The following is a 57671-nucleotide window of genomic DNA, read 5'->3' as shown; positions in this document are numbered from 1 at the left end:
CATTCTCTCTTCCTATGTTTATTTATGATCGCTGCTTTTATCGCGGAGATTCCCTCTCTAAAAAAGCTATACCCATTGTCAACTGGCTGAAACAAAATCCAACGATTACGTTCCTTGGATACGGACTACCGAATAAATGGGATGTTTATACAGAGCTCATAAAAGATGATAATATTTCTCCTTATCTTCCTTCAACAACGAAAATTACCGCTGAAGAGCAAGTAACGCAGCTGTTACGCTTACACGATGCCATTATTCTAAAACCAATTGCGGGTGCACAAGGAAAAGGAATTGTTAAGCTTGTTCAACGCTTTCGAATTATTGAAGCATCCTTTTATTCCAAAAAAGGTCTTCAAACAAAGCAGTTCACACAGCTAGCAGATTTTCATGCTTGGCTGTTTAACATTATGCAAAATGGAACGTATCTTGCTCAGCCTTTCATTCCGCTCTTATCGCTTCAGTACTCTCCTCTTGATGTGCGCGTTTTATTACAAAAAGATGAGAGAGGAAATTGGAACGAAATTGGAAGAGGCGTTCGAAAAGGAAAAGAAGACTCATTTATTACAAATATTAGCTACGGTGCTTCTATTTCACCATTTGAGGAGCTAATGAAGCGACTTCCTCCTCATAAAGCTACGTTTATCGCAGATGAAATAAGCAGCTTATGTAACCGAATACCGCTTGCACTAGAAGCTCAGCTTCCCTCTCTTTTTGAACTTGGCTTAGATATTTGTATTTCGAGAGACTACAGCATTTGGCTGCTTGATTTAAATTCAAAACCTGGAAGAAAAACAATCATTGAAACCACTCCAGAATCCACTGAAAAGATGTATGAAAATGTGATGGCCTATTGCTCATATTTAGCTACTTTACCTTCATCTCAGCATAAGGAGTAGAAAAATGACTAACTTACTTTTTCAATTAAAGGTGTTACCGGAACAAGAGGATGTACTGTATGTACCATCCTCTCTTTATCATCATAAATTAGATACTATTTATTTCGGTACGTTTTCTTCTACTTGTCAGATTTATGAAGCCCCTGAAGCTGTGAATGAAATCAAAATTTCACAAAACCTGCTGGGTTTATTGCATCTTTCGACTCATCATGATGTTCATATCTATACCGATGAGCATAGCATCTATATCGGTCCATTAATCGGCGTATTATCCGCAGGGTTTACAGGCTCTTTGCTACGTCCAATTGGAAAACGCTCTTTACTGTTTGCTAAGCTTTTGTCTACAGCTTCAATGACTGGAGGCATTCCTTTTTTATTTGGCATTCATCATATTAAGTGGGATTCTGGCACAATCTTAGGTTATTTTTATACATCAAGCGGTTGGGAGCAACGAGAAGTTCCTCTTCCAAATGTCATTTATAACCGATTACCCAATCGAAAAACAGAAAGTCTTGATGCCTTTAAAATGATTAAAGAAAAATTAGCCGATGAATATCAAATTCCGCTCTTTAACCCTAACTTCTTTAACAAGTGGACGGTTCATACCCTTCTACAAAAGGATGAAGCAGTTAAAGGATTCTTGCCGTACACCATTGATGCGCCAAGCTTAGATCAGTTGTCTCGAATGGTAGAAAACTACGGTTCAATCTATTTGAAACCCCAAAATGGAAGTTTAGGCCGTGGTATTTATACGCTTTCCTATTGTTCTGGTCAGAACGTTTATCAGCTTTGCTTTAAAGAAGAAAGCTTAATAAAAAAAACACATACTTCGCTAGCCATCTTAGTTGATGAGGTATTTAAAACAAATGAGAGAGAGCACTATATTGCACAGCAAGCCATTCCACTATTAAAAAAAGATAACCGAATTGTCGATTTCCGAGTTCATACCAATAAAAACTTAAACAATCAATGGGAATTATCTGCTGTTGCAGCAAAAATAAGTGGTGGAGAAACAGTCACGACACACATGACAAATGGAGGGGAAATCGAACCCTTACAGCGCGTTTTTACGAATCCAGAAACAAGAAAGAAAATACAGAAGCTATTGGAAAGTACCGCTCTGCTCATCAGCTTAGCATTAGATCATCAGGTGGAAGGACTTATTGGTGAAATTGGATTCGACTTCGGGGTTGATACGAGAGGAAACATATGGATGTTTGAAGCCAACTCCAAGCCAGGTCGATCTATTTTTTCACATCCATCTCTACGAAAAGAAGATCAATATACAAGAAAGCTTGCGTTGGAATATGCCATTTTCTTGTCAAAGCAAGCTATTTTATCCCTTGAGGCTTCACGTCCATGATTACCGTTTATTATAGTGAAACAGACGATACTTGGTACCACCAAGAATTACATTCCTCCTATGTGTGGGGTACACAAGGTGTTGAGCTTCCGGTTAAGCTTGACCCTACTAAAGCTTCCTTTCGCTTGCGAACTAGAGGAAGTAAAGCAGGCCCTATAATTGGAATTATTACGAGCAACGCTGTTTTAAATACCCTGAACCAGAAGCAACACCTTCTCTTTAAAGAAATTCATCAAGCTTTACAACAAACTGGAGGAATACTTGTTTTATTTTCTCCTGAACAGTTTCACAAACATTACGTATATGGAAGTTATTTTGAGGAAATAAGCGATCAGTGGTGCCACGCTACGTTTCCTCTTCCTGATTTTATCTATAATCGCTTTCCAAATCGCTTTACTGAGCATAAAAAACTTAAAATATTACTTTCTCAAAGCAAGCAGCTTCGGATTCCACTCTTTAACACCAGCTTTTTTTCCAAGTGGGAGACATATGAGCTATTATCAAAAAACCCGACTATACAAAAGCACCTTCCTGATACTCGACTACTTTTATCGCTTGAAGATGTACGTACGATGCTTAAAAACCATCAAAAAGTGTACTTAAAACCAATTCACGGTAGCAAAGGGAAAGGAATTTTCACCTTAACATCTCATCACGATGGAAGCATTCAATATGAAAGTTCTCATCAAAAAAAGACCTACCTTTCTCTTGAACATGTGCCTATCCCTACCCGCTCTTATCTTGTTCAAGAAACGATTGACACCGATACTCTTCAAGACATGCGCTATGACCTCCGCATACTAGCTAATCGCTTTAAAAAACGATACATTATCAGTGGAATTGGAGTGAGACAAAGCGAGCGTCAAACCGTAACCACTCACACATTAAATGGGGGAATTATTAAATCTATTGAAGAGCTCTCTTATGATATAGACCATTCTTTTTTAACATCTCTAGTAGATGCATGTGGTCAGCAACTTCATCAGCACTTTCAATTTGTTGGAGAATTTTCACTTGATATTGGAAGAACAAAAGCCGGTGATTATTACATCTTTGAAATCAACGCCAAGCCGATGGTCTTTGATGAACCTCACATCCGATCCGTTGGTATCAAGCATCTGGTAAGGTTATTTTATAAATTAACGAATTTTTAAAATAATTGCTTTCCATTTCCTCTTCTCATGATAAGCTTATTAAAAAGCGGTGAAAATGAGAAAGGGGATTTTTTATGATTACACATTTCCGAATCAAGCCTTTGTATCACCAAAAAGAAATGCCGGGATGGTTCATCTCCTTTTATATAAGTGGTACTTATTACGAAGCAGACTATTTAAAGACCGGGGAAGTTCAGTTTAAACATCCACTCTCTCCAAACATTAATCGAGAAGAAGTCATTTCTCTTATTCATGAACTAATGTTATTTCACGTCTATCAAGACTAGTTAAAAGTAAAGAGTAGAAAGGAGTTTCATGATGGAGCAGCTAAAAAACATCTTTGGCAATAAACTACTATATTCAGATGTTCCCTACCAATTCCACCGATACAAATGGTTTCGAAGCGATGAATATCATTTTATTGGAATCGAGCAAGACGCGCTTTCTGAGAAAGAACTTGCTCTACTCTCAGCATTTCTTATTCCTTACGAACCAATGACCGCCACGCTCTCAGCGGAACAATCGTATTGGTATCAGCTACTATTCGAAGATAAGCCTACAGTAATAAATAAATTGGATAAATTCAAGCTGATTCGTTTTACTTATTTTTCAATTAAACGTTTGTTTGAACAGCGCACAGAGTTTGAAGATGCTCTTTCATCCATGTATGCGACTCCCATTACAATCTTATGGGACAACTTACAAAGCGGTGTAATTATTGAAAAAGTAGTGGATTCATCAGAGTTAACAAGAGATTTACAGGATAGCGTAACGATTTTATCACATGATTTTGAAAGTGATATGCAATTTTTTGAAGGCCAACTTCACTCTTTTCCTTTTTCACCCTCTCATGCTTTTCACATGGAAAAAAGCTGGTTTGAACAAGTTCAAAAAGTGTTTGAAAAAGAAAAAGTGATTAAGCTTTCAACAACGCTCCCATATTGGTTGATTAAAGAGATGTCTCCCGCTGCCAAGGAACAAATGAATACTATTTTATCGTTAATAAAAGATGACGAGACTTTACTTAACACTGTTAAATGTTATTTAGAATGCAATCTTAACGTATCGCTTGCGGCAAAGAAACTATATATGCATCGCAACAGTCTGCAGTATCGCATCGATAAGTTTATTGACCGAACCGATCTAGATATTAAAAACTTTCAAGGAGCTGTTTCAGCCTACCTTGCCATATTAGCAGCCGAGTCGCTGAATTAATAAAATGAAAAGGTTTTCGTAAACATGCACGAAAACCTTTTCATTTTTTTGTGCACATCTGCCATTTACCGGTTTTCTTATTCATCGTACACTGTTTATACAGAAAGCGGTTTCATAATAACAAGGTACATACTCAAGGGGGAGAATAAAAAATGGCTGAATTAAAATTAGAGCATATTTATAAAATTTATGATAAAAACGTAACGGCTGTAAAAGATTTTAACCTTCACATTGAAGACAAAGAGTTTATCGTATTCGTTGGACCATCTGGTTGCGGTAAATCAACAACTCTACGAATGGTAGCAGGCTTAGAAGAAATTTCACAAGGTGATTTCTATATCGACGATAAGCGCGTGAATGACGTTGCGCCAAAAGACCGTGATATTGCGATGGTGTTCCAAAACTATGCGTTATATCCTCATATGACTGTATATGACAACATGGCGTTTGGATTAAAGCTTCGTAAGCTTCCAAAAGATGAAATTGATCGTCGTGTAAAAGATGCTGCGCGCATTCTTGGGTTAGAGCAATATCTAGACCGCAAACCAAAAGCTTTATCAGGGGGGCAGCGTCAGCGTGTAGCATTAGGACGTGCAATCGTTCGTGACGCAAAAGTATTCCTAATGGATGAGCCACTATCAAACTTAGATGCAAAGCTTCGTGTGCAAATGCGCTCTGAAATTGCTAAGTTGCACCAACGATTAGGTACAACAACAATTTACGTTACGCATGACCAAACGGAAGCAATGACAATGGCTAGCCGCTTAGTTGTTATGAAAGACGGTATCATTCAACAAGTTGGAACGCCTAAAGAAGTATACGAAAAGCCAGAAAATGTATTCGTAGGCGGATTCATTGGTTCACCTGCTATGAACTTCTTAAAAGGAAACCTATCTGATGGTAAAATTACGGTTGGTGATTCTGTTCTTGCAGTTCCAGAAGGGAAAATGAAAGTATTACGTGACCAAGGCTATGTAAATAAAGAAGTAATTCTAGGTATCCGTCCTGAAGATTTTCATGATGAGCCTGTCTTCATTGAAGCTTCAGCTGGCACAAAAGTAACCGTTAATGTGGATGTTTCAGAGCTAATGGGAGCTGAAACAATGGTGTATGCTAAAATTGGCGGACAAGACTTTGTCGCTCGCGTAGACGCTCGTTCTGAAGTAAAAGCTCAACAAAAGCTTACTTTAGCATTAGACTTAAATAAATCTCACTTCTTTGATGCAGAAACAGAAAGCCGCATTCGTGCAGAAAAAGAATAAGAATAAAAAAAGAGAAGAGTTCCCTCTTCTCTTTTTTTATTCTTTAATGAACTTAATCTCTTCGTGCTGACATCTCTGACAATAGAAAAAGTGTGTGCAAATATGCTGCACATAATCATTTGAAATGCCGTTTTCAAGCTTTAATTCATCAATTTCCATATACGCGCTGTAATCATCGAAATAGTCGCTAATCTTTCCCATATCGCTTAACTCATAGCCACATACCTTACAATATTCAGATAAAGTAGACAGCCCATTGCAAAGCTCACATATATGCATCATTTCCTTACCCCTTCTTTACTTCGATAAGATATACATAATATGTGCAACTCCATTATTTCTACTCTACTGATTTCCATCCAAATTACCAATAATTACTAATATTTTCTTATGTATAAACTTTTAAGTGCTTTGTCATACTACTAGTAACAACAAAGCAAGCATTTACTACTGGGCTACGCCGAGGTAGGCAGATAAGTTTCTTGCTAAACTTATCGACGCTGGTTCAATTCCAGCTAGCCCAACCATACTACTATTATTTTATCTAACGAGGAGATGAATAAACATGGCAAACTACCAAAAAGCATCAAACAGCAATTCATCAAACAAGTTAGTAGCACCTGGAGCTCAAGCTGCTATCGATCAAATGAAATTCGAAATCGCAAGTGAATTTGGCGTAAACTTAGGGCCAGACACAACAGCTCGCGCAAACGGATCTGTTGGTGGAGAAATCACTAAGCGCTTAGTACAATTAGCTGAGCAACAATTAGGTGGCGGCAAGTACTAATATTTACACAATTTTATAACATGGCTATAGCACCTCAACAACTGTTGAGGTGCTTTTTATTTTTACAATAGACAAGATACGATTTCTAGTCTGCTATTTCCAATTCATTATTTGACGCTGACTGAACTTGAACATTGACTTTACGAATACGACGATTTTCAACCTCTTTAATTGTAAACGTTACGCCTTCATAACTAAAGAAATCTCCTGCAACAGGAACTCGTTCAAACTGTTCAAAAATCCAGCCACCAAGGGTATGATACGAACTTTCTGGTGCCGGCACCTCAACATATTTTAAGAAATCATCAAGGGGGATTTCCGTATTAAATTCAAACTCTGTTTCACTAATTTGATCCACATAGCGAACAGCTTCATCGTGTTCATCCCAAATTTCTCCTACAATTTCTTCTAAAATATCTTCAAGCGTCACCAGACCTGAAGTACCACCAAATTCATCTACAACGATTGCCATATGTACTTTGTTCTTCTGTAATTCAGGTAGTAAAACAGAAATTTTCATTGATTCGACTACAAACATTGGCTCACGTACTAATTCACGAAGATTTACTTCTTTTTCTTGAACTAAATATGTTAAAAAATCACGTTCTGATAAAATTCCAATAATATTGTCAATATTATCTTCATAAACTGGAATTCGCGAATATCGTTCTTCTAAAAAGATTTCTTTTATTTCATCAATCGGCTGATTGACCTCTATCGCTACCATATCGATTCTTGGTTTAAGAATTTGTCCAACAACAATTTCATTAAACTCTAACGAACGATGAACAAGCTCTTTTTCTTGATTATCAATAACGCCTTCCTCTTCACTCAGGTCAACCATTACTTTAATTTCTTCTTCAGTAACTGAAGGGCTATATTCTTTACCTGTGAATAGTTTTGACACACCAGACTTCAGCAAAACAAAAAGATAAGAGATTGGTGTTAGTACTTTAATTAAAAAGTATAAAATACCGGATATCATCAATGTAAAGCTTTCTGCATGCTCTTTTGCTAATGATTTAGGTAATACTTCACCAAAAATTAAAATTAAGATGGTCATAACTACTGTACTAATGACAAGCGCTGAATTACCGCCGAATAAATCAATTGCTACCTTCGCTGAAATAGAAGATGCAGCAATGTTTACAATGTTATTTCCAATTAAAATGGTGGATAACGCTTGGTCAAAGTTTTCAGTAATCAACAGCGCTTTTTTGCTTCCTCTTCTTTTTTCATCAGCATAGTTTTTCAGGCGTATTTTATTTACACTTGAAAAAGCTGTTTCAGCAGATGAAAAGAAAGCTGATAATAAGATAAGAACTGCCAACAAAATAATTTGACTCAGGGGTAGGTCTACCAAAGGTCATTCACTCTCCTAAAAAAATAATAAAATTTTATACTACATCATTGCGTTTACCCTTTAGTGCAAAATAGTACAAATATATCATATCAGAAACCTTTCTATTTGAAAATGAATGTCAACTGCTATGACAAACCGATTTTATTTGGCTATTTCTAGAAACTGCTTTATTATATTCTATGAAAGAAAGATTCATGCCCTTCGTATGTTTACATAAAGGAGAGATGCAATTTGGATATTGCTTTATTAGGTGCAACGGGACGCGTTGGTCAACAGCTTATTGAACTATTATTGGAAAACAATCACAAGGTAACAGCTTTAGTTCGGAATGTGCACCGCCTGCCTATTTCACATACTAACTTGAAGGTAATTGAAGGCGACGCTCGTGAAGAAAAAGTATTGGATTGTTTGTTTCAAGGACAGAATGCTGTCATTAGTACACTTAGTACCGATGGAGCTAACGTCATTTCAGAAAGCATGCCTGTAATTATAAAAGTAATGACTAGGCATAGTATTGAGCGAATTATTACTGTCGGCACCGCAGGAATCTTACAATCTCGAACAGAACCTTCACTATATCGATTTCAGTCTAGTGAATCAAAGCGTAAGCTTACAAGAGCTGCTGAAGATCACCTAAAAGGGTTTTTGACCTTGAAAGAAAGTAATCTTCTTTGGACGATTGTATGCCCTACTTACTTACCTGATGGAAATATTACAGCGCACTACCGCGTTGAAAAAAACGTCCTTCCCTTAGATGGGAAAAAGATATCTACGGGTGACACCGCTCATTTTATTTATGAGGAACTGTTAAATCCGCGATTTCCCCATTGCCGAGTTGGCATAAGTGAATAGAAAACAGCATCTCGAAAGCAGAGATGCTGTTTTTGAGATGCTGCTTTACGTAAGCTTCCGATAAGCCCAATGATTTGTAGGTCCATGCCCATTTCCAATTTCTAGCGTATCCTTAATCGCAGCATGGACGAAATCCGAAGCAAGCTGAACGGCTTCTAGAATAGTTGCTCCTTTAGCTAACTCGGCTGCTACACAAGCAGCAAACGTACAACCTGTTCCGTGCGTATGCTTCGTATCTACGCGCTTATGAACAATTTCATGAAAGAACTGACCGTCATAGACTAAATCAATCATCTCCTCTTGGGATTGATCGTGGCCCCCTTTTATGACTACATTTTTCACTCCAAGGCTATGAAGATTTTTGGCTGCTTCTCTTCGCTGTTCCATCGTTGTAATTTCATATCCTGTCATAATTTCTGCTTCGGGAATATTAGGCGTCACAACTTCGGATAGTGGTAGCAGTACATCATTTAACGCAACAATAGCTTCTTGCTGAAGTAATGATTGTCCGCCTTTTGCGATCATAACCGGGTCGACTACTACGTTTTTCAGTTCGTACTTATGCAGCTTATCCGCCACAATACGGATAATATCTGAGCTAAAAAGCATGCCTGTCTTAATGGCATCTGGGCGTAAATCGGTAACAACTGAGTCAATTTGCTTGGCAATTGCTTCCTCAGTGAGCGGATATACCCCTTGAACACCTAGAGTGTTTTGAGCCGTTACCGCTGTGATAGCGGACATACCAAATACTTTACGCTCTTGAAATGTTTTTAAGTCTGCTTGAATTCCGGCTCCTCCTCCGCTATCAGAGCCAGCTATTGTCAGTGCTTTTGCTACACTCATAAAAATCTTCCTTTCGTCATTTACCCAATATAACGGTGATAAAGGTTTTTTGCTTCTACTGTATCTTTTGTGCCGTGTACAAAAATTCTTCCATCCTGAAACACAACAAGACGATAATCATCAATTGCTACGGACAAAAGATATGGATTTCGGTCCACTCGGTACCCTTTACCTTTTAAATGCTGTTCTAACTCTACTATGTTAGGTGCTTGCGTTGCCTTTGCAGGGCGAATTTGTACAGTGTCACGTCCGCATAGTACAGCTGTTTTCAACTGATTTTCAAATTGAAGTGCAGGAAAAACTGGCTGCTGACCACACGATGTACATTCATCTGTTTTTAAAGCATGAACGTTCATGGTACGGTATTCATTTTTCCAAACATCAAATGATACTAGCTGTGAACGCAGTGCTCCTTGATCTTCTACAAGAATCTTTAGTGCCTCTGTCACTTGGTGTGCAACAACCATCTGTACAGCAGGGCTAATAATCCCTACCGTGTCACACGTAACCCCACCTAAAGGTACTGATTCTAACAAACATGCTAAACATGGAGTTTCTCCGGGAACGATTGTATAGCTAATCCCATAGCTCCCCACACACGCTCCATAAATCCAAGGAATTTGGTGTTTTTGTGATAAGTCATTTATTACAAGACGTGTATCAAAGTTATCCGTAGCATCAATTATTAAATCAACGTTTTCCAGCAGCTGTTCAATAAATTGAGGCGTACCGTCTGCTACGTGTGCTTCAATATCAACATCTCCATTAATCTCAGCGAGCCTTTCTGAAGCAGCTACTGCTTTTGGAATACGATTAGCTGCATCTCTCTCACTATAAAGCTGCTGACGCTGCAAATTGCTCCACTCTACATAATCTCGGTCAATGATTGTTAACTTTCCAACCCCAGCTCGAACAAGCGCTTCTGCATTTCCTGTCCCTAGAGCACCTGCTCCAATTAATAAGATATGCTTTTGTGATAATTTTTTCTGTCCTTCTTTACCAATCGGGGAAAAGAGCTCTTGACGTGAATAGCGCGCTGTCACCCCATACTCATCCCTTCTGTTGGGCTACTTGCGACCGCATATTCTTTAAATGGAATACGACCAGCTAAATAAGCATCACGCCCCGCTTCGATTGCAAGCTTCATCGCGCGAGCCATTTTCACAGGATCTTTTGCGCCTGATACAGCGGTGTTTAGTAAAACAGCATCCGCACCTAGCTCCATTGCCTTGGCAGCATCAGAAGCTGTACCAATGCCCGCATCTACAATAACAGGCACCTTAGACTGTTCAATAATAAACTGCAGGTTCAACGGATTAATAATCCCTTGTCCCGACCCAATTGGAGAAGCTCCAGGCATAATAGCATGAACACCTAGTTCCTCAAGCCTTCTAGCAAGTACAACATCATCAGACGTATACGTTAATACTGTAAAACCTTCTTTTAACAACTCTTCACTTGCTTTTAACGTTTCAACAGGGTCTGGCAATAACGTTTTATCACAGCCAATCACCTCAACCTTGACCATATCACACAACCCAGATGCCTTTGCCAGCTTCGCAATTCGAACCGCTTCTTCGGCATTTTTAGCTCCAGCTGTATTTGGTAAAAGCGTAAACCTTTTAACATCAAGAGCTTCAAGCAAGTTAGGCTGAGACTGATCAAAAATATCCATTCTCCTCACTGCAAATGTTAAAATCTCTGTTTCTGATTCTTCTACTGCTTGACGCTGCGTCGTATAATCTGGAAACTTCCCTGTACCTAAAAGTAAACGAGATGCAAATTCATATTTTCCTATTTTCAACATAACTTTCATCCTCCTCCTACAAATGAAACAATCTCTAGTAAATCGCCTTCTGACAATGAGGCTTTTTCATGATCTTGCTTTTGTAAAATCTCTTTATTTAACTCGACAATCACTACTTTCTCATGTAAATCCCTTGATTCTAATAACTCAGAAACCGTTTGAATTGAGGAATCTATCTCAACGCTCTTTCCATTAATCACTAAGTTCAATACGTTCCCTCCATTTCTCTTTGTAAGCGAAAAGCTGAAAAAAAGGAATGTTTTGGATTCTCACCTTTCATTTGCTCCGCCATGATTTTACCTGTGATTGCACTTAGTAAAATACCATTTCGATAGTGTCCACATGCTAAATAAACATTATCTAATTCCGGGTGCTGTCCTAAATATGGCCAACCATCTACAGTTTGTGGACGAAGCCCTGCCCATGCTTTTTCAAATGACGCCTCTGCAAGTGATGGAACAAGAGAGATTGCTTTGCTAATTAAAAATTCAATAGCTTCTGCAGATACGTGCTTCGTGTAATCATGGGGACGCTTTGTAGCTCCAATCACTATTCTTCCCCCTGCTTTTGGAACAACATAAAATCCTTCATCTAAAAATATGGTCTTTTGAATGCTTGGTTGATTGGTCGTGAGGGATATACACTCACCTTTAATAGGAAACAAATGCTTTGGCTGAATAGCCGTCACCAGATCTTTCGTCCAAGCACCGGCGCTTACCATCACTTGGTCACTGTAGAAGTTGCCCGCTGATGTCCGTACGCCAACTACCTTTTTGTTATCGTATATAAGCTCATGAACATGACAGTTCTCATAAATAGCTGCCTGATGGTACAAAGCTCCGTGTACCAAAGCTTGGGTTAACTTAGCTGGCATCAGCTGGCCATCTTTTGGAATGCTAATAGCCCCGTATGTATCAGGGGTTAACAACGGTTCAGCTTGCCTTGCTGCGTCAGGAGATAACCACTTCACTTCCGAATCCCACCGCCTGTGACGCTCTGCTTTGGCTTTTAGCAAACCTGCTTCCGCTTCAGTTGCTGCTACTTTTAATAGTCCTTTTTGAATGAACTCAACATCAATATTCGTTTTTTCTTTTAATTCAGCAACGAGATTCGGAAAAAGCGACCTACTTTGAATGGCTAGCTCTAAAAGCGGCCCTTCTTCATCAATTTCAGCTTGCGCACCTAATATTCCAGCAGCTGCTCCCGATGCTTCACAACCAATCTGGTTTTTTTCTAAAATTGCTACTTGATATCCCATTTTAGAAAGGTGATACGCGGTTGAGGCTCCAATGACCCCGCCACCAATAACGAGTGCATCATAATGTATTTGCATATGTATCACTCCACCTCCTTAGTTGTTCATCATATTCCTTCGCTGCCTGTAGCGGGTTTTCATCTTGAAATACACCCGACATAACAGCGATGCCGTGTGCACCTGTGCTCAATACTTCGCTCACATTGCAAGGCATAATTCCCCCGATGGCAATTACGGGTATTTTCACTGAACGAACCACTTGATTTAACCGTTCAAGCCCTCGAGGTGTTTGACCAAGCTTTGACTTTGATGGATACACATGACCATAAATGACATAATCAACACCTGTTTGTTCAGCTTCCTGTGCTTCTTTAATACTGTGTACGGATTTACCAACAATCAATGGCTGAAAATGTGCTTTTACCCCTTGAACACTTAGACTGTGATAAGCCAAGTGCACACCCTTTACATGAGAGGCAAAAGCTACATCTACTCGATCGTTAACAATTAGCTTTGAAGCGTGCACGTCTTTTTTGAGTTCTTCAATGAGCATTTCTAACTCTCGTGCCGTTCGCTCTTTTTCTCGAATATGGATAGCTCCTACATACGGGTCAATATCTCTGCTAATTTTCAGAAGCTGTTCAAAGGACTGTTTCCCTGTTGACACAGCATGTAGTTTGGGTATCATAGCATCCTCACCTTTATTTCGACATAAACGCAAAAAAACCACTCTACAACGTAGAGTGGTTGGCATGCATTCATTATGTAAACATGGCTCATCCACTTCCCTACGCTGGTACAAACCAGATCAGGTTCAAAGGGTCCGAATTTTTTCGTCTCAGCCATAAAGGCTCCCCTAGTGATTTTTTCTAATATTTTCACTTTTCATTTAGAAGTATAACATATTTGTGAGTGATTACAACCTACTGGACCATTTTTCTCATGTACCGAGCTAATAATCTTCGAGCTCTTTTTCTTTTTCCCTATGCTCTTCCCATAGAAATGAGCCAAGTAAGGTAGCAAAAGTTAGGATATAAAATCCGTAGAATAACAAGGCAGCTATGCTGTTAACCATTAAAAAGATAAAACTAATGACTTGTCCTGCAATTGTTACAATCAATAAAATATATTTCCATACTTCACGTTTTCTCATTAAACTTATCTCCACTTTTCAAATCCTAATTTCAATGCTCTTTTCTCTATTATAACAAGTTTCGAGTATGAGTAAGGAATATCTAATCAAAATAAAACAATTGTCCCAAAAACAATAAGGGAAGAACGTAAATTTTGTTAAAATATCATCAGCTATCTACTTATTCCCTTTCCTTTTTATTCATAAACTAATGATTTTTAATATGATAATCCCAACCTTTTCCTGATGCTCTACAAAGTACATAAACCCTTTGAGAACAGCCATACTATCTATTAGAAGTTTTTTTTATTGACTTTTAACTTCTTCTTGTTTAATATCAATTACGCTATCAAGAAATATAATTCCTATCAAATTACTGGGGGTTTAACAAAAAATGAAAAAATTAGTTGCATTTTTATCTCTTTTATTAGCGTTCACAGTTGTGTTAGCAGCTTGTGGGTCAAATGAAAAAGAAACAAATAACGCAAGTAAAAGTGATCAAGATTTATACGAAAAAGTAAAAGAAGACGGCGTTCTAACAATTGGAACAGAAGGTACATACCCTCCATTTACGTTCCATGACGACTCTAATAAGTTAACAGGCTTTGACGTTGAAATTGCACAAGAAGTTGCAAAGCGCCTTGGTGTGAAAGCTGAATTTAAAGAAACACAGTGGGATGGAATGTTTGCTGGTTTAGACGCTAAGCGTTTTGACATGATTGCTAACCAAGTTGGAATTCGTCCAGACCGCGAAAAAAAATATGATTTCTCTGACCCATACATTGAGTCTGCAGCGGTGCTTGTTGTTCGTGAAGACAATAATGAAGTGAAATCATTTGAGGACATGAAAGGTAAAAAGTCTGCACAATCACTTACAAGTAACTATGCTGATTTAGCAAAAAAATATGAAGCTGAACTAGTAGGTGTTGAAGGATTCACGCAATCAGCTGAGTTAATCGTTTCAAAACGTGTAGACGGTACAATTAATGATAAATTATCATTCTTAGACTATAAAAAACAACGTCCAAATGCACCTGTAAAAATTGTAGATGAAGCAGAAGACGCATCAGCAAGTGGATTAATGTTTCGCAAAGATAGCGGTAAGTTAGTGGAAGAAGTAAATAAAGCTTTAGCAGATATGCAAGAAGACGGCACATACGCTAAAATTTCTGAAAAATGGTTTGGTGAAGATGTTTCTCCTAAATAGTATCTTTACTGACCCTGAGCGTGCAGAGCGCTTAATCTCTATTGCTCAATCCTCCCTCTATCCAATGATAGAGGGAGCTATTCAATATACTATTCCACTAACGCTTATTTCATTTATACTAGGCCTTATTTTAGCTATTCTTACAGCGCTTGGACGCTTATCTTCTATAAAAGTATTTAATATAATTGCGCGCGTATACGTGTCACTGATTCGAGGGACACCTTTACTAGTGCAATTATTTATTATTTTCTACGGGTTGCCAACGCTAGATATTACAATTGATCCATTTGTTGCCGCAGTAATTGGGTTTTCATTAAACGTAGGTGCGTACGCATCTGAAATCATCCGTGCTGCGATTTTATCGATTCCTAAAGGGCAATGGGAAGCTGGTTATTCAATTGGGATGACATATACTCAAGCTTTAAAGCGTATTATTTTACCCCAAGCTGCTCGCGTATCCATTCCGCCTTTATCGAATTCATTCATTAGCCTTATTAAAGATACGTCGCTAGCATCTCTTATTTTGGTAACCGAAATGTTTCGTCGTGCACAAGAAATTGCGGCCACAAACTATGAATTTTTATTACTTTATACGGAAGCGGCTCTTTTATACTGGATTATGTGTACCATTCTTTCCATTGTTCAAGGACGAATTGAAGCGAAGCTTGACCGTTATGTCTCAAGATAACTGTATTAAAAAAGGAGTTTATTAGCGTGATTAACATTACGAACCTTCATAAATCATTTGATGATTTACACGTATTGCGAGGAATTGATTTAAACATCGAGCAGGGTAAAGTAGTGGTTCTAATCGGTCCTTCAGGTTCCGGAAAAACAACGTTTCTTCGCTGTTTAAACTTGCTGGAACTTCCTACTGATGGCAAAATCATCATCGATAATCAAGAAGTAAGCTTTGAGAAAAAGTTACCAAAGCAAAGGATAACATCTTTTCGTAGCTTAACGGGAATGGTATTTCAAAACTATAATTTATTTCCTCATAAAACAGCGCTTGAAAATGTTATGGAAGGGCCTGTTATTGTAAAGGGTATTTCAAAACAACAGGCGAAAGAACGCGCTGTTTCCCTGCTACAAAAAGTTGGACTAGGAGACAAGGTTAATTTTTATCCATTTCAATTATCAGGAGGACAACAGCAGCGTGTGGGTATCGCTCGAGCAATGGCTATGGACCCTAAAGTAATGCTATTTGATGAGCCTACATCTGCTTTGGATCCTGAGCTTGTAGGCGATGTTCTAAAAGCAATGAAAGATTTAGCAAGAGAAGGCATGACCATGGTTGTGGTCACACATGAAATGCGCTTTGCTCGAGAAGTGGCAGACGAAGTAATCTTTATGGATCAAGGCGTAATCATGGAGCGTGGAACGCCAGAAGAAATTTTCAAAAACCCTAAAGAAGAGCGAACTCGTCGCTTTTTAAATATGATTCAATAAAAGGCTGCTGAACTGCAGCCTTTTGCATTATCTGCATCGTATTATACTTTTGAATTTTTGTCTTTTATAATAAATATAAGCTCGAAGATATGAAGGGAGACAGAACGGCATGGAAAATTTTAAAGCTCTTGTCTTAACAAAAGAGAACGAACAAGTTCAATCTACTATTCAAACGCTCACGCTCGACGAGTTACCGCAAAGCGATGTTCTCATCAAAGTTCACTACTCAGGTATTAACTATAAGGATAGCCTAGCTAGTATTCCAAACGGAAATATTGTCAAAGCCTATCCCTTTGTACCAGGAATTGATTTAGCAGGTACGGTTGTTTCTTCTAATAATCCTCGCTTTAAAAGCGGTGATGAAGTCATTGCAACCAGCTACGAAATTGGAGTCTCTCATTACGGTGGCTATAGTGAATACGCTCGCATCCCTGCAGACTGGATTGTTCCTCTTCCCGATGGACTAACCTTAAAAGAAGCTATGGTAATTGGAACAGCTGGCTTTACAGCTGCTTTATCTGTAAAAAAGCTCATTGATTCGGGCTTGAAACCAAAGGATGGCCCTGTCCTAGTCACTGGCGCTACAGGTGGTGTAGGAAGCTTTGCCGTTTCTATTTTATCAAAGATGGGTTATGAGGTTGCTGCTAGCTCTGGAAAAGCTTCTAGTGCCACCTATTTAACAAAGCTTGGAGCTACCACTCTTTTAACTAGAGAAGATGTTTACAACGGTAAAGTCAAAGCCTTAGCAAAAGGAAAGTGGGCTGCTGCAGTCGATAGCGTAGGGGGTGAAACGCTCGCAAGCGTGCTATCCCAAATTCAATACGGTGGTTCTGTTGCAGCTAGTGGCTTAACGGCTGGAACAGCCGTCCCAACTACAGTTTTCCCGTTCATCTTACGCGGAGTGAACTTACTTGGTATTGATTCTGTCTATTGCCCATTGTCCCTTCGAAACGAGACATGGAAGCTGCTAGCAACAAGCTTTAAGCCAAATCAGCTTGAAGACTTCATCCAAGAAGAAATCTCTCTTAATGATGTACCTAACTATCTTCCAATGCTGCTTGAAGGACAAGCTCAAGGTCGTATACTTATTAGACTGTAGATATACAAAAAGGAGAAGCGAATGCTTCTCCTTTTATTATAAATGCTTTCGGTGTACTGTTTTCCCGTCATACGTAAAGGCGATTGGCTTTTCTTCCATTACGGTTTCTAGATGCACAGGTCTGCCCCACAATTGATACAAATACGGCACAACCTTCTCTAAATACTTGACGTCTAGTTCAATTCCTTCATACCAATGTTTTAAGTATAGCTCTCCATTTTTCAAGTAATCACCATTCGTGACTGTAATATACGGAAAACCACCGTTTACGCGCATGTTAACAAGTTGATCTCGCACTTCTGTCCAGTCTTTATCTACAATCTTATAATCTTTCCCTTGCTTTTGAAATAAGTACATATCCTCTCTCATGACAAGGTCTTTTGTTAGGTAATTTCGAATAAATGAGATATCCGATTCAACTTCCCTAACCTCAAACATTTTTTCCCGTCCTGAACCTTTTTGAATGCCGCGTCGCTGCATTTCGGCAGTAGGATTATCATATCGTTCTTCAATGTCTTCAAAAATCTTCAAGCCCAAATAATATGGATTGATGCTTGTTCTAGACGGTTGAACAACACCTGCATTTAGCTTTGCAAATTCAATAGCTTCATCGCTTGTTAAATCCATTTCACGAATGATTCGCTGATGCCAATAAGATGCCCAGCCTTCGTTCATAATTTTTGTTTCAAGCTGCGGCCAAAAATACAGCATTTCTTCTCTCATCATCGTTAAAATGTCGCGCTGCCACTCTTCTAAGTATGGGCTGTATTGTTCAATAAATAAAAGAATATCCTTCTCTGGCTGAGGTGGAAATTTCTTAAACTTCTCCACTTGACGAGTTTTCTTTTTCCCACGTGAGTCTAAGCTCCATAAATCATCGTATGGTGATGAAACTTCTTCCTGCTCTTCTTCTACATCATCCATGCTCCATGACAGTTTTGCCCTCATTAAAGATGGATCAATATGCTCTTGAATCGATAAAATTGCATCTAAGAACTTCTCTACTTCTCGCTTGCCATATTGTACTTCATATTCTTTAATACGATCTGCAGTTGCAGCCATGCTTTCAACCATATCTCGTTTAGAATTCGCAAAGCGGCTGTTGTTTTTAAAGAAGTCACAATGGGCTAAAACGTGAGCTACAATAAGCTTGTTTTGAATCAGTGCATTTGAATCAAGTAAAAATGCATAGCAAGGATCTGAGTTAATAACTAGTTCATAAATTTTGCTTAAACCAAGGTCATAATGAAGCTTCATTTTATAGAACTGCTTTCCAAAGCTCCAGTGAGAAAACCTTGTAGGCATGCCATATGCGCCAAATGTATAAATAATATCAGCTGGACAAATCTCATATCTCATTGGATAAAAATCTAAACCAAATCCTGTTGCAATTTCAGTAATTTCGTCAATCGCTCGATGTAGTTGTTTATAGTCCGCTTCTTTCACTACAACTCCCCCTTTATATCCCTTAATTCAATCTATGTCCTAATGACGCAAATCATGTGTTTTGAATCAGGTTCTTTATAAGAAATTGGGAAGGTAGTACTTTATTTTCATACAAAACAATTCATTCTAATGTCATTTTTGCTTCCTAACCGTTATTTATACATTGGTCTTTTGACCAACATTTACAGGGGAACAAATTTCGTAAATATCATACACTAATTTCAACTCCTCAAAAGGAGGACTGTTAATGGACACAATTGATTATGACCGTGCTTTATATTACACGAATCGATCACAATGGGATAACTTGTTAATTTTAATGGTTCGCACTGAAGATGATTTTCTTTCAAAGAAAATCGAACATTTTTTACACGCCTACAACTTTGAACGAAACTATCGAGTAATTCAAGAAGAACTGTATTCGTTATTGCGTTATATTGACCATGCTTCAGAGCTTTCAGAGCACAACCTGAATGATTTTGTAGCAGTGGATCCCTTAACGTAACATCACCTATAGATAAAAGAAGAGGTTTTCCTCTTCTTTCTTTTTTGTGAACCTGCATAAAAAATAAGTTGACATAAATAATCATTTACACGTACAATTTGAGTATCATTGACTATCTTACATATGAAGGAGAAGATTACTTTGAGTGGAAAACTTCGTTTTCGTACACTTGATTTAACATTAGCAGGGATGTTCGCAGCTCTCATGGCTATTGGTGCAAATATTACATCTTGGGCACCATTCTTACAGGTAGCTGGCGTTCCACTGTCTATGCAACCATTTTTCGTAATACTAGCCGGGATTTTATTAGGAAGTCGCTTAGGGGCTATTTCCATGATTGTATACTTCCTTGTGGGGCTTGCAGGAGCACCTGTATTTGCTCAGTTTAAATCAGGAGCTAGCGTTTTATTTGGCAGTACGGGCGGCTTTTTATTATCATATATTGTTGCTGCTTATGTAGTAGGAAAAGTTATTGAATGGAAAGGGAAACCTCATTTTTCAGTATTTATAAGTGCTGCACTTGCAGGTATTGCCATTATCTATATTATTGGAACAACATATATGTACATGGCTGTTAACTATTGGTTAGAAGCTCCGGCAATGAGCTATGCGACTGCTTGGAAAATTATGATTTGGTTTGGTGTAAAAGACATTATCTTTACAATTATTGCGGCGTTAATTGCGCCTCGAATTTATAAAGCTTTAACAGCTTCTCCTTATTACAAAGGAATTCATTCAAATAAAGCTGTATAGAAAAGGCTGAGCAAATAAGCTCAGCCTTTTTTTAAGCGTTCACACGATTAATAACTTCTTCTACTTGATTCATAACGGCTTTTTGAACATCAGCTAACTGGTTAGCGCTCGCTTGTTCATCTTTGGTTACGACACCAAAATAAAACTTAACTTTTGGTTCTGTACCAGATGGACGTAAGCAGAACCATGAACCATCTTCTAGTACATATTTAAGTACGTTTGATTTTGGAAGCTCAATATCTTCTACTTTTCCACTTTCAACAAACTGACGAGTTCCTAGCGTATAGTCTTCAAGAACGGATACTTTAAGACCTGCAATCTCTTTTGGTGGCTCATTTCTAAACGTCGCAAGAATATGTTGAATTTGTTCAGATCCTTCTTTTCCTTTTAACGTTAATGACTTTAATCCTTCTTGATAGAAGCCATAAGTTTCGAAAATTTGATGAAGCGCTTCGTAAAGCGTCATACCTTGCTTTTTGTAATACGCGCATACTTCAACTGCTAAAACAGCAGCTTGCACCGCATCTTTATCACGTGCAAAGCTACCAATTAAATAACCATAGCTTTCTTCATACCCAAATTGGAATTCGTATTCCCCTGTTTGCTCGTATTGCTTGATTTTTTCTCCAATAAACTTGAACCCTGTTAGCGTGTCGACAACATGTAAGCCAAACGAACGAGCAATCTCAGCTCCTATTTCTGATGTTACGATTGTTTTTAATACAACACCGTTTTCAGGAAGCACACCTTGTTCTTTTTTCTGAGAAAGCAAGTAGTGAAGTAAAATTGCTCCCGTTTGGTTTCCTGTAAGCAATGCATATTCACCGCTTGGATCCTTCACAGCAATTCCCAATCGATCGGCATCTGGGTCTGTAGCAATCAATAAATCTGCATCAATTTCTTTGCCTTTATTAACAGCATATTCAAACGCTGCTTTCTCTTCAGGGTTAGGTGACTTTACTGTTGAGAAATTAGGATCTGGTAGTTCTTGTTCTGCAATAACCGTTACGTTCGTATAACCGATTGTTTCTAACGCTTTTCGAACCGGTTTATTAGCCGTACCGTGAAGTGGTGTAAAGACTACTTTTAATTCTGGACCTACCTCTTGTGCTAAGCTAGGATTTAATAAGATGGTTTTGAGCTTTTCATTATATGCCTCATCCATAGAAGCACCAACCATTTCAATCAATCCAGCTGACTTCAACTCTTGCTCTTCTTTTACTGACAGTTCAAGTTCGTTTTCAACAGCATTTACGTAGCCTACAAGCTCATCTGCTTCTTTTGGAGGCAGCTGCCCACCATCTGGGCCATATACTTTGTAACCGTTATACTCAGGGGGATTATGACTCGCTGTAATAACAATTCCACCAAAAGCACCTAATTGACGAACTGCGAAAGATAGCTCGGGGGTTGGGCGAAGCTCATCAAATACGTATGTTTTAATCCCTTCAGTTGCAAGGGTTTTAGCAGCTTCCATCGCAAATTCTGGCGATTTATGTCTTGAATCGTAAGCGATAACAACTCCTTGTGCCTTTGCTTCTTCCCCTGCAGAAGCAATATAATCTGCAAACCCTTTGGATGCTTTGCGAATGGTATACAAATTCATACGGTTAGTACCCGGACCAATTTCGCCACGCATTCCACCTGTACCAAACTCTAAGTTTTTGTAAAAACAATCTTCCAGCTGTTTCTCATCCGCTTTAATGCTTGCTAACGCTTCCTTTAACTCTCCATCTAAATGTACATTTTCAATCCAAGATGTGTATACTTGCTTCCAGTTCATGAAAAAAGCCTCCTCATCAATACCTTTATGTATGAAAAGAGAAAAACGACAAATGTCGCCTTTCCCTTTAAAATGACATGTCATACCTTGTCAATATTGTAACGTAATATGATAAAAATTCGATGAAAGAATCGAATTTCCTGCTATTACTCCTTACGCAATTGACAATTTTTGAAATGTAGTACTATTGTATCATGAAATATCAGCGATTTGGCTACCTTTTTCATCAACTGGCACAACTGCATCATGTAAATGTTTGTTAAGCTCTTGGCTATACTCAGACGTTTGCTGAGGCGTCCAGCTTAACTCTTGCGCCATGTATTTAATAACGGCTTCTTTCCACTCACGGACCCAAGCAATATCAAAGAATAAAGCGCCTGTACGACGGATAAATAAATCGATTGGCTTTGTAACCATCTCTTCTTCTATTCCATACTGTACTTGTAAAAATACGCTTGCCGGTAAATTACTTGCTTTCATTTTATCTTTATAGTCGGTCATGTAGCGATACAACAAATCAATATTAGAACCATAGCGCTTAACAAGTTTTGTTGCTGCTTCAGGAGACAGCCCAAGCTCTACGCCGACTTTCACTTTTTCCTCGACGAATTTCGGGAAATTCTTAGAGCCACCCACATCTCCACCAGAAATCGGTAAATATTTTGTTTGACTAGGTTTAAACGCGTTTCCTTCTGCTTTCAACTGCTCTGCAACCGTATTTACTACAAGCTCTGCCATTTTACGATAGCCAGTTAGTTTTCCTCCAGCAATCGTAATTAATCCTGAATGTGATGTCCACACTTCGTCTTTGCGTGAAATCTCAGATGGGTCTTTTCCTTCTTCATGAATTAATGGTCGAACACCAGCCCAGCTTGATTCAACATCATCAACTGTGATGTTGACAGTTGGGAACATGTAGTTGATTGCGTCAATTACGTATTCGCGATCTTTTACAGTCATCTGTGGGTGCCTTGCATCTTCTTTATAGACTGTATCCGTTGTTCCAACGTATGTTTTACCATCACGTGGAATAGCAAACACCATACGGCCATCTGGCGTATCAAAGTAGATAGCTTGTTGCAGTGGAAAACGCTTTTGATCAATTACTAAGTGAATGCCTTTTGTTAACTGTAGCTGTTTTCCTTTTTTTGAATTATCTTTTTCACGTAGAGAATCAACCCAAGGACCAGCTGCGTTCACAATTTTTTTTGCATGAATTTTGTACGATCTTTTCGTAATTTGATCAACAACTACTGCACCAATAACCGTTCCATTGTCATAAATAAACTCGTCTACTTTTGTGTAGTTTACTAAATCAGCACCGCGATTTGCTGCTTCTTTTGCTACTTCAATTGTTAAGCGAGCGTCGTCTGTTTTATACTCAACATAATAGCCACCGCCTTTTAAATCCTGTGATTTTACAAGGGGTTCGCGCTTTAATGTTTCTTCAGCACTGAACATTTTACGACGCTCAGAACGTTTGACTCCTGCTAGATAATCATATACGCGTAGTCCCACTGATGTTGAGTACTTTCCAAACGTACCTCCTGTATGAAATGGTAATAACATCCACTCTGGTGTTGTTACGTGTGGACCATTTTCATACACAATGGCACGCTCTTTTCCAACTTCTGCAACCATTTTCACTTCAAACTGCTTTAAATAACGAAGGCCACCGTGGACAAGCTTTGTCGAACGACTTGATGTTCCAGATGCAAAGTCCTGCATCTCAACTAATGCTGTTTTCATTCCGCGATTTGCTGCATCTAAAGCAATTCCTGAGCCTGTAATACCTCCACCAATAACAAGTAAATCATATTTTTGAGTTGTCATTTCTTCTAATTTATTTACACGCATTTTGCTTGAAAACATTTGTCATTCCCCTTTTCTTTTTTCAATTTTTTACAGTTATCTAAAAAAAAGAGACCACAAATCGCATATGTATAACATATGGATTCGTGGTCTCTCCGATTCTCCAACCAAATTATTAACTTGTCTTTAGTATAGCATAAATATGATTAATTTTAAAGGTTTTTCCTCTATATCAGCAGGAATTTTTCAATTTTAACATTCAAAATACCAATATCTACATTTTTATTTAAACGCCATTGTTGCGTTAACTGCTTTTTTCCAGCCTGCATATAAGTCTTCACGACGGCTTTCTTCCATATCAGGTTCGAACGACTTTTCCATATTCCACTGCTGCGCAATCTCTTCGCGGTCTTTCCAGTAGCCTACAGCTAGACCTGCAAGATAAGCTGCTCCTAACGCCGTTGTTTCATTAATTTCAGGACGCTCAACGGGAACATTTAACAAGTCGCTTTGGAACTGCATTAAGAAGTTGTTTTTAACTGCTCCACCGTCTACACGAAGGGTTTTTAATGTAATGCCCGAATCAGCTTCCATTGCGCTTAGCACGTCTTTTGTTTGATATGCTAATGCTTCTAGCGTAGCTCGAACAAAATGCTCTTTTTTTGTACCTCGCGTTAAGCCAAACATGGCACCTCGAACGTCACTATCCCAATACGGTGTGCCAAGGCCTACAAAAGCTGGAACCATGTATACACCATCTGTTGAATCTACGCGATTAGCATACTTTTCTGTTTCTTTTGCATCCTTAAACATGCGCAGCCCATCGCGAAGCCACTGAATAGCAGAACCAGCGACAAAGATACTTCCTTCTAGTGCATATTCAACTTTCCCATCTACACCCCAAGCTAGCGTTGTTAAAAGCCCATGATCAGACTTAACGGCTTTTTCACCCGTGTTCATTAACATGAAACAACCAGTTCCATACGTATTCTTTGCCATTCCTTTTTCATAGCACGCTTGTCCAAATAAAGCTGCCTGCTGATCGCCTGCTGCTCCTGCGATTGGAATGTTGTGACCAAAGAAATGGTAATCAACCGTATGTCCATACACTTCTGATGACGGTTTGACCTCAGGTAACATTGATTTTGGTACCGATAAGATATCCAATAGTTCATCATCCCATTGTAAATCGTAAATATTAAACATTAGTGTACGAGACGCATTTGAGTAATCGGTTACATGAGCTTTCCCTCCAGATAATTTCCAAATTAGCCATGTATCAATTGTACCGAACAAAAGCTCACCGTTTTCAGCTTTCTCACGTGCACCTTCCACATTATCTAAGATCCATTTTACTTTTGTACCTGAGAAGTATGCATCAATTAATAAACCAGTTTTCGAGCGAAACGTATCATTATATCCTTTTTCTTTTAGCTCTTCACAAATTCCTGCTGTTTGACGAGATTGCCATACAATTGCATTATAAACTGGCTTTCCTGTTGCTTTTTCCCACACAACCGCTGTTTCACGCTGATTTGTAATTCCAATTGCTTCAATTTGTTCAGGTGTTATTCCTGATTCCGATAAACAAGAAGCAATAACCGATAGGATTGACCCCCAAATTTCGTTAGCATTATGCTCTACCCAACCTGGATTTGGAAAGTATTGAGTGAATTCTTTTTGAGCAACGTGAACGATTTCGCCTTTTTTATTAAATAACATTGCGCGAGAGCTCGTTGTTCCCTGGTCTAATGATAAAATATATTTTTCCATACTTTATTTCCCCTTTTTGTATTATTTCTTTTATTTTACTCTGACTGTGATTAAAACGCATTCATTTATTTGATAACGCTTTTCTTTGCCATTCCTGGCGCATTTTTTGCTTTTGATATCCCATACACTCCAGCAAACACAATTGCCACAAGTGTTAATACAACCCATAGCGCGCTTCCTGTTTGATTTTTAAAAGCTGCAAGATAGAATACTGCCCCTAATGATCCACCTAAGATCGGGCCTAGGACAGGCACCCAAGCATAACTCCAATTTGATGAACCTTTTCCTGCAATCGGTAAGATGGCATGTGCAATACGCGGACCTAAGTCACGTGCAGGGTTAATAGCATAACCAGTTGTACCACCAAGGGATAAACCGATGCTTATAATAAGAAAGCCTACAATTAATGGGTTCAATCCTTCTGTAAATTCATTTGCACCAATTGTTAGTAAACCAACTACTAAAATAAACGTACCAATTGTCTCACTTAATAAGTTTGAAAATGGATTAGGAATAGCTGGCCCTGTTGCAAAAACACCTAATTTTGTTCCTTGATCAGCTGTTTCTCTCCAATGCGGTAGATAATGTAAATATGTTAATGTTGCTCCTAAAATTGCACCAATCATTTGTGCTACTATATAAAGAGGTACCTCTTTCCACGGGAAATCTCCAGTAATTGCAAAGCTAATCGTTACAGCAGGATTTAAGTGGGCACCACTAATGTTACCGACCGCATAAGCCCCCATAGCTACCGCTAATCCCCAACCAAACGTAATAACAATCCAGCCTGAATTTGCTGCATATGATTTTTTCAAATTAACACCAGCACAAACTCCAGCACCTAATATAATTAAAATCATCGTGCCAATTACTTCACCTAAAAATGGACTCATATAAAAACCTCCTTCGGTCTAATAAGAAACCGTTTACAGCAAGAAGAGAATAAAAAAATCCACCATACTTCCCTCTAAATTCATGCATATAAATTTAAAGAGCTATATCGTGGATCTCCTATTCTCCGTCACATGTATTAACTTGTTTACAAGTTTACTAGCTGTTGAAAGCGTTGTCAACACATTTTCGACAAAAAATTCAAACCTCATAACTCTTTATTTAAACGTATTCCACAATTGTTTATTCGAAGTAGTGACTGCAGCTGCACCTGCAGCGATTGCATTCTTTACTTCTTCTTCCGTTCGAATAAGACCACCCGCGAGAACTGGTATCCCGGTTTCTTCCGCTACCTCTTTAAGAAGTGATGGAATAATCCCTGGTAATAGCTCAATAAAATCTGGCTCTACCTTTTTAATGAGCTCATAGCTTTTCTTAAGGGCTGTACTATCTAGCAAAAAGACGCGCTGAATGGCATAAATACCTCGCTGTTTCGCTTTTAAAATCACGTTGGTACGCGTGGAGATAATGCCAGCCGGCTTCAATTCTTGACATAGAAAGTCAACCGCATATTCATCTTGCTTTAGACCATGTATTAAATCGAGATGAATAATCATTTTCTTTTGGTGTCGATGAACTTCTTTCATAATGCCTCGCAGTAAACCTACTTGGTTATCTAACAAAACACCATACTCATATTCACTTGCTAAAAAACGTTCCAGCTGCTTCATATCACGTACAGCAGGCAAAACGGATTGTCCATGAAAACTCATGTTTTCCCCTCACTCTGTTTATTTATTTCTTTATATTATGACAAAAGATGAGTAAAAAAACACCATGCATTTGCATGGTGCGGCGTAATTTATTTTTTATATTTAATATTATAAACGTCATGTCTACGATCTTTTAACTGACGAACCGTTCCCGATTGGCGCTGCCTGCGTAAAATCTCCAGATCAACGTCGCCAATAACGACCATCTCAATATTTGGATTACATTCTCCTACAATACCATCTCTTGCAAATTCAAAATCTGAAGGGGCAAAGATAGCTGATTGCGCGTATTGAATATCCATATTTTCTGTTTCCGGTAAATTCCCTACTGTCCCTGCAATTACGGTATAAATTTGATTTTCTACAGCGCGTGCCTGAGAACAATAGCGAACGCGTAAATAACCTTGACGGTCTTCTGTGCAGAAAGGTGTAAAGATAATGTTAGCTCCTTTATCTGTTGCAATTCGTGCCAGTTCAGGGAATTCGATGTCATAACAAATTTGGATGGCAATTTTCCCACAATCTGTATCAAATACTTCTACATCATTTCCTGGACTAATCCCCCACCATTTGCGTTCATTTGGTGTAATATGCACCTTATACTGCTTTTCAATTGTTCCATCTCTGCGGAATAAGTACGCAATGTTAAAGATATCGCCGTCATCTTCTTCCACAAAGTGTGAACCGCCAATAATGTTTACGTTATATTTTACAGCTAACCCTGTGAAGAGCTCAATGTATTCTTCTGTGTACTCTGTAAGGCGTTGAATCGCTTTACTTGGAATTTGCTCATCTAAAAATGACATAAGCTGCGTCGTAAATATCTCTGGGAATACACAAAAGTCTGCTTTCGCATCGTACGCAACGTCCGTATAGTATTCCACTTGAGTAGCAAACTCTTCAAATGAATTGATTTGCTTCATCATATACTGCACAACGCAGATTCGCACTGGGAATGATGTTTTGAAATGGCGTTTTGAACGTCGCACATAGTCTACGTTATTCCATTCCATGAGCGTTGCATATTTATTAGAAGCTAAATCATCTGGGAGGTAGCCAGGATTGATTCGCATCAAAGTAAAACCGTTCATTAATTGAAATGATAAAACAGGATCATAAATTTTATGGTGAATTACCTGTTCTACATATTCACGAGGAGACATTTCTCCTGAATGTTTATGATAATTAGGAATGCGCCCACCAATGATAATACTTTTTAAGTTCAGTTCACGTGCTAAGTCTTGGCGCGCTTCATAGAGTCGTCGCCCAATTTTCATCCCACGATAATTTGGATGAACCATCACTTCAATTCCATATAGGTTATACCCTTCTGGATTATGATTTGTGATATATCCTTCATCTGTAATATCATCCCACGTATGCTGGTCATCATACTCATCAAAGTTGACAATCAAACTTGAACATGAACCAATAATCTCTCCATCAAACTCTGCACAAATTTGACCTTCTGGAAAGATTTCAAGATGACTTTCTAACTGCTCACGCTTCCACGGCTCCATTCCTGGGAATGATAGTTTTTGAAGTGCTAATATTGCATCTATATCAGAGTGTTTAATGTTTCGTATAATCATTTTCTTTTCAAACTTAGACAAATCTATTGTTGACATATTTACCAACCCTCTTTCGCACATAACTGAAAATTTAGTTTCCCTTTTTTTCATTATATTAAACAAAATTAAAAATTCTAACTATTTAGCATCCTAAAAAAAGGAACACCCAGCGGATGCTCCTTTTTAATGATAATATTCAGTTTGAGATGAGTGTTGTGAATAAGATACAAGTAAGTTCTCTCGTTCAAAAAGTTCAATAGATAAAGGAAAAACAAACCCAAATTTACTAAGTATTCTCACATTTTTACCGAATCGATCACGATCACTCTTTTTAATTGGACGATGTTGAATGGATTCAACTAAAGCAATAACTGTTTGCAAACTACTAATGACTTGCAATGCTTCATCAAGTAATCCATTATATAATGGGTTAGACTCATCATGATGACCAAGTAAATAATGGCTATGAATATGCTGTAGTCGTTCATCTGATACATATTGAGGTAATAAATCATATAGAAGTTGCTCTGTTAATTCTTCTATGTAATGTTCCATCTCAGCTGGAGCTGCACATGCAATTTTCAACGTTGCCCCTCCTTTTATAAAACAAGTTTATATACGTAGGATAACATAAATAAAAACAAAGAAGATAAGGTAGTTATTTCCTCCTAAAAAAAGGAACTTCCGCACTTGTTGAAATCTACCATAATTCATGAAAGAAAAGGATGAGATAAGCGTGAATGCAAAAAGTGAATGGGTAAAAATTCCCATTACTAAACAAGACAGTCAGTTAACAATTGAAGACTATTTAAAAGAAAAATGGCATCTTTCTAAAAAAACGCTGCATTTATTTCGAATGAATAAAAGCATCAAAATAAATGGAGAAACCTTACCATGGAAATATGTGCTACAAGAAGGAGATAAAGCTGACCTTCACCTTTACAGCCCGGAAGAGCATACAATTAAGCCGTATCCACTACCGCTTGAAATTTTGTATGAAGACCCTCATGTGTTAATTATAAATAAACCACAGGGCTTGGATACACATCCTTCATCTCCTGAAGATACTAAGACACTGTTAAACGCTGTTGCTTATTATTTCTCTACACAAGGTTTATACACAAAACCTCGACATGTTCATCGGCTTGACCGCGATACGTCAGGAGCTATTTTATTTACCAAACACCATGTTGCTAGTTCTGTATTTGATCAGATGCTGGCACAAAGACAAATTAAGCGGTCATACGTTGCTCTTGTACACGGCCTATTTGCTAAAAAACAAGGAACAATTTCAGAACCGATTGGGAAAGACCGCCATCACTCTACAAGGAGAAGAGTCTCAAAATCCGGTCAAGCTGCAGTTACTCACTTTCAAGTGTTGAGACAAAACAAGTCAAAAAATGAGGCGCTCGTCTCACTTATGCTCGAAAGTGGACGCACGCATCAAATTCGTGTGCATTTAAGCTATATCGGCCATCCTTTAATCGGCGATACCTTGTATGGCGGACGTAAACAAAGCGGTCAACAACAAGCTTTACATGCCTTTAAATTAGCCTTTTGGCATCCATTTACACACGAAGATATTTGCGTAACAGCAAAAACCGACCAGGCTTCGTTAATTCCATATAATCAGTATTTTTAAAGACGAAACAGCTTCTTTCTCAACGCTTAGTGTTGGAGCGAAGCTGTTTTTTATTTACTCTGAACAAAATTTCCTCTTAACATTTCGCCCCTCTTTCTGTATAATACATTCTTAGAAAACATTTGTACTTCACAGGAGGACATCATGAAGAAAATTGGGCTTTTACCACGGATTATCTTGGCTATTTTTGCCGGTGTTGTAATCGGAAGCTTTATGCCAGGATGGTTTGTTCGCATATTTGCTACGTTCAATGAAATATTTGGAAACTTTTTAGAATTTGCAATTCCTCTCATTATTATTGCATTCATTGCTCCAGGAATCGGAGAAATTGGAAAGGGAGCAGGAAAATATTTAGGATTAACAACTGCTCTAGCTTATGGATCTACAGCAATAGCTGGATTATTAGCTTATCTTGTTGCGCATAATTTATATCCGGTTATGCTGAATAACTCCATTCAATCTTCTGCATTTGAAAACCCTGAGAAAGCATTACTAAAACCTTTCTTAGAACTTCAAATTCCTGCTCCAATGGAAGTGATGACAGCACTTGTATTAGCTTTTACTCTCGGACTAGGCATGGCAGCTATTAAAAATGATTCATTAAAAAAAGTAATGATTGATTTTCGTTCGGTTGTGGAACTACTGATTGGCAAGGTTATTATCCCTTTACTACCGATTCACATTTTAGGGATTTTTGCCAACATGACACAAGGTGGTCAAGTGCAGACCATTATGAGCGTTTTTGCAAAAGTATTTGTGATGATTTTGATTCTTCACTTTGTTATTTTACTTGTTCAATACAGCGTTTCTGGCACGTTAGTTAAGAAAAATCCGCTTGCTTTATTAAAAAATATGATGCCCGCTTACTTTACAGCACTGGGCACACAGTCATCTGCTTCAACAATTCCCGTTACAATGGAACGTGCCAAAAAGAATGGGGTACGTGATAAAGTAGCTGATTTCTCAATTCCATTACTGGCTACTATTCATTTATCAGGAAGCACTATTACTATTGTTTCATGTGCAATGGCTGTACTGTACATCAACGGTACCGAAGTAGCATTTGGAACGGTCTTACCTTTTATTTTGATGTTGGGAATTACTATGATTGCCGCACCAGGTGTACCCGGCGGTGGCGTTATGGCTTCTTTAGGCTTACTGCAAACGATGCTAGGTTTTGATGCAACGATGACTTCTCTCATGATTGCGCTATATATGGCTCAAGACAGCTTTGGAACGGCGTGTAACGTAACAGGAGACGGAGCAATTTCACAATTAGTTGATCGCTTTACTTCTGAAAAATCCAAAGCTGAATCCATTCAAAAAGCTAGCTAAATTCGATACTAAGAAGCACAGCCTGAGGCTGTGCTTCTTAACTATTTATTCTCCTTTTATGTCCTCTTCAATCTTAAACTGATGAATCATTTTCATTAGCTCTTCACTTAGCTCTTGCAGGTGTTCAGCAGATTCAGATACAGTCGAAATAGCTCGGATTTGCTCTTCAGTCGATGCAGTAATTTCTTCTGTTCCTGCAGCCGACTGTTGCGCGATGGCTGCAATGCTTTGAATCGATGCTACTACACCATCTTTATGAGTATCAATTTCCTGCATATTGTTCATCACATCTTGAATAGATGTAACGACCTGTTCAATATTTTGGGCGATATCACGAAATGATTGCTCTGTATCCGCTACGGCTCCTTCTTGCGCTACTGATAGCTCTCTTGTATGGTCAAATTCTTGACGAGCCATGGCAACTTCTTTTTGAATGCTGGCAATTGTTAAACGAACCTTCTCTGTTGCAGTAGATGACTGTTCAGCCAACTTACGTACTTCTTCTGCTACTACTGCAAACCCTTTTCCGTGTTCTCCTGCTCTAGCAGCTTCAATGCTGGCATTTAACGCAAGTAAGTTTGTTTGATCTGAAATATCATTAATTGTATGAATAACATATTCAATCTCTTGCATCTTATCTGTCAACTCATTAATAACAACTTGAACTGATTCAATCGTTTTAGCAGACTGATTCGTTTGTTCACGCAGTGACTGCACTTGATGTAAACCATGCGTATTTGCTTGAATCGCTTCACTCGTTAACGTATTAATTTTGGTATTTTTATCAATTACCTGCTCAATTTGGGCTGATAAACTCATCGTTTTATGATTAGTTGAATCAGCATCAGAAGCCTGCTGCGTTGCGCCGCTTGCAATTTCATGAATGGCTCTTCCAATCTCTTCACTAGATGCTGTTGCTTCTTCTGATACTGCACTTAAATTTTCCACAGAAACCTTGACTGTTTCCACAGATTCTTGAACAGCTGCAATCAATTGGCGATTGCGCCCTACCATCACGTTAAACAAGTTGGTTAGTTGACCAATTTCATCTTTAGATTTGGTTTGGATATGAACCGTTAAATCTCCCTCTGCCACTTTTGCCACTTCTTCTTTTAATCGAACAATTGGCTTTGTCATGCTTTTTGAAATAAAGAAGATTAGGAGAATTGATAATAAAATCCCAACGGCTGCGATAGTCATAATGATACGAAAGATTTCCTTAGCGCTACTAAGCATATTATCGTAAATAAAGGCATTTCCTATTTTCCACCCTGTATCTTCAATTGTCTCAAAGGCTAGAACTCGATCCTCTCCTTTGTATTTATAATGAAGAAAGTCTTTATCTTTTGCATAAACGTCATCCATAAACGCTTCTTTTTGCAACTCATTGCCTGTTGCGGTTGGATGAACGAGAACAAGACCTTGCTGATCAAATAAAAAAGCGTAACCATCATAATTCACTTGAGCTTTTGCTACCATAGAATTTAAAGCATCTAACTCTAAATCGATTGCTAGTACCCCTAGACGTTGATTTGTTTGAGGATCTTCGATTGTTTTAGCAATAGTTACTACCGTCTTTCCAGTAGATGCATCTTCATACGGTTCTGTATAAATAACTTCTCCAGGACTTTCAACTGCTTGTTTATACCAAGGTCTAGCAGTTGGGTCATAATCTGCGTCATATTCTAACGTCGGAACCGTGTACATTCCTTTATTTTCAGTTCCAATATATTGGAGGGCCATATTTGGATATTTTTCGCTTACTTGCTGAAATTCCCTTTGGACCGTTTGCCAGCTAAAGTAGCTGTCTTTTTGTGGCTCTTTTTCTTCTTTTAGAAAGTTAACCAGTACGTCGTTTTCACTATACTCAGCTACTTTACGACTATACATTTTCAAATAAGTATCGATATTTGTTTTGAGCTCTCCCACGAGCGTTTGTGATTGTACCTGCACATCGTGTTCAATTTGCTTTTTCGTAAATTGATAAACAATTCCTGAAACAAGCAATAATAAGATGATGATAATCGATGTGAAGAATAGAATCATTTTGGTGCTTAATTTTTTCATACTCTCACCTTTCTACATTACATTCATTAATTCACTGTCCTCTTTTATAACGGATACTTATCTGAAAATGTGAAGAGTTTTCAAGTACTTTTTTCTAACAATCTACTTCTGATAAAAGAAAAAAGAGTGTTTTCACTAAAGAAAAACACTCTTTTCACGTTAACTTTCTTGATACATCCGGCTCAATATGTACCAGCGTATCTTTAATTTGATACTCATCGCTCATCATATGTTCTATTTTATCAGCAATTTGATGGCTGTTAATGACGTCTAAATAGGGGTCAACCTTTACCGTTACATCTAAAACAACGTGATTGCCTAGCATTCTGGCTTTCACATCGTGAACTTCGTTTACGCCGTTAACTTCAGAAATAACTTCTTTATAATGCAATAACTGCTCTTGGTCAAACCCGTCCGTCAAGGAATGCGTCGCTTCCTTAAAGATTTCTACAGCAGTTTTACAAATGATTAATCCAACAATAATAGCTGCAACCAAGTCGATCCAAGGTAATCCAAACTGAGAGCCAACAATTCCAATAACAGCGCCAATGCTGACTAATGCATCTGATAGATTATCTTTTGCTACAGCTCGAAGCGACTGACTGTTTAGCTTAATAGCAAGCTTAATGTTATAACGATAAACCAAAAACATAATAGCTGCGGCAGCCAACCCTACCCATGCAGCTAATAGATTAGGAGCTTCTACTTCTTTTAAAAAGATAGATTGTCCTGCATCAGCAAGAACTTGCAAACCAATAACCATCATAATAAACGATGCGATTAAAGAAGCGATATGCTCTGCACGCGAATGGCCATATGGATGATCGTGGTCTCGAGGCTTCTGAGAGATTTTCAATCCAACTAATACAGCAATTGAAGCGATAATATCCGTTACGTTATTTAAACCATCCGCTTTTAAAGCCGATGAACCTGCAATAAATGCAATAACTAATTTACAAATTGATAATGTAATATATGAGACAATGCTAACCCATGCACCTTTTTGAGCTTGTTCATAATAATTTTCCACACTGTTCGCAACCTTTCTCAACAAAATGAGCAAAACTAGTGTACCAAACGAGTTTCGTGTGGGTCTATAGAAACATTGTTGACTCTTAACACGTAAATAGAGCCTATTAAACTATTTAGTTTTATGGAAAAGAAGTTGTATTTGTACAACTTGAAAAGAGGCTAGGCTATGACTAAATGATTCTGTCTCCAAGACGAGTCATGATGTTTTTAAAATAGTTAGTTTGTAAGAAACCATTGGTTCTATCGCGCTACAGACACTGTCCCCTATTCCACTAATTTCTTAACTTATTTTTCAAGCCAACAAAAATATCCGAACCACCAAAAGGATTTACCTCTCAACAATTCGGACATCTCATTAACTGAAATAGTTAGTTTACGGCCTTTTTCATTCACTTACATTCTTTTATTTATTTCCAAGTCATCAGTCATAATAACATCTACGCCTTCATTCATCAGTTGAAGAAACAAGTGCTTGTCGTTAACCGTATATACGCGAAGCTCTAATCCAGCTGCCTTCGCTCTTTTTGCTTCTGCTGAAAACGCATATTCAGCTTCACAGTGAAGGCCACTTGCCTGAATGGTCAAAGCTTTTTCAACTGCTTTGTTATCAATTCCTTCAAAGAGAAATCCTAGTGAAATATGTGGATGTATATCCCTAACTTTTATCAAGCTTTTGTAGTTAAAAGATGAGATAATGACTTGGTTTCCAAGCTCATACTCTTCTATAAGCTCTAGCACCTTTTCTTCCAGACCTTCATACGCTATCACATCATTTTTCAGCTCAATATTAAGGGTTAGCACACTCTTTGTACTAACTATCCATTCAAACACATCTCGAAGCGTAGGGATAGCCTCCTGATGAAACGCCTTATGAAACCAAGTTCCGGCATCAAATAAAATAATTTGCTTTAAGAAAAAGTCTTGAACATAGCCGATGCCATTAGTAGTTCGATTTATTTCTTCATCATGAATAACAACGACTTCTCCATCTTTTGTTAGCTGTACGTCTAGTTCAATACCACTTACATTTCTCTTCCTAGCTTCTTCAAATGCTCTCATCGTATTTTCTGGAAATTTGCTACTAAACCCTCTATGGGCATAAACCTTTGTTTTTTGACTCATACCGACTCCCCTTATTATGTAGAATAAAAGCCCGCTTACCTTTTCCTAAACGGGCCTTATATCATTTCTTATTTTTGATTCGCTGCTTCAAGAGAACGATTAGTCTCTTCCGCTGCTCGATTTAAGGCTTCTTGTGGTTTCACACCTTGATATAAACTTTCCATCCCCGATACAATTTTCTGACGAGATTCTGGGAAAACAGAAATTAGCGCACCTTGTGTTGCTGGAGACGGCTTTGTCTGGCTCAATTGGTCAACCGTTACTTTCAATTGAGGATATTTCTCCCATTCTTTCTTTACAATATCTTGCTCATATGCTTTAGGATTAATAGCAAAATAGCCTGTTTCTACATGCCATTTTGCCTGAGCTTCAGGTGTTGCAAGATATTTCATGAAATCCCATGTTGCCTTTTGTGTTTCTTCACTAATCCCGTTAGACATCCAAAGTGAAGCACCTCCAATGATAACCCCTTGGCGATCTTCTTCTTTTGGAACTGGTAAATAGGCCACTCCTACTTCAAATGGAGCATTATCAATCAACGTTTTGACACCTGCGGATGAATCTAAAAACATAGCAACTTTCTTTGATTGAAACGCTGCTCGAATATCATCCCAATTTTGTCCTACATTGTAGAATGTACCATCATTATACATATCTGAAATAAGATTGAACGCGTTCAATCCTTCTTTTCCATTGAAGACTGCTTTTTCAGCATTACCGCTGCGGCCATTTTCATTATCAACATATAACCCACCTTGAGCAGCTACCAACTCTTCAAAAAACCAACCATAATTTAAAATAGAGAATCCGTACTGCGTTGTTTGATTTCCTTTTTTCTTTGTTAATTTTTCCGCTGCTTTTTGTAGCTCATCGTAAGTCGTTGGTGCTTTTTCGGGATCTAACCCCGCTTCTTTAAATGCGTCTTTATTATAAACAAGGACGGGAGTTGACGAGTTAAAAGGCATTGAGTACTGTTCACCGTCTACTTGATAATAACTTGAAATATTTTGTTCCCACTGAGAGGTATCATAGTTTTCTTCATCAATAAACTTTTGAACAGGTTGAACCTTTCCACTATCAATCATATATTTTGTTCCTACTTCAAATGTTTGCATAACAGAAGGCGCATCTTTTGTGCCTGCTACCGTATTAAATTTTGTTAATGCCTCTTCATATGTTCCCTGAAACATCGGCTTCACTTCTACTTCATCCTGTGACTTATTGTAATCATCTACCATTGTATTTAACACTTTTTCTAAATCACCGCTCATAGCATGCCAAAAGACGACTTCTGTTTTACCATCTTCTGTTTTCTTTGTCTCCTGCACTTCAGAACCACTACTCGAATTTGAACATGCTGCAACAAGCATTAACATACAAGCACTCAGTATCGCTAACCATTTTTTCATCATTGTCACTCCCTTATTTAATTGCACCTTGTGTGAGACCTTTTTGAAGTCGTTTTTGTCCTAAGAATAGAAGTAATAATGTCGGTAAAATCACTACAACAACCGCTGCCATCACCACCCCCCAATCCGTCGAAATTTCTTGAGTTTGCATCTGTTTCAAACCAATTTGTACTGTTCGTGCCTCTTCAGTGTTGGTAACAAGAAGTGGCCACAAGTACATGTTCCAAGTCGTTAAAAAACTATAGACTCCTAATGTAACCAGGCTTGTCTTTGAAACTGGTAGTACAACATTCCAAAAGAAGCGGAAGCGACTAATTCCTGCAACCTGAGAAGCTTCATAAAGTTCATGAGGAATCGTTTTAAACTGCTGACGTAACAAAAATGTTCCAAATGCTAAAGCAAAGAACGGGATAGTCAAGCTGAGATGACTGTTCAGCCAACCAAGCTTTTGAATTGTTAAAAAGTTTGGAACCATCGTTGCTTCCCAAGGAATCATCATTGTAGAGATAAAGAGAAAGAACAGTGCCTCTCTTCCTTTAAATGAGATAAATACAAAAGCAAAAGCTGCAAGGCTAGAAACAATTATTTGTCCAAGCATAACGGAAATAGACACAACGAAACTGTTAAGCAAATAATGCAACAGCGGTACTCGCTCAAAAGCCGCTCGATAGTTCTCAAACGTAAACGAAGTTGGTAAAAGATTTCCTTCTAACACCTGTGCTCCCGTCATAAAGCTGATGGAAAAGGCGTATAAAATAGGAAATACGATAATAAAAGTTGAGGTAATCAATAGGGTGTATGTGATAAACTTTCTTGTTTTACTCATTGATAGTGAACCTTCCTCTCGCCTAGTTTAAATTGAAGGATGGTTAAAATCAGAATACAGAAAAATAAGATAACCGCTTGTGCACTGGCAGAGCCCACATTGTAATTAATAAACGCATCTTTATAGATAGAGTAAACAATTACATTTGTAGAATCTGTCGGACCACCTTTTGTTAAAATGTCGATTTGACCAAAGGTCTGAAATGCGTTAATAAACGAAACAGTAATGATAAAAAATAGTGTTGGAGATAGCATAGGAATCGTTATTTTTCTTAGCTGATACCAATAGCTCACACCTGCAATCTGCGCATTTTCATAAAGCTTTTCATCAATATTTTGTAAACCTCCAAGCAAGATTAAAAAAGTAAAACCAACGTTCATCCAAACTGTTGAAATGGATACCGCAATGAGCGCAAACTTTGGATCAAGCAGCCATTGAACTCCTTGGATACCTACCGTATTGAGGACTTTATTTATAATACCGATAGCAGGATTATACATAAACATCCAAATAACTGATGATGCGGCTACGCTCATACCCATTGTGGATGAAAACATCGTACGGAAAAAGCCGATTCCTTTTAACTTTTCATTAGCAATTAAAGCCAAAAATAAAGCGAGAGTAATTCCAATAGGTACCGTGTATAAAACAAATAAAAAAGTAGCTTTCATACTTTGCAAGAAATTAGGATTCGATAGTAAATTCACAAAATTATCTACCCCGACAAATCGTAAGGGCACACCTTGACTATCCGTGATAAATAGACTTAAATACAGCGTGCGAAGCATAGGATAAAAGAGGAACACGCTAAATAAAAGGATAGAAGGCAATAAGTAAGTCAAACCTTCCAGCATTGATGAACGTTTGTTAGACACAAGCTTCGGTTTTATCGCCTCAGCATTCGATAACTTCGGGATAGCACTCATGCTAACTCCTCCTCAACCGTGTGTGACGTAATATGCTTTGTGTCTTGATGCACGCATTCACCGGTTTCAGAATGAAATAAAAAGATATCTTTTGAATCAATATAAAGCGGAATCTCATCACCAACAGCAATATTCCATTGACCATTCCATTTAGCAATCCATTGTTCGCTTGAACCGACTGTAAAAGTGATCAGCGTTTCTGTTCCTAAGATCTCTACGTTTATAACCTTTACTAAAAGGCTCGGTTCCTCCCCTTTTGCCAACTTCACTTTTTCTGGCCTTACGCCAACAATTAAATCCTTATGTTCCGTCATTAATTCGATAGACATAGGGTATGAAAGTGACTGACCTTGTTCAAAAATAAGCTGATGTGAATGCACTTGTACGGTTGCTAAATTCATAGGAGGCCCGCCAATAAATGAAGCAACGAACGTATTGGTAGGTGAATTATAAATATCTAAGGGCTTCCCTACCTGTTGGATATGCCCACCGTTTAAAATCATCATGCGATCTGCCATTGTCATCGCTTCTGTTTGATCATGAGTTACATAAATCATTGTGATGCCTAACTTACGCTGAAGCTGCCGGATTTCTGACCTCATTTTGGCACGAAGCTTCGCATCTAGGTTTGATAATGGCTCATCCATTAAACATATGGGTGCCTGCGTCACAATTGCTCGTGCTAGAGCAACACGCTGACGCTGTCCACCAGAAAGCTGTTTTGGCTTACGATTCAAAAGTTGGTCAAGACCCAAAAGCTCAGCAGCTTCATGACAGCGCTCTCTTTGCTCTATTTTAGAAATTTTCTTTGTGTGCAAGCCAAAGGTAATGTTTTGCTCTACCGTTAAGTGCGGATATAATGCATAATTTTGAAATACCATTGATAAGTTTCGTTGGCTCGGTAACAAGCGATTTGCTTTTTCTGTTCCAATAAACAAGTTGCCTTCTGTAATGTCTTCAAGTCCAGCAATCATTCGAAGCATCGTGCTTTTTCCACATCCAGACGGGCCAACTAATACAAAGAATTCTCCTGCTTCAATCGTGACGTTAATGTCGCTGATCACATTTGTTTTTTGATCATACGATTTTTTGAAATTTTGTAACTGTACTCTTTTCATATCATCACTCCCTTTTTTACTTTACGGACAAAGATAATTATTCATGACTATTTTGCGTCTTCCACAACCAATTTTTACCTGTAGATACAGCTACTGCTCCACTCTGTAATGCTTGATCAATATGTTGTTGGTTTTGAATTAATCCCCCTGTAATAAGGGGACAAGATGTTTTCAATTTTAACTTTTCAATCATTTCGGGTATTAAAGCTGGCATAACTTCAAGAGCATCTGGCTGAATTTCTTCAACTACTTTCAATCCGTTTGCTACCGCATCTGTGTCCACTAAAAACAAACGCTGAATAGCAATCAATCCTTCTTTTTTTGCAAGTTGGATTAGGGAACTCTTTGTGGTTACAATCCCCGTAGGCTTCACGAATTTCGCAATAAATTTTAGCCCTTCCTTGTCATAGCTAATTCCCTTGATTTTCTCAAGGTGCAAAAATACAAAGCGGTCATGTTTCTTAAGTAGCTCCACGTACTTTTTAATGACGCTAATGTTACCAGTAAGAAGAAAAGCTACTTTTACATCTGATTCTAAAAAGAGTTCTAGACTCTTGGGTGTTTTAACAGATGCAATCATTCGATCTCGATTTAGATAAAATTGAAATTCACTTACTATATTCACGCTTACAATCACCTCAGATAGAGTAAACAAAAAGCCATAAAAAAACGCATAGATCTTTCATTCTATTGTTTTTTTATGGCTTCTCTTATTCATAACCAATTATCTATTCACTTGTCTTTCACAGTTATTATCTTAGCTCGTCCATATAAAGGAACTGTGAAGAAAGTGTATAGTTTTGTAAAGAGGGAGTAGATGTTTTGTAAACAAAAAAAAGAGCGATTACAAAAATGTAATCGCTGCTTTTTATAGTGCACACTCTTCAATTTCAAACCCTAAGTCTTCGATAATCTGCCAATCCGACGTCGGTTCTTGTCCTTCTGTTGTTAGATAGTCTCCAACAAAGATAGAATTAGCAGCAAATAATCCTAGTGGCTGTAATGAACGAAGGTTGATTTCTCGTCCACCCGAAATGCGAATTTCCTTTGTCGGATTAACAAATCGCATCATGGCTAAAATCTTTAAACACTGCATCGGTGTAAGAGATTTTTGGTTCTCTAATGGTGTGCCTGGTACTGCAACTAAGAAGTTACAAGGAATAGAATCTGCATCTAATCTATTTATCTCAAAAGCTATATCTACTCGCTGCTCGTCCGTTTCACCCATTCCAAAAATAGCACCGGAACAAGGAGATAATCCCGCTTGTTTTGACTTTTGCACCGTATCAACCCGATCTTCATAACCATGTGTAGAACAAATTTCATCATAATGATCAGCATGTGTATTCAAGTTATGGTTGTAACGATGTACGCCTGCATCTACTAGTCTGGAAGCCTGATCATCATTCAAAAAGCCTAGACAGGCACAAATTTTCAAGTTCGTTTCTTCACGAATCTGTTTCACAGCACCAATAACGTGTTCTACTTCTCTATCGGTTGGACGACGCCCTGACGCCACAATACAGTATGTACCCGCTTTCCGGCGCTTTGCTTCAAACGCACCTTCAACAATTTTTTCTTGCGTTAACCAAGCATACTTATCAATCGGAGCCTCTGAAATAATAGACTGTGAACAGTAACCACAATCTTCCGGACAAAGTCCCGACTTTGTATTAATAATCATATTTAACTTTACTTTCCGTCCATAGTAGTGGTGTCTAATTTGATAAGCAGCATTCATAATGCTTAAAATTTGTTCATCTGGAATAGCTAATATTTGTTGGGCTTCTTCTTTTGTTAATACATATCCCTCTTCAATAATCTGAGTAGCCAGCTTGCCCCAATCTTTTATATAGGTTGCTTTCACGGCAATTCCCTCCCTCTAAATATGTTAATCTATATGAAATAAAAGTTAACATTTTCCATAGATAAATGTCAACAAAATATTATAATAAGTTTACATTTGGATGATTATAAAAAAAGCAGGTACCTTTAAAAGTTACCTGCAAAACTACCTTATTTATAAATCCCTTCTAACTAGTTGAATAACGCCAGACTTTGGGCATCTGAATGTATGAAATCCTGAACTTAGAGCTTGATTTTCATTATGAACCACTTTCCCTAAGCAGTTAACTATCCTTACTTGCCATGTTCCAGCTGTTAACTTTACAATTATCGTCTCTTCTTCCGACCCGTTCACAATCGTACATAAGTGATTATCTTTCTTTAACTGAATAGCAGTAGAGTCGTAGCGCACTACTAAGCTTTCATGCTCATGTTCTACGCTCATGGCCGCATTCATCTGAGCTGAGGTAGCTCTTATCTTTTTAACGTTTAGAAGGTTGCAGTGTTCCTTCCAAAATGTAATCCAATAGGATAGTAGCTGTGAATGTTCATAGCTTAAATGTTTTAAGCTAATACTAACATGCGGCACCGCAAATAATGTGTTAATAAAATAGAGCGAGGCATTTTCTACGCTTTCGTTTTCATGCCATTGAATAATCGGTGATTGAATGGACTGATTGGGATACAAATGCCGCAAGTTTTTTATATGTAGTCGTTCTGTTGCTCGATCACTCATCATGAAAGAAGAGGGAAAACTATAATGAGGCGATTGATTATTAACCACAAAGCAGCCAACCTCTAAAACTTGCCTTCCTTTTTGAAGGCTTGTAATATGCTGTAGTAAACGATAAACCATATGTTCCGTGTCGTCACAATCAGAACTCGCTTGTACTCGAATCTCTATTCGATCAAACTTCCACTTATCTAAGAGTTGTTGCATATGAGCTAAAATATGTCGTCTCCTCGTACTAAACTGTTCATTGGTGAGATAAACAGACAATGTGTAGTCTAACTCCATTTGATGAATGTACGCAATATGCTTTTGAATGGCCGTATCTTGTTCTCTGTCTCCTAACAGACCTTCTACCAGTTCATACGAGACTTCAGCAACAATTCGTTCAAAACCAAGCTGTCTAGCTATATATACATTTTCTTCAATTTCTTGGATTTCTGAAGGAAAGGAATCTGTACATACATAGGTGGGTGAAGATACATGCTTTTTTAAAAAGTGAGCAAACACATTTCCTTTAGTTTCATGCCATTCTTTTAGCTCTACTAGAGACTGTTCATATGGAATATCTCGCGTGTCGATGCGAATTTCGCACTCATATTCTTCATTATTAAAAGGTATTTCCACCTGAAAGCTGAAGTTCATTTCCATTTTCTCTTGATTAAAAGTCATAAAAAGAGCAGCATGTCTTGATGTATCTGAACAGGTTACACTATAACGATTTTCACCTCGATCATTATAAAAGCTATTAAGGTGTGGTAGTTTCCTCATACTCTGGTCATCAAAACGTATACGAGACTGATTAAATAACCAACACCCATGAATATCCGTACATGGATTTGTCCATTCTAACGATAATTTTGCCCCTGTAGCCGCATGATTATTTTTTACCTTTACTTTTACCAAATGAATACCGTTTTCATTTGTTTCATCTAATAGAACATGCATGGTTGGTGATTTAATAACTTGAAAGTCCAAATATTGTTTTACAGCCATTTTCTTGCCACCTTTTTGTAAGCGTATACAATCTATTCCATTACTTTTTTATTAGTTTTATTTTATGTGTAAAATTACTTTCCCTCAATGGTAAATAACTAACGAAATAAAAGTACTTTTTTGCTTTAAACAAAACAAGCATGATACTTATGCGCATCATGCTTTTAATCAATTCCATATCGCTTACATTTATCGTAAAAGCTTGTTTTACCAATTTCTAAAAGCTTAGCCGCTTGCTGTTTATTTCCATCCGTACTTTTTAAAGCTTTCTCTATTGCTTCTTTTTCCGCTCGCGCCACCACATCTTTTAATGGTTGCACATTAGCGTTTTCTACTGTCACCAAGCCATTGATTTCATGTTTTATATCTTGGTTGTGTCCTTCTAGATCTTGAAGATATAAAGGTAAGTGAGATAAGAGAATCGTTTGACCATCTAAGATATTAACAGCTCTTTCCAAAACATTTTCTAACTCGCGTATATTGCCAGGCCACGAATGTTTTTGTAATTGCTTTAACACCTCATTTGATAATTCAAGATTATGGCGATGAAAATGCTGTTCTAGCTTTTTTAACAGTACGTAAGCAATTTGAGATAGATCTTCTTTTCGCTCACGAAGAGGTGGGATATCTACTTTAATAACATTTAAGCGATAATATAAATCTTCTCGAAACTCACCCTTTTCGACCATTTCTTCCAAGTTACGATGGGTAGCGGCAATAATTCGTACATCAATATCAATGGTTTTTTGGCCGCCAACTCTTTCAAGCTCTTTTTCTTGCACAACACGCAGTAGCTTACTTTGCATTTGTAGGGGCATATCACCTACTTCATCTAAAAAAAGCGTACCTCTATGAGCCAACTCAAATTTTCCTTTTTTTCCTCCTCTACGCGCACCTGTAAATGCACCTTCTTCATATCCAAATAGTTCAGATTCTAAGAGCTGCTCTGGAATGGATGCACAATTTACTCGAACAAATGGAAAAAAGCACCTGGAGCTCGCTTGATGAATCGCGTGAGCAAATAACTCTTTTCCAGTCCCAGATTCTCCTAATAGTAGTACCGCTGACTTACTGTTGGCTACTCGCTCGGCTAATTGTTTAGCAAAAAGAAATTGTTTATTATCTCCGATAAGATCTTGAAAACTATATTTACTCTCTGACTCGTGTTCAAGCTTTTTCTTATAATAATTCAGTTCTTCTAATAGAGGCTGTACTTTTTCAGAATAAGCTAGCCAATCTTTAGCATTCCGAAACATTACCGTTCCTACAGCTCCAACCAATTCATTGTCTACATATAAAGGATATCTGTTTGCAATCATTTCATTCCCTTTAATAAAATGAATGCTAGCTACTTCTGCTTGACCAGTTTGAGTAACAATATGCATTCTCGAGTTTTCAATTACTTCTTGAACAGAACGTCCAATTGCTTGTTCAACTGTCGTATGTAAAAACTCACAGTAAGCTTTATTTATATAAAGGATTTTCCCCTGAACATTTACTACAACAATCCATTCTGTTGCTACATTTAAAATCTCTTCAAACCATTTATCAGGAATTCGATTTTTATGAGCCACCATCTTTCCTCCTATGTACACACTTCTATTACCTATTATACCAAACTCTCCTTATGCAATTGCTTTTATTCCGGAAAAACGGATTTTTCCGGATTTTTGGAAGTAACACTCTTTTTTATTCCGTTTTTACGGAAATACCAATTACATTTCTCCATATTTCTATTCAAGAATCCCGATTTTGTTTGGCTTTGTCTAATTTTTAGAAGTTGGCACGAATCTTGCAATTATACTTATTTAAGTAAACGCTTACATTTTTTCGTGTAAAAAGGAGGATTATATTGGTTCGATAAAGTAAAGAACGCTATAGGGGGGATTTGAAATGGAACTAGTTATTATCCTTTTATCACTTAGTCTTTTAATGTTTGTCGCATATCGTGGATTTTCAGTTATTCTATTTGCGCCAATCTGTGCACTTTTTGCTGTTGTACTAACTGAGCCAAGTTACGTGTTGCCTTTTTTCTCAAATATTTTCATGGAAAAAATGGTAGGGTTTATTAAGCTATATTTTCCAGTTTTCTTATTAGGTGCGATTTTTGGTAAAGTCGTTGAAATGTCAGGATTGGCTGAAACCATTGCTAAAACAATTGTACAAGTTGTTGGTGCAAAACGAGCAATTTTAGCCATTGTCATTATGGGAGCAATTTTAACCTATAGTGGAGTTAGCTTATTTGTTGTTGTGTTTGCTATTTATCCATTTGCAGCTAATCTATTTCGAGAAGCAAACATTCCTAAAAGACTTATTCCAGGAACCATTGCATTAGGTGCTTTCACTTTTACAATGGATGCTTTGCCAGGTACTCCACAAATTCAAAACGTTATTCCAACTACTTTCTTTAAAACAGATATTTATGCTGCACCAATGCTAGGTATCATTGGCGCTATCTTTGTTTTGTTTGTTGGGCTAAAATATTTAGAAGGTCGCCGTAAAAAAGCAGAAGCTGCTGGTGAAGGTTATTATGGCTTTGGCCACGAAACCGCAGCTGCGGCTGAGAAGTTAGAAAATGATATAACAATAGGAGAAGAAGAAACAAGTACGAAAAATGAAAAACCAACCATGTCTCGTCAAATCCTAGCGTTTGTACCTCTAATTCTAGTAGGAGTTATGAATAAAGTATTTACAATGGCTCTGCCTGTTTGGTATCCAAATGGTTTTGATTTTGCTGCCATTGGTCTTGAATCCTTTGGAAAAGTTGAGCTTTCATCTGTACTTGCTATTTGGTCGGTTCAAATGGCTCTAGTAGTAGGAATTATTGCCACACTGCTATATGATTGGAAAAAAGTAAAAGTAAACTTTCAAGCAGGTCTTAATACAAGTATCAGCGGCGCGTTGTTAGCTTCCATGAACACAGGTGCTGAATATGGTTTTGGAGGCGTTATTGCTGCTCTTCCAGGGTTCGGTGTTATTAGTAAAGGAATTTCTGAGACATTTACAAATCCACTTGTTAACGGTGCTGTAACAACAACAACATTGGCTGGTATAACAGGATCTGCATCAGGAGGAATGGGCATTGCTTTAAGCGCTATGTCTGAAAAATACTTAGCAGCAATCAATCAATTCAATATACCACCTGAAGTAATGCACCGCGTTATTTCAATGGCATCAGGTGGTATGGATACACTTCCACATAACGGTGCTGTTATTACGCTTCTTGCAGTAACTGGCTTAACGCATCGTCAAGCGTATCGAGATATTTTCGCTATTACAATTATTAAGACGTTAGCAGTTTTTGTAATCATTGCACTTTACACATTCTTCGGTATTGTATAAACAAAGAAGCATCCTTTCTATAAAACAAGGGTGCTTCTTTGTCGACATATTTCCCTAGAAATAATGTTATTTCGCAGGAAATGTCTTATTATGACTCTTGTAAATTCTTTTCTTGCTCTAATCGTTCTAAGATGCGGCGTTTACGATAAAGCATAGTCCCTATTTCTCCAATGTCTCCAATCGCCTGCTTATTCACATAAGCACCGAAAATCATACCTGCTATAGGAATCATTTGAAAAAGCTTTTTCCATCCCCAGTTGTCTCGATAAGTTGTAAATACCTCTCTCCAACCTTGAAGCTGCGATAAGCTTTGTGCACGTTTACCTTCTGCCAATTCTTCTAAAATTGCTTGTTTACCAACAATATCAGAAGATGAGAATTGCATACACTTTACCATAAAGACGCGTTCTTCTTGCTTTGTTGGATCATAACCATAAGCAACAGCAACCTCTTGCAGAGTTTTAAGTGTTAAACCTAAGACAAATGGAACATCAATAGCCAAAGTGAAAATACCACCGATGCCTGTTGTAGCGCCTTGGATTTGAGCATTTTTTTGACGTGTTGCTACAAAAGCATTTGCTAATTCATCCATCTCTTGAATAGATAGCTGCTGAATGTCTGTTAATGTTAACTCTTTTTCTTCTAAGCGCTTAGATGCCTTTTCTAACGTAGCGGACGTATTTGCTAAATATTGTCCACCATTATCAATGTATTTAGCAACTTCATCAAGGAGCTTTTCTATTTTTGCATGAATAAATTTAGGGGTTACTTTATCAAGAGCCGCAAAGGGTAAGCGAAGCAGCTTCTCCCAAAAAAACAAGCCTTTTTGACTTTTTTCCCACTTTTCAACCTTTTTTAGCTCCTTTGCTAGCTGTTCCCGTGTCTCCACACACATTCCCCTTTCTATATAAAGCGCCCAGACAAATAATGTACTGGACGCTTTCATTCTTCTTATGCCTTTTGCTTCTTTTTCACATATTTAAATATAAAAAACACAACGATGATAATTAACAGACCAATTCCAATCGGTTGCATATATTGAGAAACAATCGGTCCAACATCTTCCCATTTCGGACCTAACTTATAACCAAGATACACGTAAAGAGCCGTAATTGGCAGCATCGCTACAAACGTATAAATTGAGAACTGCCAAACGTTCATTTTTGCCATTCCACAAGGAAGCGAGATAGCTGTACGTACGCCAGGAATAAAGCGTCCAAAGAAAGCTACTCCTGCTCCATATTTATCAAAGAACCGATCAGCTGCATCGATTTCCTTCTCTTTCACTAGAAAGTACTTTCCATATTTTAAAACAAGAGGACGTCCGCCATAGCGACCAAGAGCGTAAAGCGTTAATGGTCCAAACACTCCTCCAATTGTTCCTGCTAAAATAGCTAAATAAAGGTTCATATCACCTTGATATACCCAATATCCCACAAGTGGCAAAACAAGCTCTGCTGGGACAAATTCAAACGTTAGCGCTAAGATAACCCCGAAATATGAAAGCTGCTTAAGCGCTTCTACTAATGACAAAACAACTGTTTCTAACAAACGACTTCCTCCTCAGTTAACTGATTACTCTATGACAAAACGTGATATTTTAAAGCTTCACAAGTCATAATTGTATATTAATCCCCTGTAATTGAAAAGTAAAAAAAGAACGAATGCTGTCAGTCTAAGTAATTTACGATTTCTTCTCTAAAAAGTTTCAATAAAAATAGACACTAGATAGCTAGTGCCTAAATTTTAAAGTTAATTTGGATGACTCCAACTTTCCGAAGCGCATCATATAAGATGACAAGTGCTGGACCTAGGAACAGTCCAATAAACCCTAATAGTTTAAATCCTATATATAAGCTGATTAACGCAGCTAAAGGAGAAATTCCCATATTTGTTGAGAATACTTTCGGCTCTACAACTCGTCGAACAACCGTAATGACTCCAAATAAAATAAATAGGCCGATTGCCAGTGAATCTTGACCTTGAGTTAAAGCAAATATTCCCCATGGGACTAGAACAGAACCTGTTCCTAAGATTGGTAGAATATCAACAATAACAATTAACAGGCTCAATAAAGCTGTGTATGGTACATTTAATAACCATAGCCCAACATAAGCCATCACAAATGTTAAAAGACTCAATACAATCTGAGCTTTAATAAATCCAACACCAGCTTGCATCAGCTGCGTAATAACAATTTTTGTTTTATATTTCGTTTCATCTGTTAAGAACGATTTTATTTTCTCTTTAATATTTGGTAACTCTAAACTAATGAACACTAAAGCAACTAAATAAATTAGAAATTCCAACAAGAAGCCTGGAACTGTTGCAGCAAAGCTAATAATTAACTCAACGGTTCCCTTTAATAGTGTATCCAACGAATTAATAGTGCTTTCAATTGCATTTTCAATAGATGAAATGACTTCTGTAGGAAGAGCATTTGAATAATATTTCCACTTAATAATATTAGGATAAATTGTCGTTTCGTAAAGCTCTTTTACAAAAGAAGGCGTGACTTTTGAGAGAGCTACTACTTGCGTTACAATTGTACGAATAATAAAGAAACCAATCAATGTTATGGATACAACATATAATAAAAACGCTACTAATACAGCATAGATTCGATTAAACTTCAAAGAGTGCTGCAACTTTTGAATAAGGCCTTCTAGAACAATTGCCGTTAACAAAGCAAAGACAATTGGTAAGCTATAAGGAATTAAAAAACAAGCTGCAATAATTGATACAATAATTGCTATGCGCTTCTTCCACATATGTAAATGCCTCCCACGCTTTCTTCCTAAATTCACTCACATGCCCTATACTAGAGCAGGCTCAGCTTGTTTATTTAAAAACATACCTGTTGTTACATATTATAATTATAGGTTTAATTTCTTTATTAATAAAGAACTAATCAAAAAATTATCAAAAAAGCTACTTACCTGTTCATAAAAATAGAACCAGTAAGTAGCCTTATGCATTAAGCATTATTACGAGATTACAAGCTGCATTAGCTAGCTACTTTAGCCGCTTTCGCCTCTTTCATCACTTCATTAGCTTTTATAGGATTGTACTTGCCTTCAGACTTAGACATAACAATTCCTGCAATTGTGTTACCCATTAAGTTTACAACGGTACGAGCCATATCCATAATTCGATCCACACCAGCGATGAATGCCAGACCTTCTGCCGGAATTCCAATCGTACCTAACGTTGCTAATAATACAACAAATGATGTTCCTGGAACGGCTGCCATCCCTTTTGAAGTAATCATAAGCACTAAGATTAGCGTTAGCTGTTCCACAATTGTTAAGTCAATTCCATAAACCTGTGCCAAGAAAATAGCGGCAATTGCTTGATACAGCACAGATCCATCTAAGTTAAACGTATAACCAATTGGGATGACAAACGATACAATAGCTTTTGGACATCCCATTTTTTCTAATTTGCCCATAATACGAGGTAATACCGTTTCTGAACTTGATGTACTATATGCTAACAGTAATTCATCTTTTAAATAACGCATTAATGTAAAGATATTTACGCCAGCCCATTTCGCAACCGCTCCTAAAACCACAATTAAGAAGAATAGTAAACCAGCGTGAACTAGAATAACAAGTTTCGCTAGCGACATTAATGATTCTAAACCAAACTTAGAAACAGTTACACCAATTAGAGCAAAAACCCCGATAGGAGCAACTTTCATCACCATATTAACAACATGGAACATCGCATGTGAAACACCATCAAAGAAATTTAAAACCGGCTTTCCACGTTCTCCTATTGCTGCCACTCCTAATCCAAACAGTACGGAGAAGAAAATAATTGCTAACATGTCACCTTCTACTAGTGATTGGAAAAAGTTCGTAGGAACAATATGAAGGAACGTTTCTGCAACAGTTTTTTCACTTTGTTCTTCGCTTGTCTCTACGTACTGATTAATATCCGTCTTTTGTGCAGATTCAATATCTACTCCCACACCTGGTTGAAAAGCATTAGCCAACAACACGCCTATGATAATTGCAAATGTTGTAATAACTTCAAAATAAACGATTGTTTTAGCGCCTAATCGACCAACTTGCTTACCATTACCAGCACCAGCAATACCAACAATTAAGCTTGAAATAACAATTGGAATAACAATCATTTTAATCAGGCGTAAGAATAAGTCGCCCAGAGGTTGTAAGTACGTTGCTACTCTTGGATCATTAAACCAAATAACACCAACTAAAATACCTAAAATTAAACCAACAAAAATTTGTGTTGCCATGCCAAACCGCAATTTTTTCATATGTGCTCTCCTCTCTGTTGTAAAGCGATTTTATTTTTTCTGAAAATTAAGAAAAGACCATTCTTAAAGAAAGAATGGTCAACAAAAAGACAGTTTTCTTTCTCTCAACAAGCAAACGAGGTTAACTGTCGGATTCGGGTTTGAGAGTACCCTACCTTCCGCTAAGGAAAGATTCACCCCAAGGTATATGACATACCAAATTTGTGGTTCCCCCGCTCTAAAATAGATTAAGCTTACTAAAATATTTATTTTTCTAAAATATTATACTAAATTAATATTTTTCAATAAGAATAATTTATCTGTTTTTTGAAAGCTTGTCAATTTATTTTTATGACTCGAAACTTTTTAACTATATAAATACCAAAATATAAACAACAGCTAGGACATTACGAAATAATTCCTTCTCAAGGGAGAATCATGACTATTCTAAATAAGTTACGTTGAAAGGACATATTGTTGCCACTACTTTTTTAAACTTATTTTCCTGATTAACAAAAAATCCGAGGCAATGAGAGTTAACTCTCATTGCCTCGGATTTGTCATACGCTTTGGTATCATAGCCTCTTCTCATAATACTTAAAAGAATACAAGATAAATAGCAACTGCTAATACAATACGATAAATAGCAAAAGGTACCAATTTTATTCGATTAATTAATTTTAAGAAAAAGCGAATTGAAACAAGTGCTACGATGAAAGCACTAATAAAGCCAGCAATGAAAAAAGGCAATGCATCAATTGTGAAATACTGCCAATTTTTAATTAATGATAACCCACTAGCTCCTGCCATAATAGGAACAGCCATAATAAAAGTAAAGTCAGAAGCTGCTCGGTGGCTCATACCCAAAAGTACCCCACCTGAAATCGTAGCACCAGAGCGTGAAAACCCTGGCCATAGAGCAATACATTGAAATAATCCAACACCAATTGCTTGACGATAAGTCATTTGATCTACTGTTTCAGTTTTTGGAATTCTTGAAGCAAAGCGGTCCGCAATAATCATTAAGATGGCTCCTGCAATTAAGCTTACTAATACAGTTTTTAATGAAAATAAATACTCATCAATAAAATCTTCAAATAAAAAACCTAGTACAGCAGCTGGAAGCAAACCAACGATAACTTGAGAAAGCTTTAAACGATTTGTTATCTGTGCGTATTGCTCGCTTTTACGATTTAGTCCAAGTAAATTAATAAAACGCTCTCTGAATAAAACAACGACAGCTAAAATTGAACCTAATTGAATAACAATTTTAAATGTATTGGCAACTTCTGGTGAAAACAATTCTTTTGAGTTCAACCATAAGTCATCTACAATAATCATGTGTCCAGTCGATGATACAGGAGCGAATTCAGTTAACCCCTCTACAATTCCCAAAATAATCGCAACAATAATTTCCCACATTTTTACTCTACCTTTCAAGATTACATAATTTTTTCATCTTCATAGCAAACGTAAATATTCGCTCTTTATCATAATTGTTTGCTGATAAAAACACAATCTTTATTTAAAGAACAAAAAAAGCCCCAATCGGGCTTTTTCTATCGATGATCTTATTTACTATATGGTTTAGCTTCCTGCGAACGAACTAGTTTATCCCTTAGACTATAAAAGCTAAATAGATAACCACCCATTGTTCCAACAAGCGCTGGTATTAACCAACCAAAGCCTGTGTTATAAAACGGAAAACTTCTCACAAATTCTCCCCAAGCACCTAAGTTTACCCCTGACTGTAAACAAGCGTCTGTTATGCTTGCCGCTCCAACAAATAAAACAGATAAAGCATAGATACCTTGTTTCCCTTTAAATAGAGAATTTGTTAACGATAAGACAATTAGCATAATAGCAACAGGATAAATAGCTGTTAAAACTGGAACTGAAATCTTTAGAATCATAGTTAACCCTAAATTTGCAACAAGTAAACTAAATAAAGCAATTGTACTAACCCAAACCTTATACGACACTTTCGGTACTAATTGCTCAAAATATTGACTGCATGATGTTAAAAGTCCAACGGAAGTTGTTAAACAAGCTAACGTAAAAACAATTCCTAATAAAACAGCTCCAAACGGGCCAAACAGCGTAAAGACAATGTTCGTTAACGTTACTGCTCCATTTGCTGCATCGGCATGACTAACAGATCCTAAATATGCCAACATCAGATAGATAATAGCTAGTAACGTTCCTGCAATTACCCCTGCACGAATGGATGACGCCATAATACTTTTGGTATCAGTCATTCCTTTTTGCTTCAAAGCCATTGCAATGACAATTCCAAAGTTTAGCGCAGCAATTGTATCCATTGTCGCATAACCATCGGTAAATCCAGTAGCAAATGCTTTTGTCACATAGTTACCTGCAGGGTGACCAGCTGGTTCAAAAGGATAAGAAAGAGCACGAATAAAAATCAGTGAAATAAGAACTAGTAAAACAGGTGTTAATACTTTCCCAAAGCGATCAACAAGCTTTGAAGGCTTTAAGGCTAACCAATACCCAAGCGCAAAATAGCAAAACGTATAGCCAAATAGAGCGACTTTTACATTTACTCCTTCAGGTAAAAAAGGCTGTACACCCATTTCAAATGCTAAGCTTCCTGCTCGTGGGATTCCTAAAAAAGGGCCAATTGCTAAGTAAATCATGACCGTAAATACAACCGCAAAAACTGGGTGGACTCGGTTTGCTAATGATTGAAGACCATTTGATTTTGCTACAGCAATGACACCCAGGATTGGTAGCCCCACAGCCGATAAAATGAAGCCTGTAACAGCTGGCCACAATTCACTTCCAGCAGACTGTCCTAAAAATGGAGGGAAAATTAAGTTTCCTGCTCCAAAAAATAATGAGAATAGCATTAAACTAATAAACAGTGTATCTTTTCTTGATAAAGCATTCATGTGAGTTCCTCCTAGATTGTTTGTACTGCTGATTTTTCTGTCTAATGTCAATATCACTTTCCACTCGAATCACTCCTTTTTATACACAAAAAAATCCCGTCCCTAAAAAGGGACGAGATATAATTCTCGCGTTACCACCCTCGTTCTGCTAAAAACAGCAGCACTCGCCAACGTACGTGTTCATACGTGTTCCTTCTAACGGTGGACGTCCGAATATACTTACTATAAAGCTTCAGCATATTTTCTCAGAGATGATTTTCAGCTAGGAACTGTACGCTAACTTTCAGCAAACGTTAGCTCTCTGGGGAACAGTTTTCATAACCTACTCGTTCTCTTCAACGAATTTATAAGGTGTTTTAATTGAATAAAAATATTCTAACAAAACTTTTCAGATTTGTATACAAAAATTTAAATATTTTATCAATTATATTTTTTCCCATTAATAGTCAGTCTATAAAATGAAACTTCTAGCTAATTCGTTCGTATATACTACTACATTACTTAATAGGAGGCTCTTATACATGAGCGGAAATGTACGTGTTATGAAATGGCTAACGGCTGGGTATGAAGCATTTTTAGGTATTCCTCTAATTGGTGGTGCATTCATCATAAGCTTTTCATGGGGACCTTTAGTATTTGCTTTTTTCCTACATGCAATTGCTCTATTTTTATCTCATAAAGAAGGTCGTTCAGCTTACGGAAATATTTTGGGGATGGTGACATCATTTGTCGGCGTAATCCCAGTTGTGGGAATGGTTATGCATATTATTACCGCTATTGTTATTGCATTTGAAGCAGCAAAAAGATAAATAACCGCTTGCATTTTTTCCTAATGATGGTAGAATGAAGTCGTCAATTAAATGATTTTCTACTAGGGGTGTCTGATTACACAGACTGAGAGAAGAGTTATTGTGCTCTTTAACCCTTTGAACCTGATTTGGGTTATACCAACGTAGGGAAGTAGTCTTGAAAGAACGGTGTTTTATGCTGTTTTCTTTTTTGTCTATTCCATCGGGCTCTTACATAGAGCCCGATTTTTTTGTTCGGTATAGCTTATTTTCTCAAAATCTACTAGCATAATGGAGGAATAAGTATGTCTAAAGAACAAGTAATCATTTCAATGCAACAGCCGTTTCCAAACAGTAAAAAAGTATACGTGCAAGGGACTCGAAGTGATATTCAAGTACCGATGCGCGAAATCCACCTTTCCCCCACTGTAAACGACCGCGGTGAAGAGCAAAACACCCCCGTTCGCGTTTACGATACAAGCGGCGTATACACCGATCCAGCCTATAGTGTAGATTTAGAAAAAGGACTGCCACCTTTACGCAAACCATGGATTGCAGAACGAAACGATACTTTTTCCTATGCTGGCCGTACCGTTCAAGCAAGAGATAACGGCTATAAAGAAGGCGATCAGCGGAACGAAATGAAAAGCTTTCCCCTTATTAATTATTCACCACAAAAAGCAAAGGATGACAGAATCGTCACCCAAATGCATTATGCAAAAAAAGGAATTATCACGCCTGAAATGGAATTCATCGCAATTCGTGAGCAAATGAGTGCAGAAACGATTCGTGAAGAAGTTGCAGCAGGGCGTGCAATCATTCCCTGCAATATTAACCACCCAGAAGTTGAACCAATGATTATCGGAACAAAGTTTCACGTGAAGATTAATGCAAATATCGGAAACTCTGCTGTTCATTCATCAATTGAAGATGAAGTTGAAAAGATGACGTGGGCTACAAGGTGGGGAGCAGATACAATTATGGATCTTTCAACTGGTAAAGACATTCATAAGACACGTGAATGGATTATTCGAAATTCACCCGTTCCTGTTGGCACTGTCCCTATTTATCAAGCTTTAGAGAAAGTTAATGGGATAGCAGAAGACCTATCTTGGGATGTTTATCGTGATACGCTTATCGAACAAGCCGAACAAGGTGTTGATTACTTTACGATTCATGCGGGCGTACTATTGCGCTATATTCCACTTACTGCTACGCGAACAACAGGTATTGTCTCACGCGGCGGATCTATTTTAGCTCAATGGTGTTTAGCACATCACCAAGAAAACTTTTTGTATACGCACTTTGAAGAGATTTGCGAAATTTGTAAGCAATACGATATCTCCATCTCATTGGGAGACGGACTGCGCCCTGGTTCAATTGCTGATGCCAATGATGAAGCACAGTTTGCAGAGCTTGATACGCTTGGTGAATTAACAACAGTGGCGTGGAAGCATGATGTTCAAGTAATGATTGAGGGTCCTGGACATGTGCCAATGCATCTGATTAAAGAGAACGTTGACCGACAAATGGAAGTTTGCCACGAAGCACCATTCTATACCCTGGGACCACTAACAACTGATATAGCACCGGGCTATGACCACATTACGTCTGGTATTGGAGCTGCAATGATTGGGTGGTTTGGTACAGCAATGCTTTGTTATGTAACCCCAAAAGAACATTTAGGCCTTCCGAATAAAGAAGATGTTCGCGAAGGTGTAATTACCTATAAAATTGCTGCTCATGCTGCTGATCTTGCAAAAGGTCACCCAGGTGCCCAAGTTCGTGATAACGCACTTTCAAAAGCTCGATTTGAGTTTAGATGGCATGACCAATTTAATTTATCGTTAGATCCTGACCGAGCTCGAGAATACCATGATGAAACACTACCAGCAGAAGGTGCTAAAACTGCTCACTTCTGTTCCATGTGTGGACCTAAGTTCTGTTCAATGAGAATTTCTCATGATATTAGACAACTAGCGGATGAAAAACAGCTCGTTGATTTCGCTAAACAAGGCATGAAAGAAAAATCACAGGAATTTATTGAAAAAGGATCTAAACTTTATTCTTAATAAAAAGCACCGAGGTAAGCAACTACTTACCTCGGTGTCTATCACTTTAAAATAAGTCTTTTGAAGAAAAAGAGCAGCTTAACTAAAATCCATCCGACCAGTGTTCCAATTGAATTTAGCAGAATATCATCAATATCAAAAACTCGCTCTGTTAACTCATATTGTAAAATCTCAACAGTAAAACTGATTAAGAACCCTGTGACAACCACTTGAATAAATCCGTCAAATGATTTCATAAAAAGCGGTAT

54 protein-coding genes, 1 tRNA gene, 3 riboswitches and 1 other annotated feature (2 of these 59 running past the window's edge) are annotated in these 57671 nt (G+C 37.7%); of the genes, 20 read left to right on the top strand and 35 right to left on the bottom strand.

Annotation, left to right across the window (positions count from 1 at the left end):
* The 6 genes from NIZ91_03275 to ugpC all read left to right on the top strand — a co-directional run.
* Nucleotides 1-896: the 3' portion of a YheC/YheD family protein gene (locus tag NIZ91_03275; protein USY55702.1), read on the top strand. It extends 187 nt beyond the left edge of the window; the window shows 896 of its 1083 coding nt (coding positions 188-1083); its start codon lies off the left edge, out of view; its stop codon occupies nt 894-896.
* Between the two features lie 4 nt (nt 897-900).
* Nucleotides 901-2259: a YheC/YheD family protein gene (locus tag NIZ91_03270; GenBank protein USY55701.1), complete on the top strand. Its 1359-nt coding sequence runs from the start codon at nt 901-903 to the stop codon at nt 2257-2259.
* Entirely contained in the window at nt 2256-3413 is a 1158-nt protein-coding gene (locus NIZ91_03265) for a YheC/YheD family protein (protein USY55700.1), read from the top strand. The genes NIZ91_03270 and NIZ91_03265 overlap by 4 nt, the downstream gene beginning before the upstream one ends.
* A gap of 74 nt (nt 3414-3487) precedes the next feature.
* The gene (locus tag NIZ91_03260; GenBank protein ID USY55699.1) at nt 3488-3700 is read left to right on the top strand and encodes a YheE family protein; all 213 of its coding nucleotides are present in this window, start codon (nt 3488-3490) and stop codon (nt 3698-3700) included.
* A gap of 28 nt (nt 3701-3728) precedes the next feature.
* Complete coding sequence (locus NIZ91_03255) at nt 3729-4628, top strand: helix-turn-helix domain-containing protein (protein USY55698.1); 900 nt, start codon at nt 3729-3731, stop codon at nt 4626-4628.
* Nucleotides 4629-4780: 152 nt separating this feature from the next.
* Nucleotides 4781-5890, top strand: a complete 1110-nt coding sequence (gene ugpC, locus NIZ91_03250) for a sn-glycerol-3-phosphate ABC transporter ATP-binding protein UgpC (protein USY55697.1) — start codon at nt 4781-4783, stop codon at nt 5888-5890.
* A gap of 36 nt (nt 5891-5926) precedes the next feature.
* On the opposite strand, the gene NIZ91_03245 is transcribed toward ugpC, so the two are convergent.
* Nucleotides 5927-6169, bottom strand: a complete 243-nt coding sequence (locus NIZ91_03245) for a hypothetical protein (GenBank protein USY57079.1) — start codon at nt 6167-6169, stop codon at nt 5927-5929.
* Between the two features lie 172 nt (nt 6170-6341).
* Between NIZ91_03245 and NIZ91_03240 the strand changes: the two genes are divergently transcribed.
* Both NIZ91_03240 and NIZ91_03235 read left to right on the top strand, forming a co-directional pair.
* Nucleotides 6342-6417: transfer RNA gene (locus tag NIZ91_03240), tRNA-OTHER, on the top strand.
* A gap of 38 nt (nt 6418-6455) precedes the next feature.
* Nucleotides 6456-6677, top strand: coding sequence for an alpha/beta-type small acid-soluble spore protein (locus NIZ91_03235; GenBank protein ID USY55696.1), 222 nt, complete (start codon nt 6456-6458; stop codon nt 6675-6677).
* 85 nt (nt 6678-6762) lie between these two features.
* Here the strand turns inward: NIZ91_03235 and NIZ91_03230 are convergent, their stop codons facing one another.
* Nucleotides 6763-8040 carry a hemolysin family protein gene (locus tag NIZ91_03230; GenBank protein ID USY55695.1) on the bottom strand — a complete coding sequence of 426 codons (1278 nt, stop codon included), beginning with the start codon at nt 8038-8040 and terminating at the stop codon, nt 6763-6765.
* A gap of 231 nt (nt 8041-8271) precedes the next feature.
* Between NIZ91_03230 and NIZ91_03225 the strand changes: the two genes are divergently transcribed.
* Nucleotides 8272-8892, top strand: a complete 621-nt coding sequence (locus NIZ91_03225; protein ID USY55694.1) for an NAD(P)H-binding protein — start codon at nt 8272-8274, stop codon at nt 8890-8892.
* 45 nt (nt 8893-8937) lie between these two features.
* Here the strand turns inward: NIZ91_03225 and thiD are convergent, their stop codons facing one another.
* The 7 genes from thiD to NIZ91_03190 form a co-directional block, all read right to left on the bottom strand.
* The gene (gene thiD, locus NIZ91_03220) at nt 8938-9738 is read right to left on the bottom strand and encodes a bifunctional hydroxymethylpyrimidine kinase/phosphomethylpyrimidine kinase (protein USY55693.1); all 801 of its coding nucleotides are present in this window, start codon (nt 9736-9738) and stop codon (nt 8938-8940) included.
* Between the two features lie 20 nt (nt 9739-9758).
* On the bottom strand, nt 9759-10781 hold the full coding sequence (locus NIZ91_03215) for a thiazole biosynthesis adenylyltransferase ThiF (GenBank protein USY55692.1): 1023 nt from the start codon (nt 10779-10781) through the stop codon (nt 9759-9761).
* Nucleotides 10778-11545: a thiazole synthase gene (locus NIZ91_03210; GenBank protein ID USY55691.1), complete on the bottom strand. Its 768-nt coding sequence runs from the start codon at nt 11543-11545 to the stop codon at nt 10778-10780. Before NIZ91_03210 ends, NIZ91_03215 begins: the two co-directional genes overlap by 4 nt.
* Before the next feature lie 5 nt (nt 11546-11550).
* Nucleotides 11551-11754 (bottom strand): sulfur carrier protein ThiS, encoded by a 204-nt coding sequence (gene thiS, locus NIZ91_03205; protein USY55690.1) that lies wholly within the window; start codon nt 11752-11754, stop codon nt 11551-11553.
* A complete protein-coding gene (thiO, locus tag NIZ91_03200) occupies nt 11751-12878 on the bottom strand; it encodes a glycine oxidase ThiO (GenBank protein USY55689.1) in 1128 nt (375 codons plus the stop codon). Before thiO ends, thiS begins: the two co-directional genes overlap by 4 nt.
* Nucleotides 12862-13488 (bottom strand): thiazole tautomerase TenI, encoded by a 627-nt coding sequence (gene tenI / locus NIZ91_03195; protein USY55688.1) that lies wholly within the window; start codon nt 13486-13488, stop codon nt 12862-12864. Before tenI ends, thiO begins: the two co-directional genes overlap by 17 nt.
* Before the next feature lie 80 nt (nt 13489-13568).
* Nucleotides 13569-13668: riboswitch (TPP riboswitch) on the bottom strand.
* 84 nt (nt 13669-13752) lie between these two features.
* Nucleotides 13753-13953: a hypothetical protein gene (locus tag NIZ91_03190; GenBank protein ID USY55687.1), complete on the bottom strand. Its 201-nt coding sequence runs from the start codon at nt 13951-13953 to the stop codon at nt 13753-13755.
* A 373-nt stretch (nt 13954-14326) separates the two neighbouring features.
* On the opposite strand from NIZ91_03190, the gene NIZ91_03185 reads away from it, so the two are divergent.
* The 4 genes from NIZ91_03185 to NIZ91_03170 all read left to right on the top strand — a co-directional run bounded on the left by NIZ91_03185 (nt 14327) and on the right by NIZ91_03170 (nt 17687).
* Nucleotides 14327-15139, top strand: coding sequence for an amino acid ABC transporter substrate-binding protein (locus tag NIZ91_03185; protein ID USY55686.1), 813 nt, complete (start codon nt 14327-14329; stop codon nt 15137-15139).
* On the top strand, nt 15123-15827 hold the full coding sequence (locus tag NIZ91_03180; GenBank protein USY55685.1) for an amino acid ABC transporter permease: 705 nt from the start codon (nt 15123-15125) through the stop codon (nt 15825-15827). Before NIZ91_03185 ends, NIZ91_03180 begins: the two co-directional genes overlap by 17 nt.
* Before the next feature lie 26 nt (nt 15828-15853).
* Nucleotides 15854-16588, top strand: a complete 735-nt coding sequence (locus tag NIZ91_03175) for an amino acid ABC transporter ATP-binding protein (GenBank protein USY55684.1) — start codon at nt 15854-15856, stop codon at nt 16586-16588.
* Nucleotides 16589-16697: 109 nt separating this feature from the next.
* Nucleotides 16698-17687, top strand: a complete 990-nt coding sequence (locus tag NIZ91_03170; GenBank protein ID USY55683.1) for an acryloyl-CoA reductase — start codon at nt 16698-16700, stop codon at nt 17685-17687.
* A 36-nt stretch (nt 17688-17723) separates the two neighbouring features.
* Here NIZ91_03170 and NIZ91_03165 read toward each other — a convergent pair whose 3' ends face one another.
* The gene (locus NIZ91_03165; GenBank protein ID USY55682.1) at nt 17724-19133 is read right to left on the bottom strand and encodes a SpoVR family protein; all 1410 of its coding nucleotides are present in this window, start codon (nt 19131-19133) and stop codon (nt 17724-17726) included.
* Between the two features lie 247 nt (nt 19134-19380).
* Between NIZ91_03165 and NIZ91_03160 the strand changes: the two genes are divergently transcribed.
* Nucleotides 19381-19638: a YhdB family protein gene (locus tag NIZ91_03160; GenBank protein ID USY55681.1), complete on the top strand. Its 258-nt coding sequence runs from the start codon at nt 19381-19383 to the stop codon at nt 19636-19638.
* 189 nt (nt 19639-19827) lie between these two features.
* The gene (locus tag NIZ91_03155) at nt 19828-20391 is read left to right on the top strand and encodes a biotin transporter BioY (protein ID USY57078.1); all 564 of its coding nucleotides are present in this window, start codon (nt 19828-19830) and stop codon (nt 20389-20391) included.
* Nucleotides 20392-20422: 31 nt separating this feature from the next.
* Here NIZ91_03155 and NIZ91_03150 read toward each other — a convergent pair whose 3' ends face one another.
* The 7 genes from NIZ91_03150 to NIZ91_03120 all read right to left on the bottom strand — a co-directional run bounded on the left by NIZ91_03150 (nt 20423) and on the right by NIZ91_03120 (nt 29579).
* Nucleotides 20423-22174, bottom strand: a complete 1752-nt coding sequence (locus NIZ91_03150; GenBank protein USY55680.1) for a phospho-sugar mutase — start codon at nt 22172-22174, stop codon at nt 20423-20425.
* A gap of 192 nt (nt 22175-22366) precedes the next feature.
* Entirely contained in the window at nt 22367-24046 is a 1680-nt protein-coding gene (locus tag NIZ91_03145; GenBank protein USY55679.1) for a glycerol-3-phosphate dehydrogenase/oxidase, read from the bottom strand.
* A 222-nt stretch (nt 24047-24268) separates the two neighbouring features.
* Entirely contained in the window at nt 24269-25759 is a 1491-nt protein-coding gene (gene glpK / locus NIZ91_03140; GenBank protein USY55678.1) for a glycerol kinase GlpK, read from the bottom strand.
* A 65-nt stretch (nt 25760-25824) separates the two neighbouring features.
* Nucleotides 25825-26652, bottom strand: coding sequence for an aquaporin family protein (locus tag NIZ91_03135; GenBank protein USY55677.1), 828 nt, complete (start codon nt 26650-26652; stop codon nt 25825-25827).
* Nucleotides 26653-26868: 216 nt separating this feature from the next.
* A complete protein-coding gene (locus tag NIZ91_03130) occupies nt 26869-27423 on the bottom strand; it encodes a glycerol-3-phosphate responsive antiterminator (protein USY55676.1) in 555 nt (184 codons plus the stop codon).
* 89 nt (nt 27424-27512) lie between these two features.
* A complete protein-coding gene (locus tag NIZ91_03125; GenBank protein ID USY55675.1) occupies nt 27513-29051 on the bottom strand; it encodes a GNAT family N-acetyltransferase in 1539 nt (512 codons plus the stop codon).
* 126 nt (nt 29052-29177) lie between these two features.
* Nucleotides 29178-29579: a YhcU family protein gene (locus NIZ91_03120; GenBank protein ID USY55674.1), complete on the bottom strand. Its 402-nt coding sequence runs from the start codon at nt 29577-29579 to the stop codon at nt 29178-29180.
* Nucleotides 29580-29730: 151 nt separating this feature from the next.
* Between NIZ91_03120 and NIZ91_03115 the strand changes: the two genes are divergently transcribed.
* Both NIZ91_03115 and NIZ91_03110 read left to right on the top strand, forming a co-directional pair.
* Nucleotides 29731-30636, top strand: coding sequence for an RluA family pseudouridine synthase (locus NIZ91_03115; GenBank protein USY55673.1), 906 nt, complete (start codon nt 29731-29733; stop codon nt 30634-30636).
* A 144-nt stretch (nt 30637-30780) separates the two neighbouring features.
* The gene (locus NIZ91_03110) at nt 30781-31971 is read left to right on the top strand and encodes a dicarboxylate/amino acid:cation symporter (protein USY55672.1); all 1191 of its coding nucleotides are present in this window, start codon (nt 30781-30783) and stop codon (nt 31969-31971) included.
* A gap of 45 nt (nt 31972-32016) precedes the next feature.
* On the opposite strand, the gene NIZ91_03105 is transcribed toward NIZ91_03110, so the two are convergent.
* The 11 genes from NIZ91_03105 to NIZ91_03055 all read right to left on the bottom strand — a co-directional run bounded on the left by NIZ91_03105 (nt 32017) and on the right by NIZ91_03055 (nt 45619).
* Nucleotides 32017-34038, bottom strand: a complete 2022-nt coding sequence (locus NIZ91_03105; protein ID USY55671.1) for a methyl-accepting chemotaxis protein — start codon at nt 34036-34038, stop codon at nt 32017-32019.
* Between the two features lie 154 nt (nt 34039-34192).
* The gene (locus NIZ91_03100; protein ID USY55670.1) at nt 34193-35068 is read right to left on the bottom strand and encodes a cation diffusion facilitator family transporter; all 876 of its coding nucleotides are present in this window, start codon (nt 35066-35068) and stop codon (nt 34193-34195) included.
* A 395-nt stretch (nt 35069-35463) separates the two neighbouring features.
* Complete coding sequence (locus tag NIZ91_03095) at nt 35464-36192, bottom strand: glycerophosphodiester phosphodiesterase (GenBank protein USY55669.1); 729 nt, start codon at nt 36190-36192, stop codon at nt 35464-35466.
* Between the two features lie 68 nt (nt 36193-36260).
* Entirely contained in the window at nt 36261-37601 is a 1341-nt protein-coding gene (locus NIZ91_03090) for an ABC transporter substrate-binding protein (GenBank protein ID USY57077.1), read from the bottom strand.
* Nucleotides 37602-37614: 13 nt separating this feature from the next.
* Nucleotides 37615-38427: a carbohydrate ABC transporter permease gene (locus NIZ91_03085; GenBank protein USY55668.1), complete on the bottom strand. Its 813-nt coding sequence runs from the start codon at nt 38425-38427 to the stop codon at nt 37615-37617.
* Nucleotides 38424-39353 (bottom strand): sugar ABC transporter permease, encoded by a 930-nt coding sequence (locus NIZ91_03080; GenBank protein ID USY55667.1) that lies wholly within the window; start codon nt 39351-39353, stop codon nt 38424-38426. The genes NIZ91_03085 and NIZ91_03080 overlap by 4 nt, the downstream gene beginning before the upstream one ends.
* Nucleotides 39350-40471 carry an ABC transporter ATP-binding protein gene (locus NIZ91_03075; GenBank protein USY55666.1) on the bottom strand — a complete coding sequence of 374 codons (1122 nt, stop codon included), beginning with the start codon at nt 40469-40471 and terminating at the stop codon, nt 39350-39352. Before NIZ91_03075 ends, NIZ91_03080 begins: the two co-directional genes overlap by 4 nt.
* Nucleotides 40472-40508: 37 nt before the next feature.
* On the bottom strand, nt 40509-41096 hold the full coding sequence (locus tag NIZ91_03070; GenBank protein USY55665.1) for a glycerol-3-phosphate responsive antiterminator: 588 nt from the start codon (nt 41094-41096) through the stop codon (nt 40509-40511).
* A gap of 243 nt (nt 41097-41339) precedes the next feature.
* Nucleotides 41340-42338 (bottom strand): biotin synthase BioB, encoded by a 999-nt coding sequence (bioB, locus tag NIZ91_03065; protein USY55664.1) that lies wholly within the window; start codon nt 42336-42338, stop codon nt 41340-41342.
* A gap of 153 nt (nt 42339-42491) precedes the next feature.
* Nucleotides 42492-44042, bottom strand: a complete 1551-nt coding sequence (locus NIZ91_03060) for a hypothetical protein (GenBank protein ID USY55663.1) — start codon at nt 44040-44042, stop codon at nt 42492-42494.
* A gap of 164 nt (nt 44043-44206) precedes the next feature.
* On the bottom strand, nt 44207-45619 hold the full coding sequence (locus tag NIZ91_03055) for a sigma 54-interacting transcriptional regulator (GenBank protein ID USY55662.1): 1413 nt from the start codon (nt 45617-45619) through the stop codon (nt 44207-44209).
* Nucleotides 45620-45935: 316 nt separating this feature from the next.
* Between NIZ91_03055 and NIZ91_03050 the strand changes: the two genes are divergently transcribed.
* Nucleotides 45936-47384, top strand: a complete 1449-nt coding sequence (locus NIZ91_03050) for a GntP family permease (protein ID USY55661.1) — start codon at nt 45936-45938, stop codon at nt 47382-47384.
* 88 nt (nt 47385-47472) lie between these two features.
* On the opposite strand, the gene NIZ91_03045 is transcribed toward NIZ91_03050, so the two are convergent.
* The 6 genes from NIZ91_03045 to brnQ all read right to left on the bottom strand — a co-directional run bounded on the left by NIZ91_03045 (nt 47473) and on the right by brnQ (nt 54563).
* Complete coding sequence (locus tag NIZ91_03045; protein ID USY55660.1) at nt 47473-48273, bottom strand: EcsC family protein; 801 nt, start codon at nt 48271-48273, stop codon at nt 47473-47475.
* A gap of 62 nt (nt 48274-48335) precedes the next feature.
* On the bottom strand, nt 48336-48935 hold the full coding sequence (locus NIZ91_03040; GenBank protein USY55659.1) for a DedA family protein: 600 nt from the start codon (nt 48933-48935) through the stop codon (nt 48336-48338).
* Nucleotides 48936-49123: 188 nt separating this feature from the next.
* Entirely contained in the window at nt 49124-50155 is a 1032-nt protein-coding gene (ytvI, locus tag NIZ91_03035; protein ID USY55658.1) for a sporulation integral membrane protein YtvI, read from the bottom strand.
* Nucleotides 50156-50391: 236 nt separating this feature from the next.
* Complete coding sequence (locus NIZ91_03030) at nt 50392-51672, bottom strand: cation:dicarboxylase symporter family transporter (protein ID USY55657.1); 1281 nt, start codon at nt 51670-51672, stop codon at nt 50392-50394.
* A 96-nt stretch (nt 51673-51768) separates the two neighbouring features.
* Nucleotides 51769-51916: riboswitch (cyclic di-AMP (ydaO/yuaA leader) on the bottom strand.
* A gap of 332 nt (nt 51917-52248) precedes the next feature.
* Nucleotides 52249-53073, bottom strand: coding sequence for an undecaprenyl-diphosphate phosphatase (locus NIZ91_03025; protein USY55656.1), 825 nt, complete (start codon nt 53071-53073; stop codon nt 52249-52251).
* A 149-nt stretch (nt 53074-53222) separates the two neighbouring features.
* Complete coding sequence (brnQ, locus tag NIZ91_03020) at nt 53223-54563, bottom strand: branched-chain amino acid transport system II carrier protein (protein USY55655.1); 1341 nt, start codon at nt 54561-54563, stop codon at nt 53223-53225.
* A 105-nt stretch (nt 54564-54668) separates the two neighbouring features.
* Nucleotides 54669-54911: a binding site (T-box leader), on the bottom strand.
* Nucleotides 54912-55084: 173 nt separating this feature from the next.
* On the opposite strand from brnQ, the gene NIZ91_03015 reads away from it, so the two are divergent.
* A complete protein-coding gene (locus NIZ91_03015) occupies nt 55085-55372 on the top strand; it encodes a hypothetical protein (protein USY55654.1) in 288 nt (95 codons plus the stop codon).
* A gap of 54 nt (nt 55373-55426) precedes the next feature.
* A riboswitch (TPP riboswitch) is annotated at nt 55427-55539 on the top strand.
* Nucleotides 55540-55656: 117 nt separating this feature from the next.
* Entirely contained in the window at nt 55657-57423 is a 1767-nt protein-coding gene (gene thiC, locus NIZ91_03010) for a phosphomethylpyrimidine synthase ThiC (GenBank protein USY55653.1), read from the top strand.
* A 41-nt stretch (nt 57424-57464) separates the two neighbouring features.
* Here thiC and NIZ91_03005 read toward each other — a convergent pair whose 3' ends face one another.
* Nucleotides 57465-57671, bottom strand: partial view of a VanZ family protein gene (locus tag NIZ91_03005; GenBank protein ID USY55652.1) — the final stretch only. 234 nt of this gene lie beyond the right edge of the window; only the last 207 of its 441 coding nucleotides appear in the window; its start codon lies beyond the right edge, outside the window — the gene reads right to left on this strand; the stop codon is at nt 57465-57467.

Source organism: Bacillus sp. 1780r2a1 (assembly GCA_024134725.1).
GTDB classification, from domain to species: domain Bacteria; phylum Bacillota; class Bacilli; order Bacillales; family Bacillaceae_H; genus Priestia; species Priestia aryabhattai_A.
This window is presented reverse-complemented; position numbering and strand designations above follow the sequence as displayed.

Bases quoted from the DNA above. Each gene is read 5' to 3' on its own strand.
- NIZ91_03055 (USY55662.1), bottom strand. From the start codon at position 45,619: ATGGTGGCTCATAAAAATCGAATTCCTGATAAATGGTTTGAAGAGATT.
- NIZ91_03095 (USY55669.1), bottom strand. From the start codon at position 36,192: ATGAGTCAAAAAACAAAGGTTTATGCCCATAGAGGGTTTAGTAGCAAA.
- NIZ91_03150 (USY55680.1), bottom strand. From the start codon at position 22,174: ATGAACTGGAAGCAAGTATACACATCTTGGATTGAAAATGTACATTTA.
- NIZ91_03050 (USY55661.1), top strand. From the start codon at position 45,936: ATGGAACTAGTTATTATCCTTTTATCACTTAGTCTTTTAATGTTTGTC.
- NIZ91_03245 (USY57079.1), bottom strand. From the start codon at position 6,169: ATGCATATATGTGAGCTTTGCAATGGGCTGTCTACTTTATCTGAATAT.
- NIZ91_03235 (USY55696.1), top strand. From the start codon at position 6,456: ATGGCAAACTACCAAAAAGCATCAAACAGCAATTCATCAAACAAGTTA.
- thiC (USY55653.1), top strand. From the start codon at position 55,657: ATGTCTAAAGAACAAGTAATCATTTCAATGCAACAGCCGTTTCCAAAC.
- NIZ91_03180 (USY55685.1), top strand. From the start codon at position 15,123: ATGTTTCTCCTAAATAGTATCTTTACTGACCCTGAGCGTGCAGAGCGC.
- NIZ91_03190 (USY55687.1), bottom strand. From the start codon at position 13,953: ATGAGAAAACGTGAAGTATGGAAATATATTTTATTGATTGTAACAATT.
- ytvI (USY55658.1), bottom strand. From the start codon at position 50,155: ATGTGGAAGAAGCGCATAGCAATTATTGTATCAATTATTGCAGCTTGT.
- NIZ91_03260 (USY55699.1), top strand. From the start codon at position 3,488: ATGATTACACATTTCCGAATCAAGCCTTTGTATCACCAAAAAGAAATG.
- NIZ91_03075 (USY55666.1), bottom strand. From the start codon at position 40,471: ATGAAAAGAGTACAGTTACAAAATTTCAAAAAATCGTATGATCAAAAA.
- NIZ91_03025 (USY55656.1), bottom strand. From the start codon at position 53,073: ATGTGGGAAATTATTGTTGCGATTATTTTGGGAATTGTAGAGGGGTTA.
- NIZ91_03160 (USY55681.1), top strand. From the start codon at position 19,381: ATGGACACAATTGATTATGACCGTGCTTTATATTACACGAATCGATCA.
- ugpC (USY55697.1), top strand. From the start codon at position 4,781: ATGGCTGAATTAAAATTAGAGCATATTTATAAAATTTATGATAAAAAC.
- thiD (USY55693.1), bottom strand. From the start codon at position 9,738: ATGAGTGTAGCAAAAGCACTGACAATAGCTGGCTCTGATAGCGGAGGA.
- NIZ91_03130 (USY55676.1), bottom strand. From the start codon at position 27,423: ATGAGTTTTCATGGACAATCCGTTTTGCCTGCTGTACGTGATATGAAG.
- NIZ91_03110 (USY55672.1), top strand. From the start codon at position 30,781: ATGAAGAAAATTGGGCTTTTACCACGGATTATCTTGGCTATTTTTGCC.
- NIZ91_03255 (USY55698.1), top strand. From the start codon at position 3,729: ATGATGGAGCAGCTAAAAAACATCTTTGGCAATAAACTACTATATTCA.
- tenI (USY55688.1), bottom strand. From the start codon at position 13,488: ATGATACCCAAACTACATGCTGTGTCAACAGGGAAACAGTCCTTTGAA.
- NIZ91_03155 (USY57078.1), top strand. From the start codon at position 19,828: ATGTTCGCAGCTCTCATGGCTATTGGTGCAAATATTACATCTTGGGCA.
- NIZ91_03135 (USY55677.1), bottom strand. From the start codon at position 26,652: ATGAGTCCATTTTTAGGTGAAGTAATTGGCACGATGATTTTAATTATA.
- glpK (USY55678.1), bottom strand. From the start codon at position 25,759: ATGGAAAAATATATTTTATCATTAGACCAGGGAACAACGAGCTCTCGC.
- NIZ91_03015 (USY55654.1), top strand. From the start codon at position 55,085: ATGAGCGGAAATGTACGTGTTATGAAATGGCTAACGGCTGGGTATGAA.
- NIZ91_03085 (USY55668.1), bottom strand. From the start codon at position 38,427: ATGAGTAAAACAAGAAAGTTTATCACATACACCCTATTGATTACCTCA.
- NIZ91_03060 (USY55663.1), bottom strand. From the start codon at position 44,042: ATGGCTGTAAAACAATATTTGGACTTTCAAGTTATTAAATCACCAACC.
- NIZ91_03080 (USY55667.1), bottom strand. From the start codon at position 39,353: ATGAGTGCTATCCCGAAGTTATCGAATGCTGAGGCGATAAAACCGAAG.
- NIZ91_03270 (USY55701.1), top strand. From the start codon at position 901: ATGACTAACTTACTTTTTCAATTAAAGGTGTTACCGGAACAAGAGGAT.
- NIZ91_03170 (USY55683.1), top strand. From the start codon at position 16,698: ATGGAAAATTTTAAAGCTCTTGTCTTAACAAAAGAGAACGAACAAGTT.
- thiO (USY55689.1), bottom strand. From the start codon at position 12,878: ATGCAAATACATTATGATGCACTCGTTATTGGTGGCGGGGTCATTGGA.
- NIZ91_03125 (USY55675.1), bottom strand. From the start codon at position 29,051: ATGTCAACAATAGATTTGTCTAAGTTTGAAAAGAAAATGATTATACGA.
- NIZ91_03030 (USY55657.1), bottom strand. From the start codon at position 51,672: ATGAAAAAATTGCGGTTTGGCATGGCAACACAAATTTTTGTTGGTTTA.
- NIZ91_03105 (USY55671.1), bottom strand. From the start codon at position 34,038: ATGAAAAAATTAAGCACCAAAATGATTCTATTCTTCACATCGATTATC.
- NIZ91_03265 (USY55700.1), top strand. From the start codon at position 2,256: ATGATTACCGTTTATTATAGTGAAACAGACGATACTTGGTACCACCAA.
- NIZ91_03145 (USY55679.1), bottom strand. From the start codon at position 24,046: ATGTTTTCAAGCAAAATGCGTGTAAATAAATTAGAAGAAATGACAACT.
- brnQ (USY55655.1), bottom strand. From the start codon at position 54,563: ATGAATGCTTTATCAAGAAAAGATACACTGTTTATTAGTTTAATGCTA.
- NIZ91_03210 (USY55691.1), bottom strand. From the start codon at position 11,545: ATGTTGAAAATAGGAAAATATGAATTTGCATCTCGTTTACTTTTAGGT.
- NIZ91_03185 (USY55686.1), top strand. From the start codon at position 14,327: ATGAAAAAATTAGTTGCATTTTTATCTCTTTTATTAGCGTTCACAGTT.
- NIZ91_03090 (USY57077.1), bottom strand. From the start codon at position 37,601: ATGAAAAAATGGTTAGCGATACTGAGTGCTTGTATGTTAATGCTTGTT.